Genomic DNA, 57,671 nt, shown 5'->3' on the forward strand with positions numbered 1-57,671 from the left:
CCCGACGCCGCCCTCGGCGACCTCCCCCTCGTCTACCCGTTCCTGGTGAACGACCCGGGCGAGGGCACGCAGGCCAAGCGGCGCGTCCACGCCACGCTGATCGACCACCTGGTGCCGCCGATGGCCCGCGCCGACAGCTATGGCGACATCGCCCGGCTGGAGCAACTCCTCGACGAGCACGCCCAGATCGCCGCGATGGACCCGGCGAAGCTGCCCGCGATCCGCGCGCAGATCTGGACGCTGATCCAGGCCGCGAAGCTCGACCACGACCTCGGCCTGGAGGACCGGCCGGAGGACGAGGGCTTCGACGACTTCATCATGCATCTCGACGGCTGGCTCTGCGAGATCAAGGACGTCCAGATCCGCGACGGCCTGCACGTGCTGGGCAACCCGCCCGCCGGGAACGACCGGGTCAACCTGGTCCTCGCGGTGCTGCGGGCCCGGCAGATCTGGGGCGGCACGGCCTCGCTCCCGGGGCTGCGCGAGGCGCTCGGGCTCGACGAGTCCGCCGCCACCCGCACCGCCGCCGACACGATCGAGGAGCAGGCCCGCGCGCTCGTCCAGGCGATGGACGACGCCGACTGGGACCCGGCCGCCGTCGCCGGTGTCGCCGCCGGGCTGCCGGACGCGGTCGCCGACATCCTCACCTTCGCCGCCACCGAGGTCGTCCCGCGCATGGCGGCCACGACCGACGAACTCACCCACGCCGTACACGCTTTGAACGGCGGCTTCGTCCCCGCCGGCCCGTCCGGCTCACCGCTGCGCGGCCTGGTCAACGTCCTCCCCACCGGCCGTAACTTCTACTCCGTCGACCCGAAGGCGGTCCCCTCCAAGCTCGCCTGGGAGACCGGCCAGGCGCTGGCCGACTCGCTCCTCACCCGCTACCGCACCGACAACGGCGACTGGCCCACCTCCGTCGGCCTCTCCCTCTGGGGCACCAGCGCGATGCGCACGGCGGGCGACGACATCGCGGAGGCGTTCGCGCTGCTCGGCATCCGCCCCGTCTGGGACGACGCCTCGCGCCGGGTGACCGGCCTGGAGCCCATCCCGTACGAGGAGCTGGGCCGTCCCCGTATCGACGTGACGCTGCGCATCTCGGGCTTCTTCCGCGACGCGTTCCCGCACACGGTCGGGCTGCTCGACGACGCCGTACGGCTGGCCGCCTCGCTGGACGAGCCGGCCGAGCAGAACTACGTACGGGCGCACACCCAGGCCGACCTGGCCGAGCACGGCGACGAACGCCGGGCCACCACCCGGATCTTCGGCTCCCGCCCCGGCACCTACGGCGCGGGTCTCCTCCAGCTCATCGACTCCCGCGACTGGCGCACCGACGCCGACCTCGCCGAGGTCTACACGGTCTGGGGCGGCTACGCCTACGGCCGCGAGCTCGACGGCCGCCCGGCGCGCGAGGAGATGGAGAGCGCCTACAAGCGCATCGAGGTCGCCGCGAAGAACACCGACACCCGCGAGCACGACATCGCGGACTCCGACGACTACTTCCAGTACCACGGCGGCATGGTGGCCACCGTGCGCGCCCTCAAGGGAAAGGCCCCGGAGGCGTACATCGGGGACTCCACCCGTCCCGAGACCGTCCGCACGCGGACGCTGGTCGAGGAGACGTCCCGCGTCTTCCGGGCCCGGGTCGTCAACCCCAAGTGGATCGAGGCGATGCGCCGCCACGGCTACAAGGGCGCGTTCGAGCTGGCGGCCACCGTCGACTACCTCTTCGGGTACGACGCCACGACCGGCGTCGTCGCCGACTGGATGTACGACAAGCTCACCGAGACGTACGTCCTGGACCCGGAGAACCGGCAGTTCCTCCAGGAGGCCAACCCCTGGGCCCTGCACGGCATCGCGGAACGCCTCCTGGAGGCCGAGTCGCGCGGCATGTGGGCCAAGCCCGACCCGGCAGTGCTGGACGCGCTGCGCCAGGTGTACCTGGAGACGGAAGGGAACCTGGAGGGCGAGGACTGACCTCGTCGTATTTCTTCCGCCTGCCCCTGCCCCGTAGCGCCCCCGACCGGCACAATCACGGTCATGGGGACAACGGGGCAGGGGCAGGCCGGGCAGGACGCCGCTGAAGTCAACGGGCAGGCTGTGCGCGGGCGTTCGGTGGTGGGCGGGATCCTCGCCGGGCTGCGCCTGACGGTCACCTCGGGAGTGACCGGGGCGGCGGTCGCGGCCGTCGTGGTCGGCGTGATCCTGGAGCGGGTCCCGGTCTTCCTCTCCGGCGGCGGGGTCCTGATCCTTCTCATCCTGGTCGGCTTCGTCGCCGGGCGACGGTCCCCGGGGCCCGGCGATCCGCCGGTCACCCGGACCGCCCTCGCCCGGATCGAGGACCTGCGGGCGACGAGCGGCGAATCGGCCGACGTACCGGTGGACTTCCGGCTGACCGTGGCGCCGGACGACCGGCCGGCGTACCGCGTGAACATCAACGAGCACATCAACCTGGTCGACATCCCTGTCTACCGGCCGCGCGGCATCGCCGTCGTGGAGTACCGCCCGGACGAGCCCTGGGAGGTGCGGATCGTCACCCGCCCGACCCCGGAGTGGAGCCGCCGGGCCGAGGAGGCGGAGATCGACTCCGCGCCCGGGTCCACGCTGGTGGAGAAGCCGGGGATGAGCGAGGGCTCCTGGTGCATGCTGGTGCTCTTCACGTTCCTGGCGGGCGCGGCGCTGGTGGTGCTCCTCTTCCGCGGCGAACTGTTCACGTCCGGGGACGACGAGGCGTCCTCGTCGAAGCGGCCCTCGGCCACCTCGTCCGCCTCCTCCTCCCGGACGTTCACCACGTCCACCACGGTCTCCGGGCCCTCCTCCTCGCTGCTGGTCCTCGGCCGGATGCGGCAGACGGCCGCGGAACTGGAGGCCAGGGTGGGCACCGCGGACGTCACCGCGATCGTCATCGAGGAACGCCGCATGGAGATCCGCGGCGACTCCGCCCGCCCGCCCGGGGAGACGGTGCACATCCAGATGCTCCCGTACGAACTGTTCCCCGCGCTGGTCCACGAGGCCCGCACGACCCTGGGCGTACGCGACCCGAAGAGCTGGCGCATCGACGTGACGCCGGACGCGGGCACGGGAGCGGGCCCCCGGGTCCGGGTCACGGTGACCGGCAAGGAGGGCACCGCCCGCCTGGACGCGGACGCGACGGCCCGGATCCTGGACCGGCGGCCGGTGGGGGAGACGGCGGAAGGCCGCTGACGCGGGGGCGGGATCGCCCGGGTCCGGGCCCGCCACCCGGTGGTACGCGCCGGGAAAACGGCTGGCTCGCTCCGCCGTCACCCCGCAGAGTGACCGTATGACGCCGCACGATCCCGTGTTCCTGCCCGGACTCGACCTGTCCCGGATCCTCTACGAGGAGGCCGTGCGGCCCGTGCTCGACGCGGAGTACCCCGGACTGCGGTACGCCGCCGCCCGGATCGGCTCCGGCTCCGAGGTGCTCGGCTTCGACACCGCACGGTCGGCGGACCACGAATGGGGCCCGCGTCTGGATCTGTTCCTGGAGCCGGCCGACGCCGCCGCGCACGGGGAGCGGCTGCACCGCCTGCTCGCCGAGCGGCTGCCCAAGCAGGTGCGCGGCTGGCCGACGCACTTCCGGCACGCCGACCCGGCCGACCCGGTCGGGCACATGGAGCCGACGGACGGCCCGGTCCACCACCGCGTCCTCGTCGCCGACGTCGGCGGGTGGCTGCACGATCGGCTCGGCCTCCGCCCCGGCCCCGGCGGGGAGCCTCCGGTGCCGACGGTCCGCGACTGGCTGGCCATGCCGCAGCAGACGCTGGCGGAGACCACGGGCGGCGCGGTGTTCCACGACGGCGTCGGCACGCTGACCCGGGCGCGCCAGGAGCTGCACTGGTACCCGGACGAGGTGTGGCGCTATCTGCTGGCCTGCCAGTGGCAGCGGATCTCCCAGGAGGAGGCGTTCATCGGCCGCTGCGCCGAGGTGGGGGACGAGCTGGGGTCCGCCGTGGTCGCGGGGCGGCTCGTGCGCGACCTGATGCGCCTGTGCCTGCTCCTCGCGCGGGAGTACGCCCCGTACGGCAAGTGGCTGGGGAGCGCCTTCGCCCGGCTGCCCGGGGCCGACGAACTGCTGCCCGTCCTGCGGGGGGCCGTCACGGCCGTGGACCACCCGGCGCGCGAACGGCACCTCTGCGACGCGTACGAGGCCGTGGCCGCGCTGCAGAACCGCTCGGGCCTCACGGAGGCCGTGGACCCCGGGCGGCGGCCGTACCACAGCCGCCCGTTCCAGGTGCTGCACGCCGAGCGCTTCGCCCAGGCCCTGGCCCGGAGCATCACCGACCCGGAACTGCGGGCCCTGCCGCTGACCGGGAGCGTGGACCAGTGGGCGGACAGCACGGACTTCCTCGGGCGGCAGGGAGCCGTGCGGGCCGCGGTCGACGCGCTCGGCTGACGGCCTCGCGGCACGGACGTCCGCCGTCGGTCACCTGGCGACGAGGACGACGAGACCGATGACCACTGCGACGACGAGTACGCCGATCATCGGCGCGAACCAGGGCCCGTACAGGAAGTCGGAGAAGCCGGACGTCAGGCTCGGCTTCTCCTGCTCCGGGCCCGTCGGTGCGGGCGACGGATGCGCGGAGGGCTTCGGCGCCGGTGCGGTCCGGGGCGGTGGGGCGGTGGCGGCCGGGGTGTACGAGGCAGGGAGAGGCACCGGCGGCTTAGCGGGAGCGGAAGTAGGAGCAGGGGCAGGAGCGAGGGCAGGGGCAGGGACGGCTACGGGTGGCACGTGTGCCGGTGCCTGCGCCGGTGCGGGCCCGGGCGCGGTCACGGCCACCGGGTGGGCGAGGAGGTCCGCCACGACCTGCTGCCACAGCTGCGGGGGCAGGTCGGGAGCCCGGCCGCCCTGGGGCGCGACCAGGATGCTCCGCAGCCACTCCATGCCGGTCCCGCGACCGTCCTTGAGGACGATGTTGAACAGCGGCCGGAGATCGGGGGCCCGGTGGGGGTCCCGTACGAGCGGGGCGACGGCCCAGGAGAAGAGCTCCGCCGCACGCTTCCGCATCTCCGGGGCGGACGGGCTGTCCGCCTCGGGCCGGCCGGGTCTGAAGTACAGGTTGTGCCGCAGCACTTCGGTGCACAGCGCGTGCGCGGTCGCTTCGTCCCGGGACCGCCGCCGCTCGGGGCGGGCCAGTTCGTCCAGGACGAGATCGCGGGAGGCCCACGGCAGCCCGTCGGCGCACAGGAGGGTCAGCAGCGGATCGTCCCGGAGGTCCCGGAGGCGGGCGGCCAGCCGTGCGGACTGGGCGGCGTCGACGCGCTGGTGGACCAGCAACTCCTCCTGCAGGCGGCGGCGTTCCTGGTCGTGGCGTGCCTGGCTGTCCTGGCGTGCGTACCGGTCCTCCTGGCGGGGCTCGGTCGCGTACCTGTCGTTCTCCCGGTCCTGGCGTGCGTACCGGTCCTCCTGGCGGGGCTCGGTCGCGTACCTGTCGTTCTCCCGGACTTCCCGTGCGTACCGGTCCCCCTGCCGGGATTCGGTCGCGTACCGGTCCTCCTCCCGGGCCGGTGCGGGGGCCGGGGCGTGCCGGGCGGTCAGCATGCGGCGCAGGGCCTCGCGCCGTTCCTGCCGGGGCAGGCGGGCCCCGGAGAGGAGTTCACCGGTCAGATGGGGCACGCCCGGAGCCGCGCCGGGGCGGTCGAGCACGTATTCGACCATCTCCTTCGCCGCGGCCGTCTCGATGTCCTTCTCGGCAGGGGGCCGCAGCCGGATGCGGGCCAGCGACCGGGCGCCCGCCGCCTGGGACGACCACTCGGGCACACAGGTCAGGCGCAACGGGTGGGTGTCCACCGTGTCGTACGTGGCGTAGCTCCACTCCGTGCCGAACCAGTCGCCGAACACTGACAGCAGCCCCAGGTACAGCAGAGGGGCGGCGTTCCAGCGCGGCCAGCCGGGCAGATCGTGCTTCTCGGCGAGGAGCGAGAGCCGCCGGGAGGGGTCGCGCAGCCACTCGGCGGTCACCACCGTCAGCGGCTCCTTCACCACGGGGAGTTCGTCGAACATCTTGCGCAGTCGCTTGGCCGCCGTCGCCCGCAGCCGGGCCCCGTCCAGCGTCGGCAGGCCCCCGGCGGCGGTCTCGGCGACGGCAAGGTCGCTCCAGGCGTTGCCGACCAGAGCCAGGCAGTGCAGCGGCGTCAGGGTGTCCGCGTCGCCGAACACCGCGTGGCAGGCCGTGCTGGGACGGCCGCCCCGGTCCAGGGTGGGCCACCGCTGGAGGAGCACGGTCCCGACGGCCCGGGAGGAGACCCGGACGCTGCTCGCGCGGGGAGCCGGACCGGGGCCCGGCACCCAGAGCAGCGGGCCCAGTTCGCGGCGGAGGGACTCCGCGCGCTCGGCGGAGCAGGAGTGCGCCACCGCCGCCATCCCCGTACTGGAGCGGCCCTGGTTCCCGTCCCAGCGGAAGACCACCTGGTCGAGCCGGCCGCCCGGGCCGCTCTCCTCGCGTCGATCGAGGGCGTCGTTCACCGCGTTTCCCTTCCCACGCCGAATGATGCGGCGCCCCCGGGCGCCTCGATGATCCCGTGCATCGCCAGCAGCGACACCAGGGGTTCCAGCACCCGGCGCGGCCCCGTGCCCGCCGGGTAGCGGCCCTGGCTCTCCTGGCCCCCGGTCGCGGACGCGATGTGCAGGGTGCAGCGGCGGAACGCGTCGAAGGGCCGCAGCCAGGCCTGCCCGGCGTGCTGCCGCAGCAGCGCGTAGACGTCGCCGCTCTCCTCCCGGAACTGGTCCGGGCCGATCGCGGAGGGCGGCCCCTCGCCCAGCCAGCGGTCGACCGGCGGCTGGAACCGGAGCAGGTCGGACTTGCCGAGCACCATCGCCGCCGGGGTCTCCAGGTAGGGGCCCTTGCGCGGCAGCCGGTCGAGGACGGTGCCGAACGCCGCGTCGCCGTCCCGGTCCACCTCGGTGCCCCAGCGCTCGCGTACCTCGTCGAGCTGGGGCAGCGGCAGCGCGAGCGCCGGGTCGACGACGAAGACCAGGGCGTCGATGCCGAGCAGGAAGCGCAGCGCCCCGTCCGTGCGGACGAGGTCCTCGCCGCCGAGGTCGAAGAAGGCGACCGGGCGCACCCGCCCGCGCGCGTCGGTGAGCAGCAGCGACTCGACGAACCGCGCGAAGCCGTCCAGGCCGACCCCGCTCGTGTGGTCGAGCACCTTGCCGCTGCGCAGCGGCTGCACCCGCTCCCGGACGAAGCGGGCGTGCTGCTCCGGGTTGACGGACTGCCAGCCCACCCCGTACCGCTCCAGGCCGCCGTCGGTGATCTCGGCGATCATCTGGGTCAGCAGATGGCTCTTCCCGGTGCTGGACTGGCCGATCATGGCGATCGTCAGCGGGCGGCCGTGGGTGAGGTAGGGCACCGGGATGTGGTGCTCGGGGAAGTCCGGGTCGGCCGTGCACTGCTGGACCGCGCCCCGCATGACGTCCTCGCGCCGCACCGGGTTGCCGATACGGGAGAGGTCCAGGGCCCGGTACTGCATGTGGTCGTCCGTCACGAACAGCTTGTTCAGGTCGAGTTGGATGCCTTCCAGGCAGTACGGGCAGAGCACCTCCCCGGGGGCCCGGTCCTCGGGCGTCCCGTCCGCCGCGTCGTCGGCGGGAGCGGGCGTCCGCCGCTTGGCCTCCAGCGCGCGCTCGAACGCCTCCTGGTGCGGGCGGGAGCCGTCCGCCGCGCTCGCGAGCCCCGGCCGCCGCGCCTCCTCGGGGGCCAGCAGCTCCAACAGCGCCCCGGGAGTGGGGCGTCCGGCCGCCGTCGGGGCGAACGCGCGGGGCAGCGTCCCGGCGAGCACCCGGTGCCGGTCGAGGTCGGCGGGGGCCCGGTCGGCGGGGCCGGGCCGGCCGGTCACGAGCTGGTAGAGCACCTGGGCGGCGCTCCACACCGCGTCCCGGGGGTCGACGTGGCCCTCGCCCCGGTGCTGTTCGGGCGAGGCGAACGGGGCCCGGCCCCACGGTGTCCGGGGCCGTCCGGCGCGGGTGACGCCCTCAAGTCCCCAGAACTGCACCGACGTACCGTCCCAGAACACGGTCGTGGGGGAGATCCCGCGCGCCACGAGACCCTGGCCGTCCAGCAGGCACAGCGCCAGCGTCAGGTCCCGGGCGAACACCCGCTGGTCGGACGCGGACATCACATGGGTGCGTCCGACGGGGGCGCCGCGCGGGGCGGCGTACAGCAGGAAGGGCTCGGCGGTGTCCAGCTCGTAGCCGATGACGGTGGGGAACAGATACGCGTACGGGGTGTTCTCCAGGGTCCGGTCGAGGCGCAGGGCGGTGCCCGCCTCGGTGTCCAGCAGGGTGCGGGCCGCCGGGTTGGCGGCGTCGGCCGCCGACAGGAACACCTGGACGCACTGCTGTCCCCGGTCGTCGAGCAGCCCGTTGCGGATGCGCTGGGGCAGCGCCGGGTCCCGCCGCGAGGCCGGGCCGAAGCGGGCCGGGGCGGTACGTCGCCGCCCGGTGGGGTCGGTGAAGACGAGATGGGGGCGCGGGGTCCCCGGTGGCTCGGGCCGGCCCAGCGGGGTGGTGGTCACCACCGGTCGTCCTCCCTGAACTCGGCGTGGACGGAGGGCTCGGCGCGGTCGGCGTCGGTCCGGGTGCTGCCGCCGGTGCTCTGCCGGGGCAGGACCGTGTCGACGACGCCCATCCGCAGCGGGGTGAGCCGGATCAGCCCCGCGTACCGCCCGGAGGAGGTCCACAGCGCCTCCTCGACCGGCGAACCGCTCTTGCGCCAGGCGGCCTCGATCTCGCCCTGGAGGGTGCCCGGGGCGAACCGGATCCACAGGGCGGCCCCCGGGTCGCGGCTGAGGAGTGCCCCCTGTTCCGGCGAGGACAACTGGACGACGGCCCCCCGGTCCGCCTCCCGGCCCACCAGCTCGGCGACCCGGAGCGAATCGGTGCCCAGCAGCCCGGCGGCCGTGGTGCGGGCCCGGTGGTCGGCCGGGTACGGCGGCGGGGCCAGCACCCCGTAGTGCCACAGGTGGTGGCGGGCGGCCGACAGCAGTTCGCGGACCCGCTGCTCGGTCCGGGCGAGCGCGAGCGCCCCGGCCTGACCGCGTTCGACGGCGCCCCAGTAGGGGGCCATGGCGGCCATCGCGGTGTTGCGGAGGTCCCCGGCGAGGGTGGCGACCAGGTCCGGCCCGCCCTCACCGATCTCCCGGTCGAGCCAGCGCGGCGCGTGGTCGCCCTCGCCGCTCTCCCACGGGGCGTCGTCGGGACCGGCGGGGTACGCGGCCGGGGAGGGCACGCCGTACGGAGCGGGGTCCCCGCCGTACCGGTCGTCGTCCCGGCCGGCGTCGTGATCGCCGTTCCGGTCCGGGGTGTTGTCCCAGGCGTAGGCGGCGGCCCAGTCGCCGTCGTCCGCGTCCCCGTCGGCGGCGCCGGACTCCGGGGTCTCCAGCGCGGAGGGCGCGGAGAGCCAGTCGTCGTCCTCGTACGGACCGGAACCGCCCGTCCCGGCCGGGGCGAGGGGCTCCGGTGCGGCCTGGGCGTCGGCGGCGGCCGCGGTCGCCCGCAGCATCCCGGCGACCGAACGCGCGGCGTCCGCGCAGTACAGCCGTTCCTCCGCCGCCCAGTGCTCGCGGACCAGTTCCGCCAGCAGGTCGTCGAGCCCGTCCAGCGCCGTGCGCAGCGCCGTCGTGCCGCGCCCGGCGGCCCAGGAGTCGGCGGCGTCCCGCCAGAGCCTGCGGACCGCCTCGGCGGTGAGGCCGAGCCCGACGATCAGCCCGGTCCCGCCGAGCCAGAGCGGCGGGTCGGCGGCGTACGCGACCGCCGCCCCGGCCACCGCTCCGGCGACGGCGGCGACCCGGGGGCCCGTCGTCCACCGGGCGGCGCGCCGGCCCGTGCGCAGCCGGTTCGCGCCCAGCAGCGCGACGACCACGAACAGCACCGGCACCACCAGCGCCGCCAGGACGGCGGGCCACTGCCACAGGCCGCCCAGCAGCCCCGCCGCGCCCGCCATCAGCAGCACCGCGCCCGGCGTGCGCGGGGGCGCGGCGTACTCGGTGGCGGAACCGCGGGTGACCGACTCCTCGGAGTGGTCGGCGAGCCGGTGCAGCAGCGCGGTGCCCGGCACCGGCTCGACCCGGCCGGCCAGCGCGGTGAAGTGCTGGGCCACCGAACGCAGCGCGAGCCCGTCGCCGAGGAGGGTGCCCGCCAGTTCGCGGAGCCCCTCGCCGACGCGTTCCCCCGCACGGTCGGCCGTCGGCACCCGCAGTCCGAGCGCGCCGAGCCGGGCGGTGGCCTCCGCGGTGGGCGCCGCCGCTCCGCCGCCGCCCTGGAGGGCCCGCTCCACCAGGGCGCGGAACCCGTCCAGGTCCTCGCGGGCCTGGTGCAGATCCGCCTCCAGGGCGTCGCGCCGGGCGGGGTGCAGCAGGCCGGGGAAGGAGCGCAGCGCGACGAGGTCCTCGTCCGCGCGGTCCAGGGATTCCGCGCACGTCCGGTGCGCGAGGTTCGCCTGGCCGTCCGGCCGCCGGTGCCCCTGGCCCCGGCTGTCGCGTCCCGTCACGAGGGCGCGCAGCGGTTCGGGCAGCCGGGAGTCCGGGACGATGTCGACCGGGTCGCCCGCCCCGGTGTCCTCGCCCGCGAACCGGGTCAGCGCGTCGCGCCAGGCCCGGTCCCTGACCTCCGTCGGCAGGTCCTGCTCCAGCAGCCGGATCCCGGGGGCGGCGATGGAGTCGGGGAGCTTCCGCAGGTTCTCCAGGACCCGGACGAAGACGTCCGGGACCGACAGGAGGTCCACCAGCACGGCCAGCGACGCGGGGTCGTCCGGCTCCCGCCGGTCCAGGGCGGTGCGGGCGGACCGCAGGTCACCGGCCCACACCAGGCCGGTCGTGGAGGCCCGCAGGGTCGTGGGCCGCACCAGCCGGCGGTCGGGGAGATACGCCTCCTCCCCGCCGGCGTAGGAACCGGGGGAGCTGCCCACCAGCAGTACCAGGATGCGGGTCTCGCCCACCGCCCGGTAGCCGGAGAGCAGTTCGTACTGGAGCTGGTGGTCGGTCAGCCCGGCCGGGGTGTCGGTGACCAGGAACAACGGGTAGTCCGGTTCCGGCAGTCCGGCCCGGCCCAGCTGCTCGGCCACCCGGTCGCGCACGGCCTGCGTGGTGGCCAGGGCCGCGGCCCCGGCGCGCAGGTCGAGACGGACCACGGCGGTGGCGTCCTCGGGAGAGGTCACTGCGGGCCCCCGTTCCGGAAGGAGCGCCCCGCGGCGTCCTCGTCCGTGTCCCAGCCGTCGCCGTCCCAGCCGCTCGCGGCCGGGCGGCGGACCGGCGGTTTGTCCTGCTCCCCGAACCCGTCCGGGCCGTCGACGTCCCTGCCGCCGTCGCCGCCGCCCCGAGCGCCGGCGGGCTCGTCCCCGCCGAACCGGTCGTCGCCGGGCGGCCGGGTGTCCGTGAACCGGTCGTCGCCGGCCCGGGAGTCCGTGTACGAGTCGGTGAACCGCTCGTCCCGGGGCCGCTCGTCCCGGGGGCGCTCCTCCGCGAACCGCTCCTCCGCGAACCGATCGTCCCGGCGTCCTTCGCCCCGGGCCGGCCGGTCGTCGCGCGAGGCGTCCGGACCGTACCGCTCCTCCCCGTACCGCTCCTCCCCGTACCGCTCCTCCCCGTACCGGGCGCCCGTGTGCCGGGTGTCCGTGTGCCGGGACTCGCCGTCGTACCGCTCCTCCGCGTCGTACGGGGCCGATCGGGGCGCCGAGCGCGGACCGGGCAGGGTGTCGTCGCCCGGCCGCTCGTCGGTGCTCGGGGCCGATGTGCCCCAGTCCTCGTCGTCCTCCACGACGCGCCGGCGCTCCGGCGCGGTCCGGGAGGGGGGCGGCTGCGGGACGCCGCCGCGTACGTGTTCCAGCAGGGTGCGCAGCGTGGGCTGGATCGCGCGCTGGTCGCCGAACTCCACGTCCAGGGCCGCGGGCAGGGTCTCCGCCCAGAACTCCCACAGCGGCCGGATCCAGCCGTCCACGCGCCGGCCGCCGCGCTCCCGGCGCTCCTCCAGCAGCTCCAGCTGGCGCGGGGCGATGCGCTCGACGAGCTCGACGAACATCGGGTGCGGTTCGGTGCCCGCCCGGCCGAGCCCGAGGGGCTGGGCGCCCATCAGCTTGCGGCAGTAGTCCTCCACGGTCCGCTCGTCGTCCAGCACCGTCCAGCGTTCGTAGGAGCGCAGCAGCTCCGACCAGCTGGAGATGCCGCCCGGGAAGTCCCCGAGCCGCAGCCGTACGCCGGGGACGCTCGCCCCCTTCTCCGGGAACAGCCGCAGCCGCACCCGCGAGGGCGAGGCGGTCTCGCCGTCCAGGATGTCGACCTGGCCGTTCCACATGCAGCACAGCAGACGGTGCAGGATCGTGCGCCGGTCCTCCTCGCTGCTGACCATCCAGTCGTCCTCGAAGCCGAGGCGCTGCCGCCAGCGCAGCACGTCGTGGGCCTGCTCGTCGTCCTTGGCCCTGGCCCACTGGCGCAACACCTTGCGGGCCTCGGGCACCTGGGTGAGGCTCATCTCGCTGCGGAAGAGGACCACGGTGATCGAGTCGCTCTCCACCCCCCGGTACTCGACGGAGTTCTTCGCGTCGGACGGCAGCCGCAGCGCCTTGGCGAGGTACTCCTGCACCTCCTCCGCCGCCTGGACCCGCGGGTGGGTGACCAGGACCCGCAGGGGGCCGGTGCCCTCCGGGGTGAAGCCGACCGGCAGCAGACCGGCGAGCTTGCGGCTGAACAGGTCGAGCGCTTCCTTGCTGACCTGCTCGGTGGCCTCCGCGTCACCGGCGGCGGCCGCCAGCAGGGTGCTCATCGAGGGCAGCAGGGGCCGCTCCTCCAACTGCGCCCCGCTCTCGGCGAAGAGCCGGGTGATCCGCCCCTCCAGCCGGGCCTTGACGGCCCCGACCGCCCCGTCGGGGTTGCGGTGGCTCCGCCCGTGCACCTCGCGCCAGGTGTCCCCGTCGATGAGCCGCAGCAGCAGCGACGCCTCGTCGTCGCTCTCGCGGAGGCCCTCGCCGCGGACGAGCCGGGCCACGACGTCCTCGTAGAAGTGGTTGAGGCTGCGCTGCGGCGGCAGGAGGTAGGAGATGCCGGTGCGCTCCGCGTACAGCTCCAGGCCCTTCTGCTCGGCGGACTTGCGCTCCTGGCCGGCGTGTTTGCGGAAGGCGTTCACCAGGCGCGCCAGGTCGGTGCCCGCCGTGTCCGCCTGCGACTGCCAGCGCTGCTGCTGCTCCCGCCACGCCTCGTGCCACACGGCCCGGGAGCGCCAGCGGTACCAGCTGTCCTGGGCCTGGAGGGCGGCCCGTACGTCGTCGTCACCCCACCGGGCCGGGGACATTCCGGCGATGCGGCCCTTGATCCTGGGGGTCTTCGGCGGCTGGTCGGTGACGCCCGGGGGCCGCTTCGGGGAGCGGGAGCGGGCGGTGAGCATGCCGAGGAACCCGAGCCGGGTGATCTCGTCCTCGCTGTCCGGTACGCCCCTGACGAGGCGTTCGGCGAGGAACGGGTCGACGCTCTGCAGGAGCTTCTCGATCGCCGGGCGGGGGCTGAACCGGCCCGCCATCGCGGCGGCCTGCCGGTCGGCGATGGACTGGAGCTCGGACAGCAGGCGCTGCATGTCCCCGATCCGGTTGTTGAGCGCCTCCTCGATCGCCCGGCCGCCGCGCGGCAGCGGCTGCGGGTCCTCGACGGGCAACTGCTTGCGTTCCCACAGCTCTTCGAGCTGGGAGTCGGCGAACAGCTGCCGGACCAGCGGCACGGTGTCGTCCTTCGCCGGGTTGCGCGGGCGTTCCACCAGTTCGGTGACCGCGACCCGCAGCAGCCGCCCGGCCACCAGGTCGGCCAGCTGGTCCATGGGCGCGGTCATCGAGGCGACCAGGCTGGTGGACACGCCCTGCCGGCCGATGCCGGTGGGGGACAGGGCGCTGCGCTGCACGCCCCGGTTGATGAAGCTAGCGGCGAAGGTCTGGAAGTCGTCGTCGCCGGCCATCGCCCGGCCCTGGGCCCGGCTGTCGCCCAGTTCGGTGCCGATCAGCGACATCACCAGCGACACGATGGAGCGGCGCAGGTCGTCCTGGCGGATGCCCGCGGTCGGGCTGAAGAGGAACGCGGTCGGCAGGATCCCGGTGCGCAGCCGGACCGGGGTGGTGCCCGGGTAGCGGATGCCGAGGCCGGTCTCCTGGTCGAGGTCGCCGATCTCCGCCCCGGCGGTCGGCGCGTTCTGCCCGTCGACCAGCCGGAACAGGTCGACGAGCGAGCGGGCGGCGTTCAGCTCCGCCTCGCGCCCGCCACCGGTGGAGGCGGGGAACGAGGACGGCATGACGACCAGCGGGTAGATCTTCACGCCGTTGAAACGGCGCATCTTGAACGCCTGGTTGATCAGGTGCAGATAGTCCAGGAAGATCCCGGCCCCGGTGCCGCCGGCGACCGAGAACGCGACGAAGACATCGCAGCCGGTGACCCGGCCGCCGCCCAGTTCGCTCAGCTCGCCCGCGGACTTGGCGATGGCGTCGATCGCCTGGAGAAGGGGTTCCAGGACCGGCTGGAGGGAGTGCCGCAGCGTGGCGAAGAGCGCGGCGCGCCCCACCGTGGGGAGTTGGCCCGCGCCGTTGTGCAGCGGGGTGACGCGCGGTTCGCCGTCGCGCGAGGGCAGCCAGCCCGCGACCTCGTCGCGCAGGCTGGCCCGCAGCATCTGCGTCACCTCCGGCGAACTGTCGAAGTTCGGCAGGAGGTTGTGGGTGGCCCGCGAGGTGCGGGCGTACGCCGCGCGCAGTGAGGAGTCCACATTGAACTGGGGCAGCCGCTGGAGGTCGGACTCGCTGAAGTCCGCGTACACGAACTGCAGGCAGTCGGGCAGTTGGTAGGGGGCGAGGCCGCCGATGTGCTGCAGAGCGGTGCCGTCGGGGCCGCACAGGTCGACGCGCAGCTTGCGTTCCAGTTCGGCGCCGACGAGGCCGCCGGTGCCGCCCAGGCCGACGAAGAGCATCGGCTGGAAGATCTTCATGGGGTTCCTCCCGCTTCCGGCCGGGGTGGGGCCGGTTCGTCCATGGGCGTCACCGCACGGCCGCGAGTCTCGCGGCCGTGCGGCCCGCCGGGGCCTGCGGCGCCGCCCGCCGGGTGGCGGGCGGCGCGCGCCTCACAGGTAGTCGTCGCTCCCGCCGGTCGTGCTCACCGGGTCGGGCCGCCCGGGGGCGGTGGTGCGTACGGAGTCCTCGCCGAGGGCGAGACTCAGCCGGTCGGTGAGTTCGACCCGGCCGGTCGCCGTGAGCCGCTCCCGGGTGCGGCCGCCGTGTCTGCGCAGCACCGCGCCGCCCTCGGGGCTGCGCTGCACGGCGTACCGGCCGTTGGTGCGCCGTTCGATGCGCGGGTTGCTGTGCGCCTCGGCGATGTCGAACGCGTACCACTGCTTCTGGCCGTGTCCGGCCGTGTGGACGCCGAGCACGTCGCCGTCCTCGGAGAGCAGGTGGAGCGTCAGCCCGTGCGGGTCGCGGCGGCCCCGCCGCTGCCGGAGCCAGGCCAGCGCCACCAGGACGCCGACGACGATCAGCGCGACGGCGCCGACCAGCACCCACCAGTACCGGTCCAGCAGGCTGGGTTCGGGGGTGACCTGGACGGACAGCGGGGTGCGCACCAGGGTGCGGTCGCCGTCGGTGGCGTCCTGGACGGTGACGGTGCCGCCGATGCCGAGCGGGCCGTCGTCGAGCCGCCCGGCGAAGGACTTCTCCGGTCCGATCCCGAGCCTGATCTCGTGGGTGGAGGACGCGCCGGGCTTCACCACGATCTCGGCGGGGCTCACGGTGAGGAGCCCGGCCCGGACGTCCGTGAGGGACAGCTTCAGGGTGTGCGGGGCGTTGGTGGTGTTGGTGACGGAGAGGTTGGCGGTGACCGTGTCGCCGGGGTGGCCGTCGCCGCGGACCGGGCCGAGGGCCGTGGTGACGGGCAGGGCCCCGGGGGCGACCTGGCCGCCCTCGCTGCGGGTGTCGGCGCTGAGCCCGGACGCGGTGAGGGTGCCGCTGACCTTCAGGGCGCCGTCGGCGCTCTTCGGGACGGTGACCGTGCCGCTGAAGGAGCCGTCGCTCCTCGTGGGGTCGGGCCCCTCGCCGTCGTCGGCGAGCCGCAGGGGCAGCGGGGAGAAGCCGTCGCCGGTGAGTTCGCTGCTGACCTTCAGCCCGGCGTAGTCGGCCGGGTCCTTGATCTCGTAGCCCTCACGGGTCTGGAGCCGCATGGTGACGGTCGCCTTCTGCCCGGCCTGGGGGGAGGGCGGGTCCATCGTGATGGAGCCGCGCAGTTCGCCCTGCCACAGGACGCTGACGCCGACGGGCAGCGAGCGGTGGCCCTCGGGGGCCTTCACGTCGACCTTCCACCGGCCGGGCACCGGGTCGACGATCTTCAGCGCCTCCACGGTGCCGCCGCCGCCCGCGAGTTCGAAGGCGGAGTCCTTGAACTTCCCGGTGGTGGGCACCTTGTTGCCGAGCGGGTCGGTGTAGGTGACGGTCACCTCGGGGGAGCCCTTGTCGACGACGATGCTGCCCACGGTCGCCAGCGGCGAGATGGTGATGGGCAGGGTGGCGGGCGGGCGCTTGCTCGGCCCTGCCTGGTAGCGCAGGCAGTGCGCGGCGGCGAAGATCTTCTCCAGCACCGGCCCGACGTCCTTGGCCCCGGAGACCTTACGGGCGGTGGGGCGGGCGGACGGCAGGTCGACGCAGCCCTTCTGGAAGCCGCCCGCGGCGATCTTGTCGAGCTGTTCCTTGTCCGGGGCGGGACCGAAGCCGAGCGGCCAGATCTGGACGTTCTTGGCGGCGGCGTTCTTCAGCTCCAGCTCCAGCTGCCGCTTCCCCTCGGCCTCGCGGTGCGCCGGGTCCCCGTACTGGGGGCTGCCGGTGACGTCCATCTCCCCGTCGGTGAGCAGGAACAGCACCCGGGGGACCGACGGATCGGTGCCCGAGCTCAGTTCGTGCACGCCCTGGCGTATCGCGCTCGGGAAGTCGGTCCCGGTGCCCTCGCTCTTCTTGCGGCTGCGCAGCTTCTCCACGCAGCCCCCGACCGACTCCCGTCCCGCCGCGTCCAGTCGGGTACGGGGGCACACGGGGTCCACCGCCCGCTGGTCGGCCGACTCGGCGGCGGCGAAGCCGAACACGCTGATGTGGGAGGTCGCCGAGACGTCGCCGAGCGCGATCCGGGCGGCGGCGGCCTTCTCCGCCTTGATGTCCGCGGGCGCGAGGCTCGCGGACTGGTCCACGGCCACCGCGTAGTTGACGGAGGCGAAGGCGGGCGCGGCGGCCGCGGCCGGCTCCGGATCGGCGGCGGCCGGTGCGGTCAGGGAGGCGAGCAGGGCCGCACCGGCCAGGACGGCCAGCGCCGCCCGCCCGGCCCGGCCGCTGCCGGCCGGGCCTCTTCTTCGGTCATTTCGCACGACCGTCCCCTTTAACTGTCGTTGCCGTGTCTGCGTGTCTGCGTGTCTGCGTGGTGTCGCGAAGCGCTTGTGCGATTACTCTGCGTAGTCGTCGGTGGTGTGCCCCTGGACGCGGCACACCCGTGCGGGTCGGTCAGCGCGCGGCCAGGCTCCAGGCGAGAGCCAGCGCGGCAGCCGGGGCGAGCGTGGCGACCGCCCACCGGATCGCCCGGTATTTGGCGGACAGGATGGCGCTGACGTCCACGGCCTGGACGAGCAGCCAGCCGACCGGGTCGCGGCCTGCCTCATTGATGCGGGCGGCCAGCACGTCGTAGTCGAACGGGGCCAGCAGGTCCCCGAAGTAGGTCACCCCTTCCCGGTCGCGGACCGTGCCCGTACGCGGCAGGAGCGCGCGGACCAGGGCGGCCACCGCGACCACCCACAGCACGCCCGCGGCGACCAGCGCCAGGTCGCCGGGGCCCCGCCAGTCGGGGGAGCCGTGCCGCCCGATGAGGAAGGCGGGCAGGGCGAGCGCCCCCGAGAGCAGTACCGCGGCCTTGGAGTCGGCCCGGCCGAGGTCCTCCCGGACGGTGACCAGGAGCCGTTCCGCGATGCGTTCCCCCGCCCTGTCCGGCCCGTGCTGACCCCCGTCCGGCACCGGCCCGGCCGGGGCGGGGGAAGTCCGTGTGGCTCCGTCGGCGCTCATCCGTCGTCCTCCGCCCAGCCCCAGCCGTCGTCGCGGTTGCGGTCGCGCGGCGTGGGCGGTTCGGGTTCGGCGTCCCGGACGGGCGGGCGGGACTGCCGTACGGGAGGCTCGTCCGCCACCCAGTCGGGGGTGAACGGCTCCTCGGGGGCGGGCGCCAGCTCCTGCGGGGCACGGCGCGGGGGCCGGGTGCCGACGGGGCCCTGGATGCTGAGGCGCTTCTTGTTCAGGTACGCGAGCGCCTGGGCCTCCATCTCGTTGGAGTGGATCTGGCCGTCGGCGACCATGGAGAACAGCCGGTCGACCCGCTCCTTCTCGTCCTGCCGGCCCTCCTGGCGGATCTTCTCCAGGAAGTTGTTGGCCGCCTCGGGATCCGCGGCCAGCATGTGGCTGAGCTGCTCCAGCTCACCGCCGCGCAGCATCCTGAGGTAGTTCTCCTGCCGCATCCGTGCCAGCACGGCGTCGCTCTCGTGGCTCCGGACCTTCTCCGTGTGGCCGATCGTCCGGTCGTCCACCCGCAGCCGTACGTACAGCCGCACCCGCAGCCCGAGGTCGGTGCCGAGGTCGTTCCACCGGCCGGAGACGCACGCGTGGGTGATGGCGGTGTTGGCCTGCTCCGCCTGGTGCACCGGGAACTGGGCGGAGATCTCCCGCAGCCGCTCCAGGGTCGGCGCGGTGAGCCGCTCGGCGATGTCGGTGACCACCTGCACCGCCACCAGATGCGGGTCCTCGACGGTCCAGTGGATGTCCACCTCCGCCTTGAAGAACGTCGCGCCGCCGGACGCGGGCAGCTCCATCCGCAGGGTGGTGACGAAGGTGCCGGTGGCGATCTCGCAGATGGTGTGCGGCCGCCAGGCCAGCGGCGGCCTGCCGTAGTGCTCGATGCCGGAGACACCGGCCACGCTGTAGCCCCGCCGGTAGAACAGCACCGACGTGGAGCGGGCGCCGCCCTGCCGGAACGGGCCCGTCGGCGTGTACTCCCGCAGGAACGGGCCCGCGGGCCGCGAGGGGGCCACCGCCCCGTTCTCCGCCACGCCGTTCTCCTCAGCCATGACTCTCCTCCTCATCGGACCGCCGCTGCCGCGCGGGCACGGCGAGCCTCCACAGGGCGCGCGCCCGTTCCTCGGTGAGCGGACGGTCCTGATCCCGCATCATTCGCTGCAGCAGCCACTTCAGCCGCCGCTGGTCGTGCTCCTCGGCGGTCAGGGCGGGCAGCAGCGCGGCCAGCCCCTCCCGCGTCCACGCGCGGCCGTCCTTGCGCGAGGCGGAGCGCAACAGGGTCTCCAGGGCGTCGAACGCCACGTCCCGGGACCGCGCGGTGTTGAGCGCCGTCCAGAACAGGTCGGCCAGCTTCCCGGTCAGTTCGGGACGGGTCGCGGCCAGCGCGAGCAGCAGCGGCCAGTCCCCCCGGTCGCCCAGCGGGGTGCCGGGCTCGTCGTCGAGGACCTCGTCCACATCGGTCAGCGCCAGCCGGACGATGCTCACCAGCGCGAGGTCCTGGTACTCCTCGCCGCGGTGCCCGGTCCAGTCGGCCAGCCGCCGCAGCACGGTGGCGCACTCCGGGAGCGTCAGCAGCCGGACCACGTTCAGCGAGGCCACGGCCAACTGCTCCCCGTCGTCGCGGACCCCGATCCGGGCCAGCGCGTCCAGGGTGTCGTCCATCGAGTCGGCGGACCGGCCGTAGCCCAGTGCCATGGCCGCCGTCCAGCGCAGGGCCGGCGTGCCGTGCCGGGACCAGTCCTCGACCACCTTGCGCACCGCCCGGCGGTGCGAGGCGTGCCCTGCGGCCTGGTCCAGCGCGGTGGCGGCGAAGACCCTGCGGCGGGGCGTGGGCGCTTCGGCGAGCGGCCGGACCAGTTCCGCGTACCCGTGCTCGAAGTCCCGTACGGACAGCTCCCCGGCGGCCACCGCGGCGCGCATCGACACCTGGGGCCGGGGGTCGTCGGCGAGCAGCCGCAGCCAGCGGACGACCGGGGCGCGGACGGGGAAGTGCCGGTCCCAGAGCTCGGCGAGCACGGCGGCGGGCAGCGCGGCCCCCCGGTAGAAGATCAGCCGCCCCGTCACCTCGGCGCCCGCCACGTCGACGGGCCCGTCGGCCGGCCGGGCGCGCGAGAGCGCCAGGTCGGATTCCGGGTCGTCGCAGAACAGGGGGCGGGCGGGGGTGCTGTCCGGATCGCTCTGTACGGACAGTTCCCAGGTCAGCAGGTGGGCGGCGGCGGACACCGCGCTGTGCGACGCGCCGCCGAGGACCGCGAGCGCGATCCGGAACGCCACCGGGTGGAACAGGGCGGCGGTTCCGGAGCGCACGGGCGCCCGCCCGTCGCCGGGCGGCGGGGCGGCCAGGGCCCGGTCCACCCCGGCGAACCACTCGTACGCCTGGACGGCCGCGAGACCTCGGCAGCCGGACAGCAGCTCCTCGCGGCCGACGGAGCCCAGGAGATGCCCGGCCAGCAGCGAGGCGAACAGCTCGGCCTCGGCGGGCCGCAGGTCGTCGAGCCCCACCGCCCCGGTGACCTCGGGGTCCTCGCGGAGCTCCGCCGCGCGCTCCAGCAGCCGGGAGAGCGACCCGGCCTCGTCCGGGCCGCCGCCCCGGGGCCGGTCCCCGCCCTGGTCGGCGCCCCGGGCCCGGCCTTCGTCCCGGCCGCCGTCCCGGTCCCGGTCGGCGTGCCCGTCCAGGCCGCCGCCCCCGTCCCCGTCCCGGGCGCTTCCCCCGCCCCCGACCCGTACCGGGTCGCCGTGTTCCTCCTCCAGCCGCTTCCGCAGCCGGACGGCGACCAGTTCACGGGTGGGGGCGGGCGGGCAGATCGCCCCGTACCGCCCGGCCAGCAGCGGGTTGGCCGCCGAGCCGACGCTCACCACGACCACCGCGTACGAGCCCCGCTCGGCCAGCGCCGAGGCCAGTTGGTCCAGGTCCATCCCGTCGGGCGGCAGGGTGCCCGGCCGGTCCAGGGCGGGCTCCAGCAGATACCCGGTGCCGCGCAGCCGGCCGCCCTCCCCGGCGACCACCTGCGCGGCCAGCTCGCGGACCCCTCGCTCCGGGTCGGCGCGGCGCACCCGCTCGGCGTTCTGCCCGCTCTCGCCGTCGCGGGTGACCTCCTCCAGGAGCGCCAGCGCGGTGCTGGCCCGGCCGGTGCCGGGGGCCCCGCCGAGCACCAGCAGCCGACGGGCTTCCAGCGCCCGGCGCAGCCGTACGTACCCCTCCGGCTCGATGTGGGTCCGGCGGATCCGCAGCAGCTCCTCCTCCGGGACCGGGCCGTCGCGCATCGAGAGGCCCGAACGCCGGGCGTCGAGTCCGATGTTGATGTCGCCGATGTGGAGCCGGCCGACGTCGGAGCGGTCGAAGCCGATGAGGTCCCGGCCGCTGGCGAGGAGCTTCTGTCCGGACCGCCGGGCACGCGTGGCGGCGGCGGCGTCGGTCGGCTCCTCCTCCCCCTGCTCCTCGGCGAGCGGGTCGCGGGTCCGGTCCTTGAAGCGGTCCGCGGCGCGTTCGCGCTCCTTCTCCCGCTCGGCGGCCTCGGCGTCGGCCGCGTCGGAGGCGTCGGAGGAGCCGGGCGCGTCCTTGGCGTTGTCGTCCCCCCGCGCCCCACCGCGCGGGGCCTCGGGGGCGCGGGCGTCCTTCGCCTTCGGGGCGGCGGGCTCGGCGGGGTGCTCGGCCACTGCTTCGTCGGCCATGCTCAGTCCTTCCGGTGGCTGTCGCCGGTGACGCGGCCGATGTGCACGGGCTGCTGGTAGACGTTGTTCCGGTGGACGGACAGGTCGCCCTGGGCCCGGTACCGGTCGGCCCCGTCCTCGTCGTCCCCGTCGCAGTCGTCGACCCGCCTGCCGGCCGCTGCGGCGGCCCGGGCGGCCAGTGCGGCGTCCATCGCGGCCAGGGCGGCCTCCGGACCGCCGACCGGTGCGGCAGGCGGACCGCCGACCGGTGCGGCAGGCGGACCGCCGGCCGGGGCGCCCGGCTCCTCCGCGGCGATCGGCCCGATGTCCGGCGCGGGCCGTCCCGGCAGGTGGAACCAGGCGGAGACCTCCCCCTCCTTCAGGCCGAGCCGCGCCGGAGAGAAGCGCGCGGGCTCGATGAACTTGCCCCCGGCGGAGACCACGTCGACGTAGAGGGAGTCGGAGACGGCGAGCACCAGATCGGCCCGTTCGCGGTCCAGCAACTGCCGGGCGACGGCCGAGTCGGCGAGCCGGCAGGTCAGGTCGACGGCACGCCCGCTGATGCCCCGGCTGTCGTGACGTACGGGACCGACGTGCATGGCCACCCGCAGCCCGAGCGGCACGAGGAGGGAGCGGTTCTCCTCACGCAGGTTCTCGTGGACCTCCACCATCCACAGACCGAGCAGCCGCGTCACCGCGATCCGCCCCGGGACCGACACCAGCACGCCGTCCCCGCGGTCCTCCATGTGGACGGCGTCCCGGCCCACCCCGGCCTGGGCGAACGCGGTCTCCAGGACGCGGTAGATCCGCTCCCGCATCCGCGGCTTCTCCGCGTCGCTGTACTGCCCGGAGCGTCTGGCGTCCACGCTGATGACCAGCTCGTACCGTGCCTCACCGGCATCCAACGCGTCGTGCTCCACCGCGTGCCCCCGCTCTCTCTGCGCTTGCCGTCCCGTACAGCTTCCGGCCCGGGACGAAGGCCGTCTGTAGCCGTTTACACACGGCGGGGAGAAGCTTTTCTAGTCCCGGTGTCCCTCCGCGAGGAGAGCGAGCAGCGCGGGGTCGAGGATCTCCACCATGCGCGTACCGGTGCGCACGATCTTCTGGGTGCGCAGCAGCCGCAGCGCCTTGGCGACCGCTTCACGGGTCGCCCCGACGGTGGCGGCCAGTTCGTCCTGGGCGAGATGGACGACGGCGCCGGTGGGTCCGGGGCCGGGCGCGGACGGCGCGTAGGGGCCGGTGGGAGCGGTCAGGGAGAGCTCGGTGAGCCGGCTCGCCAGGCGCTGGAGGACGGTCAGGGAGGCGAGGGCGGAGCGTTCCTGGTCGGCGCTGCGCAGCCGGAAGGTCAGCTGCCGGATCACCAGTCCGCTGACCCGGGGGTGGGTGGCGAGGAACCGGCGGAACGCGTCGCCGCCGATGACGGTCGCCTCGACGGTCCCGAGGGCCCGTACGGTGGCGCTGCGCGGGTGCTGGTCCAACGCGGCCATTTCTCCCAGGAGTTCGCCGGGCCCCCGTAACCCGAGTATGAGCCGGGTGGCGCCGCGGTCGGTGATGTGGGAGACGGTGACCCAGCCGCGCAGCACGATCACCACATGGCCGGTCCGGTCGCCCTCGGTCAGGATCGGGGTGTCGGCCGGGTACTCCTTGCGGTGTCCCAGGGCCATGACGCTCTCGTACTCCGGGGCGGTCAGAGCCTGCCCGAACGCCAGCTCATCGCCGAGCAGCCCCATGGCCACTCCCCCCGCGGCGGTTTGTATGGCCCGATCTCGTTGGCGTAGATGTTTCCAGAACCACCCCCTGAGGGGAGTGAATTGCGCCACACATGAACTACGCATGAGTAACCGATGCGTTGCCTGGTCGGTGGTGGTGTCCGCCGCAGGGCCTTCCTCCGTGCCCGCGGGGCGGAGGGCGGTTCTCCGTGGTGCTCCGGGTGTCGTGTGCGCGCCCGGCCATGTCCCTGACCGGCGCAGTCGTGACGGGGCGGCGGGCGTGGCGGCGGAGTCGCGGCGGGGCGGGGCCGGGGTTACGGGTGCACGGGCGAGTTGGCGAGAACTCGGGTTTGGGTCCCGGCATGCCGCCGGCCCCGGGAACACTTCCCGGGGCCGGCGGAACGTACGGGGCGAAGTGGTTCAACGCACCGCTGGGGACAACTAGTTGGCGTCCACCAGGTGGTGGGCGGGGACCTTCACGGTGCGGGCGCCCTTCTTCCCGCCGAGGACGACCTTGCGCAGCGCGCTGTTGTTCTTGTGGTTGGTCTCCTTGAGGCGGTTCTCCGGGTTGGCGAGGACCTGGATGTAGTACGTGCCGTTCGGCAGGTCCGTGATGTCGAAGGACTGGCCGGGCAGGTCCTGGGTGTAGGTGTCACCGGAGCCGACGTCGAGCACCTCGCGGACGGAGATCGAGTTCTCCTGGCCGCACGCGGTGGACAGGTCGGTGTTGTCCGGGTGCCAGTTGGCGTTCTTCACCGTGTAGTCGACGGCGTCGGTGTTGGCCAGGCAGAACGCCTCCTTGCCGCTGCGCACCGACTCCTTCTGGTCGGCCTTCAGCAGCCGGTAGCTGGCGAAGTCCGTGAAGTGCCAGTGCTCGTGGCCGGGGCGCGGGTCCCACTCCATGGTGCCGGTCGGGGTGTAGCCGACCTGCTTGCCGTCGGCGTCGTAGAAGTACTGGTAGGCGTCCATCAGCTCCTTGCCCGGGGAGCGGAAGCCGTCCACGACGAGCTTGGCCGGGCCCGCGTTCCACACGTTGGCGCTGAAGGCGAGGTAGTCCTTGCCGGGCACTTCCTCGTACCCGTCGCTGACGGTGATGCCGTACGCGGGCAGCGAGCGCAGGTCCGGCTTGGGCACGTCGGGCACGGTCGCCTTGCCGGTGGGCCGCTTGGCGTTGGGCTTGACCCCCGGCGCCTGGCGCGACCCGTCGGTCTGCCCGGAGCGGTCGCCGACCTTGGCGGCCGAGAAGGACTGCCGCTGGAGCGACTCCTTCTTCAGCGCCCAGGGCAGGGCGGGCGGAGCGGGCGGGTAGGGCCCGTGGCCGACGTTGAACGTGGGGGCGGCGCCGGTCGTCCGGGTGGCAGGGGCCTCGGCGCGGGCCGGGGCGCCGTGCGTGGCGTGGGCGCCGTGCCCGGACGCGGCGGAGGGCACGGCGGCCTTCCCGTGTCCTTCGTGACCCTCGTGCGCGGACGCGGCGCTGCGGCTGCCGGCGGGAACCGGGGGCGGCTCCTCCCAACTGCGCTCGCGCACGGTGACCTTGACGGTGCGGGTCTGGTTGGCGATGCCGAAGAGGTCGCGGTACTTCTTGGTCACGTTGATCTTGGCGGTGTACGTACCGGCGGCCAGCTGGACCGGCTTGGAGTAGTACCCGGCGTAGGTGTTGGACGCCCAGCCGTTCTCCACGCCCCACACCGAACCGAGGGTGAAGGGGTTCACCGGACAGCTCTGCGGATACTTCGAGTTGGCCGGCGCGTCGGGCCGGACCCGCCCGGAGGCGTTGTTGGGGCAGAACGCCTCGGTCTGGCTGAGCACCGTCTTGCCCGCCGCGTCGGTGAGCTTGATCTGCGCGAAGTCCGGCAGCCCGGAGAAGTCCTTCACCAGCCCGGCGGGAAGCGCCTTGGTCGTGGTCTTCTTCCCGTTCCGGAAGACCTGCGTGGCGACGACCGGGTCCTTGTAGGACTTCCGGTTCACCTTGAGCTCGAAGGCGCCGTTCTCGGAGGTGAGGTACGTCCCGAGGTCCAGGTAGACGCCGGGGTCCTCTTTCCACGAGTCGAGCGTCACCGAGGTGGAGGCGGCGATCAGGCTGAGCTTCGGCGTCGGCTCCGCCGTCTTGGCGTCGGGCGCGGCGGCGACGACGCCCGCGGTCACGGCGACGGCCGCGGCGACGGCGATCGAGGGGCGGGTCAGGCGGTTCGTGCGGCCCTGTGGGGTTCTGGTCATCATTCCTCGTACTTCCGGCTTCCAGGTGCGTGACGGAACGTGGACGAGCAGCACGGCCCCAACTCACCTGTGGCGACGCTGTGTCCGGACTGTGAGAGGCGGCGCGGGGCCCCGCGGGTTGTCTGTACTCACCCGGGCGGCCCACAGTTGTCCGAAAAGTACCGCCCAGGTCTCCGCGACGGAGTCGGGCGGGAAGCCTCGGCACGGCTACTGCGCAGCGGCTCTGCCGGACGGCGCCCCTGCTCGCTTTTCGGCCAGGGGTACCGGGAGCGGACCGGCTCGTTTCGTACGGCGCTGGGTCACGGCGCTCTCGATGCGGGTGATGCCGTGCAGTGCGGCCAACTCGTCCGTCACATAGGCGTGCAGGCCGCTCACGCTGCGGCACTCCACCATGACGAAGACGGAGCTGGGCCCGGTGGTGAGGGCGGCGAACGCGACCTGCTGGTGCCCGGCCAGCGCCTCGGCGACCGCCCCGAGCCCGGCAGGAGGCACATCGAGCCACAGGAGCGCTTCGATCGGGTACCCGAACAGGGCGGGGTCGATCTCCACCTCGAAGGCGAGAACCCCGGAGTCCCGCAGCTGCCCGATGCGCCGCCGCACGGTGGATTCCGAGCACCCCGTGGCCGAGGCCAGCCGCCCCAGGTCCGCCCGCCCGTCCTGCGACAGGGCGCGCAGCAGAGCGCTGTCGGCCGGGCTCAGCACCGGTACGGCTTCCGCCGGGTCCGCCGGGGCCGGCCGCGGCGGCAGCAACAGGCGTTGCTCCGCCTCGCCGAGGGCGTCCATCCTCCCCGCCCACCCTCCGACACCGGCGACAGGCCGCAGCACACACGCCGCGCCGACCTCACGGACCCCTGCGGTCCGGGCCAGCTGCTCGAAGAACGGGCGCCGGCCGTCGTCGCCCGGCGGCGGCGTACGGATCATGCAGGTGAGTTCGGTGCCGCCCACCAGCGGCGCGATCCACGACGTGTCCTCCCGCCGCGCGAGGAGAACGGCGAGCGTCTCCACCGCCTCGGGTGCACAGCGGACCCTGACGACCCAGTCCAGCATCCCGGTCCGCCGGCCGTCGACCAGCCCGACGACCCGCAGGGCCAGGCGCGACCGGAGCCGGTGGTAGCGGCGCGCCACGGTGCGCTCCGGTACGCCGACGGCGGCGGCGATACGGCTGAAGGGCAGACGTCCGTCGAGCTGGAGGGCGTGGATCAGCCGACGGTCCAAGGCGTCGAGCGTGACGGATTCCATCAACCGGGCCCCTCCCCGTGTCCGATTCCGGCGAACTCCGCCCCGAACGCGTCCCGTTCGTGCCGCCCCGGACCGACACTGCCGGTGACCACGGGCCCTTGTTCCTGCCCAGGAAGCGCGGGAGCGCAGAGAAGGAGATCCACCACGATGCTGACCGTACTCCCGATCCGGTACGTCGCCGACGTGGCCGCGTCACGACGCTTCTACACGGGCCTCGGCCTGGCCCTCCGCCCCGATCTGAGCGTGGACGTCTGGGTCCACCTGTCCGCCGGGGCGGGCGCGGTGGGCATCCACGACGCCGCGGTCTCCCAGGGCCGCCCGCCCGGCACCACCGAACTGGGCTTCACCACCGACGAGCCCCTGGAAGCGGTGGCGGACCGCCTGAATGACGCGGGCTACGCGTACGACCTGGTCGACGAGAACTTCGGCCGCAGCATCCGTGTCACGGACCCGGACGGCGTGATCGTCCAGATCCAGGAGATCGATCAGGACACGGTCCGACGGTCGGTGGAAGGAAGGAGCGAGCCCCGCCCCTGACGCGACCGCACCCGCCCGCCCGCACGCGGACGAGGCGGTGCCGGCCCATCCCACCAGACAACGCGTCCGCACCCGCCCACCCGCACGCGGACGAAGCGGTGCGGCCCCACCCCACCCGACAGCGCGTCCGTCCCCACCACCCGCTCCCGGAAGGGATGCCCGCCCCATGGAACCTCTCATCGCTCTCGTCGGCACCACCTGCCTCGCGCTGATCATCGGAGCGTGCGGGGTCCACCGCCTCCGACGGCTGTCCACCGCGCTGCGCGGCGGACTGGCGGTCATGTTCCTGCTGACCGGGGGAGCCCACTTCATCGGCATGCGCGACGAACTCGTCGCGATGGTGCCGCCGGCCCTGCCGGCCCCCGGCCTGCTGGTCACGGTGACCGGCATCGCCGAGATCGTGGCGGCCCTGGCCCTGCTGCCGCGCAGGACGGCCGCCCCGGCCGCCGGGCTCCTCACCTTCCTGCTGATCGCGATGTTCCCGGCCAACGTGTACGCGGCGGACACCGCCGAGACCTGGTGGGACGAGCTGATCCCGCGCACCCTGACGCAACTCGTCTTCCTCGCGGCGACGACCACGGTGCTGGTGGACCGGGGCCGTGCGGAGCTGTCGAGGAGGCGGCAGGGCCTCAGGCCGCCGCCCGACGCTCCGCGTTCTCCTGCCACTCCCGGCCGATCGAACGCAGCAGAGCCGGGTAGACCCCCAGGTACCGGAAGGGTTTGATGCCGAGCATGTACAGGGAGCCGAGACGGCCGTTGGGCTTCACCAGGACAGCCAGCCGGCCGTGATAGCCGCCGGCCCTGTCCGGGAACCGGCCGATGTGAGCACGGCGGGCCGGACGGCCCTGCCCGGACGACCCAGGACAGGGCTGACCGGGACCGGTAGGCAGACCAGGACAGGGACCGGGACCCAGACCCAGACCCGAGAGCCGGGGCGGACAACCGTGAGGAGGGTCGGGCGAACCGCGTCATTCGGCGAAGCGCGGGACCACCAGACCGGACTCGTAGGCGATGACCACCGCATGGGTCCGGTTCTGCGCGCCGAGCTTGGTCAGCACGTTCCCGACGTGGGTCTTGATCGTCTCCAGGCTCACCGTGAGGGACTCCGCGATCTCCGGGTTGGAGAGCCCGGTGGCCATCAGGCGCAGTACCTCCTCCTCCCGGCCGGTCAGGGCGGCCTGCGGAAGGGCCGCCGCGGAGCCCAGCGGGCGGGCGGCGACCATGCGGCCCAGTGCGGCCGGGAAGAGAACCGCCTCGCCCGCCGCCACCACCCGGACCGCCTCGGCGATCCGGCGGACCGGGAACCGTTTGAGGACGAAGCCGCTGGCTCCCGCGCCGAGGGCGGCGGTGACGTAGCCGTCGTTCTCGAAGGTGGTGATCACCACGACCTTCGGCGGATCGGCCGCTTCGGCCAGCAGGTGGCGTGTGGCGTCGATCCCGTTGCGACGTGGCATCCGCACGTCCATCAGGACCACGTCCGGCCGCAGGCTCAGCGCACGGTCGACCGCCTCGATGCCGTCGGCGGCCTCGCCGAGCACCGAGATCCCCGGCTGTGCGGCGAGCAGCATGCTCAGACCGCTGCGGGTCACCTCGTCGTCGTCCGCGATCAGGAGGGTGACGGCGGGGCCGGCTTCCGCGGGGAGGGCCATGTCTCCGTCCGCCTCGGATCCGCTCACGCCGACGCCCGTACCGGCAGCCGGACGGCCAGCCGCCAGTGCCCCGTACCGTCCGGGCCGGACCCGAACTCACCGTGCAGCAGCCGGACGCGCTCGGCCAGTCCGGGCAGACCGTGGCCGGACGTCGAGAAGGATCCCGGGTTCGGCCCCGTCCGCGCTCCGGTCCGATTGACCACCGTGAGGTCCAGTCCGTCCGGTCCGGCCGCCACCCGGACCTGGATCGGGCCGCCCGCCCCGTGGCGCAGCGCGTTCGTCAGACCCTCCTGGAGGATCCGGTACGCCGCCCGGGAGAGCGTCCCCTGCACCCGCGCCAGATCACCCGACAGCTCCGGTTCCACCACCGCCCCCGTGTGCCGCAGGCGTTCCAGCAGCTCGGGGAGGTCGGCCAGGGTCCGGGTCGGCGCCGTTCCCGACTCCTCCTCGCGCAGCACTCCGAGCGCGTAGTCCAGGTCCTCCAACGCGGCCCTCGTCGAGTCCTCGATGCTGCGCATGGCGGCCCGCGCCGCAGCCGGGTCGCTGGAGAGCACCTCGCCGGCCACCGCCGCCTGGATGGTGGCCGCCGTCAGCGTGTGCCCGATCGAGTCGTGCAACTCGTGGGCGATCCGGTTGCGTTCGGCCAGCAGCAGCTCCCGCTCGGCAGCCAGCGCGAGCCGTTCGGCCGCCGAAGGCCCCAGCAACCGCGGCGCCGACCACCGCAGGGTCTTCGTGACCAGGACGCAGATGGCCGCCGCCAGCAGGACGCACGCGGCAGCCGCCACCCAGCTCCACCCGCCCGACACCCGGACCGACGTGCCGAACAGGCTCGCCCGCACCTCGCCGCCGAGCCAGTTCGAGGGCAGGGAGAGGCCCATGATGAACAGCACCCCGCTCGCCAGCGCCCCCGTCCACCCGACGGCCGCGTGCAGCACCAGCCAGAGAGGGGTCCGCCAGCGGTCGAGGCCGAGCGGACCGGAGGCCGGGCGAACGGCCGCCGGGTTCGGCAGTGACACCCGCAGTAGCCGGCGGGCGGACGCGATCAGCGCCCGCCGTACGGGACGCGCCAGTCCGACCACGCCGACCAGCGCCGCCCAGACCAGCAGCACCACGACGACCTGCACGCTCTCGGAGGCGGATCGCCACGACAGCGCCGGCAACAGAGCGAAGGGCAGCAGCGGAAGGCTCGCCAACGCGCCGCAATAGGCGAACAGCACACCTGAGTACGTGGAGCCGCGCAGCAGCAGCCGAATTCCCCTGTTCATGATCGTCAGTATCGTCGGGCGGCCCCCCTGCGGCCTCCCCCGATCGGGGGAGCGACTTCTCCCGCTTTCCCGCGATGCGGCCGAAGGGCCCCGGAAGCAACGATCGTGCCTCGACGAAACGACTTCCCAGGAGTTGGAACATGCGTGCTCGGACAGGGCAGAACCTTCGTTCCTCGACCCGGCGGGACGGTCGGCGGCGACGAGCCGTGTCGGCCGCCGCCGCGATGGCCGTCGGCGTCATGACGCTCGGCGTCCTCGCCCCGCCCGCCGCCTCCGATTCCGCCGCCCCGGCCGCTGCCGCCGCCGGCCCGGACGCCGTGCAGCGGGCCCTGAACACGCTGGTGCGCGACGACGGGATGCCCGCCGCGCTGGCGAGCGTCAAGGACCGGAACGGCCGCGCCCGCACCTACACGGCGGGGGTCGGCGACCTGACCACCGGTTCGAAGGTGCCCAGGGACGGCCAGGTGCGGATCGGCAGCAACACCAAGGCGTTCACGGCGGTGGTGGTACTGCAGCTCGTCGGCGAGGGAAAGATCGACCTCGACGCCTTCGTGGACACCTACCTGCCCGGTCTCGTCCGCGGGGAGGGCATCGACGGGAACCGCATCACCGTCCGCCACCTCCTCCAGCACACCAGCGGACTCCCCGATTACGGCGTCCACCTCGACGACGACGAGATCAGGAACCGGTACTTCGAACCCCGCGAGCTGCTCGACCTCGCCCTCGATCACCCTGCCGACGCGGAACCGGGGAAGACCTGGGGGTACAGCAACACCAACTACATCCTGGCCGGCCTGATCGTCCAGAAGGTCACCGGCCGCCCGCTCGCCGAGGAGATGGACCGGCGCATCATCCAGCGCATCGGGCTGCGCCACACCTACTTCCCCGCCCCCGGCGAGATGACCGTCCGGGAGCCGCACCCCCGGGGCTACCACCGCAGCCCGGAGGACGGACCGCTGCGCGACTTCACGGAGATGGACCCCTCCGCGGGCTGGGCCGCGGGCCAGCTGATCTCCACCAACTCCGACCTCAACCGGTTCTTCACCGCGCTCCTCGCCGGCCGCCTCCTCCCGGCCGCCCAGCTCGCCGAGATGCGCACGACCGTCCCCGTCGGGACCTCCGGCCTCCGCTACGGGCTGGGACTCACCAGCAGGACCCTGTCGTGCGGCGGCGTCTACTGGGGCCACGGCGGTGACATCGCGGGGTACGAGACCCGGGGCGGCGTCACCGACGACGGCCGCGCCGCCAACGTCGCGGTCACCAGCATCCCGACGGACGAAGCGGCCGTACGGCACGTCAGCGAAGCCGTGGACACGGCCCTGTGCGGCTGAAACCACGCGACCGGCACCCCGAACAACAACCCGACGCCTCCTCAGGAGTTGACTCATGCGTGGACAGAAGCGGCCGGTATTCCGCTCGCCGGGCCGACGGCACGGCACGCGGCGACAGATCCTGCCCGCCGCGGTCGCGATGACCGTCGGGCTCATGACACCGCTGGCCCTGGCCCCGCCCGCCGCCTCGGCCACTGGGCCGGACACCGTCCAGCAGAGCCTGAACGCGCTGGTGCGCGACGGCGGGGCGCCCGCCGCGCTGGCGAGCGTCAAGGGCCCCGGCGGCCGCGACCGGACCTACACCGCAGGGACCGGTGACCTGGCCACAGGTGCTCCGGTACCCGTCGACGGCCAGGTGCGGATCGGCAGCAACACCAAGACCTTCGTCGCGGTCGTCGTCCTCCAGCTCGTCGCGGAGCGCAGGGTGAGCCTGGACGCCTTCGTCGACACCTACCTCCCCGGCCTCGTCCGGGGGAAGGGCATCGACGGGCGCCGCATCACCGTCCGCCACCTCCTCCAGCAGACCAGCGGACTCCCCGAGTACACCAGCCACCTCGGCGACGACGTCCGGTACTACGCCCCCCGTGAACTGCTCGCCACAGCACTCCGGCACCCGGCCGACTTCGCCCCCGGGAAGCGCTGGAAGTACAGCAACACCAACTACGTGCTCGCCGGCCTGATCGTCCAGAAGATCACCGGCCGCCCGCTCGCCGACGAGATCGACCGGCGCATCATCCAGCGCATCGGACTGCGCCACACCTACTTCCCCGCCCCCGGCGACGCGACCATCCGAGAGCCCCACCCGCACGGCTACTACCAGGAGTCGGCGCAGACGCCGCTGCGCGACATCACGGAGATGGACCCTTCCTGGGGCTGGGCGGCAGGCCAGATGATCTCCACCAACTCCGACCTCAACCGCTTCTTCACCGCACTCCTGACCGGCCGCCTCCTGCCCGCACCCCAGCTCGCCCGGATGCGCTCCACCGTCCCGGCCGAAGCAACTTTCGGCCCGGGCGCCCGCTACGGTCTGGGACTCGTCAGCAGACCGCTGCCGTGCGGCGGCCTGTCCTGGGGCCACGGCGGCAGCTTCCCCGGGTACGAGACCCGAGGCGGCGTCACCGAAGCCGGCCGCGCCGCCAACCTCGCGGTCACCGTGCAGCTCACCGACGAGGCAGCCCGAAGAAGCCTCGAACACGCGGTGGACACCGCCTTGTGCCGCTGAACCCCGCCGAGGCCGTTCCGAGAACGCAGAAGGCCCCGACCGGTTTCCCGGTCGGGGCCTTCGACGTATTGCCCGGTGAGAGCAATGGCGGAGGATACGAGATTCGAACTCGTGAGGGGTTGCCCCCAACACGCTTTCCAAGCGTGCGCCCTAGGCCACTAGGCGAATCCTCCGCCGCAAACAATACAAGACGTTGGAGGGTGCTCGCGAACACGTTCGCCGAAGATCGTCCGGAGAGGGTCCCCGGGGCGGTTTCGCTGTCGTCCGGCGGGGTGGGCGGGTGGACCGGAGGGGGTGGGGATCCGCTAAGGTGGGCGTCAGCCCCTCACGTGGCGCTATCTGACTGAACTCCCCCAGGGCCGGAAGGCAGCAAGGGTAGGTCGGCTCTGGCGGGTGCGTGGGGGGCCCTTTGCGTTCCGGGGGGCGTGGCCGCTTGGGGCGGCTCCGGGTGCTGGGCGGAGGTCGGGGGGCGTGGGGCTCGGGCGGCGTGGGGCCGGTTGTCAGTCGGCCCCGATAACCTCGTAGGTGTGTCGTCCCTTGCGCTGTACCGCCGCTACCGCCCCGAGTCGTTCGCCGAGGTCATCGGTCAGGAGCATGTCACTGACCCGCTCCAGCAGGCCCTGCGGAACAACCGGGTCAATCACGCGTACCTGTTCAGCGGGCCGCGCGGCTGTGGAAAGACGACCAGCGCGCGCATCCTCGCCCGCTGTCTGAACTGCGAGCAGGGGCCCACGCCGACCCCGTGCGGGGAGTGCCAGTCCTGCCAGGACCTCGCGCGCAACGGGCCGGGTTCCATCGATGTGATCGAGATCGACGCCGCCTCGCACGGTGGTGTGGACGACGCCCGTGATCTGCGGGAGAAGGCGTTCTTCGGGCCCGCCTCCAGTCGTTACAAGATCTACATCATCGACGAGGCGCACATGGTCACCCCGGCGGGCTTCAACGCCCTGCTGAAGGTGGTCGAGGAGCCGCCGGAGCACCTCAAGTTCATCTTCGCGACGACCGAGCCCGAGAAGGTCATCGGGACGATCCGGTCGCGTACGCACCACTATCCGTTCCGGCTGGTGCCCCCGGGGACCCTGCGCAGCTATCTCGCCGATGTCTGCGGGCGGGAGAACAGCCACGTCGAGGACGGCGTCCTCCCGCTCGTCGTGCGCGCCGGGGCCGGGTCCGTGCGTGACTCGATGTCCGTCATGGACCAGCTGCTGGCCGGTGCGGGCGACGACGGTGTGACGTATGCCATGGCCACCTCGCTCCTCGGGTACACCGACGGCTCCCTGCTCGACTCGATCGTCGACGCCTTCGCCGCCGGCGACGGGGCCGCCGCCTTCGAGGTCGTGGACCGGGTCATCGAGGGCGGCAACGATCCTCGTCGTTTCGTGGCGGATCTCCTGGAGCGGCTGCGCGACCTGGTGATCCTCGCCGCCGTGCCCGACGCCGGCGAGAAGGGCCTCATCGACGCCCCCGCCGACGTGGTCGAGCGGATGCAGGCCCAGGCCTCCGTCTTCGGCGCGGCCGAGCTGAGCCGCGCCGCCGACCTGGTCAACGACGGGCTCACGGAGATGCGCGGGGCCACCTCGCCGCGGCTCCAGGTGGAGCTGATCTGCGCCCGGGTCCTGCTGCCCGCCGCCTACGACGACGAGCGGTCGCTGCAGGCCCGCCTCGACCGGCTGGAGCGCGGGGCCTCGGCCGCCGCGTTCGCCGCCCCGCCCGCCGCCGCGGCACCGATGGGGTACGCACCGGGCCCCGACGCCCACGCCCCCCAGGCGCACGCCCCCCAGCCCTACGCCCCCCAGGCCGCAGGTCCGGACGCGGCCCGCGCCGCCGTACGGGGCGAGGCGCCCCCCGCCGCACCCGCGACGCCCCCCGTCCACGCACCGCCCGCCGCCGAGCCCGCCCCGCAGGCTCCCCCGGCCGCCCCGCAGGCCGCCGAGCCGGCCCAGCGGCCCGGGTCCTGGCCCGCCGCGGCCGGCGGGGACCAGGGCCGTCGCCCCGGCGGCTGGCCCACCGCGTCCGCCCCCGGCAGCGGCCCGGCCCCCGCCGCCACCCCGCCGCCCGCCGCCGCCCCGGTCGCCCCGGCGGCCCCCGTCGCGCCGGCCGCGCCCGAGGGCGGTCAGAGCATGGCCCAGGGCGCTGCCCAGGTGCGGAACATGTGGCCCGACATCCTGGAGGCGGTCAAGAGCCGCCGCCGCTTCACCTGGATCCTGCTCAGCCAGAACGCCCAGGTCGCCGGGTTCGACGGGACCACGCTCCGGATCGGCTTCCTCAACGCGGGAGCCCGGGACAACTTCGCGAGCAGCGGCAGCGAGGAGATCCTCAAGCAGGCCCTCGTCGAACGGTTCAACGCCCAGTGGCGCATCGAAGCGGTCATCGACACCTCCGGTGGCGGCGGGACGCCCCCGGGCCCCGGCACGGGCGCCGGACGTCCCGCCCCGCAGTACCAGCCCGCCCCGGCAGCCCCCGCCGCGCCGGTCGCGTACGAACCCCGGCCCCAGCACTCCGCCCCGCAGCAGTCCGCGCCCTCGCCGCAGGGGCAGCACACGCCGCCGCCGCAGCAGCAGCCGCCTTCCTCCGCGCCGCCGCAGGGCCGGGAGGCCGCGCCCGCCCCCGAGTCCTCCCACCGTTCGTACGGGGCGGAGCCGCCGCGCAACGTCGCCCCCGAGGACGACACCCCGGAGGCCGACGATCCGGATCTCGTCGACTCCGCCCTCTCCGGCCACGAGCTGATCGTCCGCGAGCTGGGCGCCACGGTCGTCGAGGAGTTCACCAACGAGCAGTGACGAGCGGTGACGCGGTGACGGCGGGAAGCCGGAGGCCGCCTGTCCACGGACCGGCGGGCGTCGGGGCTCCCCGCGCCCGGCGGCTAGGCTGCACCCCGTGAAGGTCCTCGTCATCGGCGGCGGCGCCCGCGAACACGCCCTGTGCCGCTCTCTGTCCCTCGACCCCGATGTCACCGCTCTGTACTGCGCCCCCGGCAACGCCGGCATCGCAGAGGTGGCCGAACTGCACCCGGTCGACGCGCTCGACGGTGACGCCGTCGCGCGCCTCGCGACCGAGCTGGGCGCCGGGCTGGTGGTCGTCGGCCCGGAGGCGCCGCTCGTCGCCGGGGTCGCCGACGCCGTGCGCGCGGCCGGCATCCCCTGCTTCGGCCCCTCCGGCGAAGCCGCGCAGCTGGAAGGCTCCAAGGCGTTCGCCAAGGACGTCATGGCCGGCGCCGGCGTTCCCACCGCCCGCAGCTACGTCTGCACCACCCCCGCGGAGATCGACGAGGCCCTCGACGCCTTCGGCGCCCCGTACGTCGTCAAGGACGACGGCCTCGCGGCCGGCAAGGGCGTCGTCGTCACCGAGGACCTGGCCGCGGCCCGCGCCCACGCGCTGTCCTGCGACCGCGTGGTCATCGAGGAGTTCCTCGACGGCCCCGAGGTCAGCCTCTTCGCGATCACCGACGGCACCACCGTGCTGCCGCTCCAGCCCGCCCAGGACTTCAAGCGCGCCCTCGACGGCGACGAGGGCCCGAACACCGGCGGCATGGGCGCCTACTCCCCGCTCCCGTGGGCGGACCCCAAGCTGGTCGACGAGGTCCTGCGGACCGTGCTCCAGCCGACCGTCGACGAGCTGCGCCGCCGGGGCACGCCCTTCTCCGGGCTGCTCTACGCGGGCCTCGCGATCACCTCGCGCGGCGTGCGGGTCATCGAGTTCAACGCCCGCTTCGGCGACCCGGAGACCCAGGTCGTGCTGGCCCGGCTGAAGACCCCGCTGGCCGGTGTCCTGCTCGCCTCCGCCAACGGCACGCTCGATGCCCTCCCGCCGCTGAACTGGCGCGACGACGCCGCGGTCACCGTGGTCATCGCCTCGCACAACTACCCGGACACCCCGCGCACCGGAGACCCCATCGACGGGCTCGCGGACGTCGCGGCCCAGGATGGACCCGACGCGTACGTCCTGCACGCCGGGACCCGTGCCGAGGGCGGCGCGGTGCTCAGCGCGGGCGGCCGGGTGCTCTCGGTGACCGCGACCGGCAAGGACCTCACGGCGGCCCGGGAGCGTGCCTACACCGCGCTCGGCCGGATCCGCCTGGACGGTTCCCAGCACCGTACGGACATCGCCCTGAAGGCCTCCCGGGACTGACCCCCCGGCCACCGCGTCCCCGCGCACCGCAGCCCCTCCGCCCGCCCCCGTACGCCACCGGCGTACGCGGAAGGCGCGAGGGGCTGCCCCTTGTCCGGACGGCCCGGCCGGGCCGCTTGCCCCATGGGCGCGAACACGTCAGCAGCTTTGCCCAAAGCCATTCCATCGGGTGACGACTGGGCCATCCGGATGACGGCTGCCGGAGCCCCAACTAGGGTGCGGCGCAAGCGTTCGGGCACTTGGCCCACCGGCATTGCGATGTCGGTGACGGGTGCCACAGTGGGGGAGTGAGCAACACCGTCGCGGGGCAGAGGGGGTGACGTCCGGCCGTGTCCGGTATCGATGTGGGTGAGGAGCTGGGTGCGCGGGCCGCACAGGCCCGAGCGCTCTCCCTGCTGCGGATCCGCAGCAGAGCACTGGCCGTGGCGATCCTGCCCGCGGCCGTCGCCGTCGTGCTGTTCGCGGCGGGCGCGCAGGGCCACCTGGCCGGTCCGGCCTGGGACACCGTGCGCTGGACCGTCCTCGGCGTCGCGGTCGTCGTGCTGCTGGTGACCGTCCTGGTCGCCGTCTCGGTGGCCCGCGCGCGGCCCGCCATGAGTCCGACCGTCCCCGTGCCGGAGGAAGGGGCCCCCGACCTCTACCGCCTGGTCCGGGACCTGGCCGACCGGCTCGACGTGCCCGCGCCCTCGGCCATAGCGCTGACCCCGGACTGCGACAGCTGGCTGGAGGACCGGACGCACCGCGCGCTCCGGAGGGGCGCGGCCCCGGCCGAGGGCGGGGAAGCCCCCGTCCTGGTCATCGGCTCGCCGTTCCTGTGGTGGATGCGGGTCGCCGAGCTCCGCGCGGTCCTCGCCCCCGTGGTGGCGGGCACCGGCCCGTCCGCGCACCCCGACATAGCCGCCGCCCGCCGCTTCGTCCGCGGTCTGGACGCCTCGATCGCCGATGCCGCCGCCCCCGGCCGGGGCGCGGTGCGCGGGGCGCCGCTCGCCTTCGCCGGCTGGGTCTCCCGGCTGCTGCTGCGGGCCTGCCGGGACCATGCCGCCGAGATGGAGCGCTGTGTGGCGGCCGCCGCGTCCATGCGCGCCCAGACGGTCGACCACGGGCTGCGGATCGCCGCCCAGGAACAGGTCGGCCTCGCCTACGCCGGCTGGGACCGGCTGCTGACCCGGGTGGCGCTGCCCGCCTGGCGGATGGGCCGCTGGCCCTCCCGGCTGGACGCCGGGGTCGTCTCCGCGCTCACCGAGCTCTCCCGCCGGGACCGGCTGGCCGACGGCTTCGCCCTGCGCCTCGGCGAGCGGCCCGCGTGCGACCTGCTGGAGGAGCCCGGGGTGGCCGACGAGGCGGCGTCCCTGCTCGCCGCCCGGCTCTTCCACGGCGGCCCGGCCGAGAGCGGTCCGGGCTGGGCGCCGGTGGACTGGCAGCAGTATCCCGACGAGGTCGTCGACCGGAAGTGGCGTACGGAAGCGGCCCGGCTGCACCGGGTCCTGGACACCCTGGGCGTTCCCCGGGCCTCCGCCGCCGACCCGGCCGTCCCCACCCTGGCCCGGGTCATGGAACATCTGTCGGGTTCCGGCGGACCCGGCGGTCCGGGCGAGGAGCTCGCGGCGGGCATCGGCGCCGCGGTCGCCCGTGAGGAGGCCGCGACCCCGGGGCACGGCGGTCCGGAGCACGGCGGCCCCGGTCACGGAGGTCCGGGGTCCGGCGCGGCCGAGGACCCCCTCGACCTCTGGGGGCCGGGACCGCTGCCCCTCTTCCCGCTCCAGCCGCCGCGTACGGGCACCGAGCTGCTCGCCGACCACGTCGCGGCCATGGTCTGCTGCGCGGCCGTGGACACGGCGGGCGCGGCCCCCGGCCTGGACTGGCTGGACGGCCCCGCCCTGCTCGTCGGCGGCGAGCGCAGGGCGGACCTCGCGACCCCGGTCCTCAGCCTCGTCGAGGACGGCGATCCGGACCCGCTGCTGTCCTGGCTGGCCGAGGTCGGAGTGCGCTCCGACAAGCCCGTCCGGCTGGTCTGACCACCGGGCCGGCCGGTCCCCCGACGACCCCCGTTCGCTGTGACGACCGGCTTCGACAGGTCCCACCGGCCGGGCCCGGCTGCTCCCCGGTCCCGTCAATTCGCGACGAAGGGTGACGAACCGCGTGCGTTATGTGATGTGCTGGGGATCGGCGCTGACATTCGGCGCACCAGAGTTGTCCGGGGGATCCCCCAGAGTTGTCCAGGGGATCCGAGGGAGGGGCGCGGCATGGGGGCGGAGCAGATTCGCCGGTGGGAGTCGGGCGCCCTCGCGCACGCGGTGAGCGATCCCTTCGGGCAGGGCCCACTGCCCTGGCTGCGCGGCAGCGAGAACTACTTCGACGACACCGGCCAGGTGGTCCCCTGGTACGCCGACCTCGCCCGTTCCACCGGCGGCGGCACCCGTACCGCCGACGACGTGCACCGCCAGATCAAAGGCTTCGTCTCGCCCGGCGCGGCGGCCCCCGGCGAGGCCATCGACTTCCACATCACCGTGGACCCGCCCCAGCAGTTCTCCGTCGACGTCTACCGGATCGGTCATTACGGCGGCGACGGCGCGGCCAAGATCACCACCAGCCCGCGGCTCTCCGGCATCGTCCAGCCCCCGCCGCTCGCCGCCGACCGGACCGTCTCCTGCCACCACTGGTGGATGTCCTGGCGCCTCCAGATCCCGAGCTACTGGTCCGTCGGCGCGTACGTGGCCGTCCTGACCACCGCCGACGGCTACCGCTCGCACATCCCTTTCACCGTGCGCCACGACCACCCCGCCGACCTGCTGCTCCTGCTGCCCGACATCACCTGGCAGGCGTACAACCTCTACCCGGAGGACGGCCGCACGGGCGCCAGCCTCTACCACGCGTGGGACGAGCGGGGGCGGCTGCTCGGCGAGGAGGACGCCGCCGTCACGATCTCCTTCGACCGCCCGTACGCCGGGGCCGGCCTCCCGCTGCACGTGGGGCACGCGTACGACTTCATCCGCTGGGCCGAGCGGTACGGCTACGACCTCGCCTACGCCGACGCCCGCGACCTGCACGCGGGCCGCGTCGACCCCAGCCGCTACCGGGGCCTGGTCTTCCCCGGCCACGACGAGTACTGGACGCTGCCGATGCGCCGGGCCGCCGAGCGCGCCCGGGACTCCGGCACCTCGCTCGTCTTCCTCTCCGCCAACACCATGTACTGGCAGGTGGGCCTCGCCCCGTCGGCCTCCGGCGAGGCGGACCGGCTGCTGACCTGCCGCAAGCGCCGGGGGCCCGGGAAGTCCGCCCTGTGGCGCGAGGTGGACCGGCCGGAGCAGCAGCTCCTGGGCATCCAGTACGCGGGCCGGGTGCCCGATCCCCGCCCGCTGGTCGTGCGCAACGCCGAGCACTGGCTCTGGGACTCCACGGGAGCGGTCGAGGGCGACGAGATCCCGGGCCTGGTCGCCGGTGAGGCCGACCGGTACTTCCCGCGCACCAGCCTGCCCGAGCACGACAACCGGATCCTGCTGGCGCACTCCCCGTACGAGGACTCCGAGGGCGCCACCCGGCACCAGGAGACCTCGCTCTACCAGGCCCCCTCGGGGGCGCTCGTCTTCGCCTCCGGCACCTTCGCCTGGTCCCCGGCCCTGGACCGCCCCGGGCACACCGACCCCCGGATCCAGCGGGCCACGGCCAACCTTCTCGACCGGATCTGCAAGCGGGACTGACCCGGGCCCGAGGAGCGAGACCGACCCTGTTGCTCGAAACCCGCGACCGGCCGCCGGGCCCCGGGGCGAGAACCGGGCCGCTGATACGGGACAATCGGAACCGCTCCTGGATCAATCTACGCGGAGGAACCGTGTCCGGTTTTGTAGAAAAGCCCGAGCCCGTACAGGTTCCGGGCCTCACCCACCTGCACACCGGCAAGGTGCGTGACCTGTACCGGAACGAGGCGGGCGACCTCGTCATGGTCGCCAGCGACCGTATCTCCGCGTACGACTGGGTCCTGCCCACCGAGATCCCCGACAAGGGCCGCGTCCTCACCCGGCTCTCGCTCTGGTGGTTCGACCAGCTCGCCGACCTGGTCCCCAACCACGTCATCTCCACCGAGCTGCCCCCGGGCGCCCCGGCCGACTGGGCGGGCCGCACCCTCATCTGCACGTCGCTGCGGATGGTCGAGGTCGAGTGCGTGGCCCGCGGCTATCTGACCGGCTCCGGGCTCGTCGAGTACGACGCCACCCGTACGGTCTGCGGCATCGGTCTCCCCGAGGGCCTGGTCAACGGATCCGAGCTGCCCGGCCCGATCTTCACCCCGGCCACCAAGGCGGCCGTGGGCGACCACGACGAGAACGTCAGCTACGAGGAGGTCGCCCGCGAGGTCGGCGTGGAGACGGCAGCCGACTTGCGGCGCACGACGCTCGACGTCTACCGCCGGGCCCGGGACATCGCGCACGAGCGCGGGATCATCCTGGCCGACACCAAGTTCGAGTTCGGCTTCGAGACCACCGAGGACGGGACCGAGCGGCTGATCATCGCCGACGAGGTGCTGACCCCGGACTCCTCGCGCTTCTGGCCCGCCGCCACCTGGCAGCCCGGCCGGGCGCAGCCCAGCTTCGACAAGCAGTTCGTCCGCGACTGGCTGACCTCGCCGGCCTCCGGCTGGGACCGCGCGAGCGAGCAGCCGCCCCCGGCGCTGCCGCAGGAGATCGTGGCGGCGACCCGCGCCAAGTACATCGAGGCGTACGAGGTGCTGACCGGCACCAACTGGGTGTAGCAGCAACGGATACGAAGGAAGCCCCGGTCCGAGAGGACCGGGGCTTCCTTCATCCGGAGCGGACGACCAGGTTCGAACTGGCGACCTCAACCTTGGCAAGGTTGCGCTCTACCAACTGAGCTACGTCCGCAGTGCGCCGAAGCGCGATGCCTACTATACCCAACCCCGCTCGCGTGCGAGACGCACTGCCGTGTGCCGGTTCTCCGCACCGATCTTGGTGGCGGCCGACGACAGGTAGTTGCGTACGGTCCCCTGGGAAAGGGAGGCCCGCTCCGCGATCTCCGCGACCGGCGCCCCGTCCGCCGCCAGTTCGAGCACCTCGGCCTCCCTGGCCGTCAGGGGGGAGTCCCCGGCGGAGATGGCGTCGGCCGCCAACTCGGGATCCACGTAACGGTTTCCGGCGTGGACGGTACGGATGATCTCCGCCAGCCGCCGGGCGCTGACCGTCTTCGGCACGAACCCCCGTACGCCGGCGGCCAGGGCCCGCTTGAGGTGCCCGGGGCGGCCGTGACTGGTCACGATCATGGTGCGGCAGTGGGGCAGCTCGGCCCGCAGCGATGTGGCGACCTTCACACCGTCCGCGCCCGGCATCTGAAGGTCCAGGACGGCGACGTCGGGCCGGTGCGCCAGGGCCATCGCCAGGGCCTCGGGGCCGCTCGCCGCCTCCGCGACCACGACGAGGTCCTCCTCCAGGGCGAGCAGCGCGGCCAGCGCGCCCCGGATCAGGTGCTCGTCGTCGGCCAGCAGGACCCGCAGGGGCTGCGCGGTGGTCATCGTTCCTCCGGGAGGACGGAAGGGGTGGCGGAAGGTTCGGGGGACGGTGCGAGGCGGCCGTTCGTATCCGGGCGGGCCGTGAGCGGCACCGTCGCCGTCACCCGGAAGAGATCGTCCCCGACGGCTCCGGCGCTGAGCGATCCGCCGAGCGCGCCGAGCCGCACCCGCAGCCCGGCCAGGCCCGAACCGCCGCCGTCGTCGCCGTCCGCGCCGCCGAGCGGGCGGGTGGCGCCGGCCCCGTCGTTCTCGACCTCCAGGACCACCGCGTCCCGCGTCCGCGCGAGCCGGATCCAGCAGTGGCGCGGGTCGCCGTGGCGCAGGACGTTCGTCGCGGTCTCGCGCACCACCCAGCCGAGTGCGGCCTGGACGGCGGCAGGTGCCCCGATGCCGGCCGGGCCGTCCGCGCCCTCGACGGTGCAGGTGATTCCGGCGGCCTGCAACACGCCCTGCGCGCCCATGAGTTCGGTGGGCAGGTCGGCCTCCCGGTAGCCGCGTACGACATCGCGGACCTCCTGCTGGGAGGCGCGGGCGATCCGCTGCACCTCGACCATCTGGTCCATGGCCGCGGGGTTCCCGCGCTGGGCCAGCTCCACGGCCAGCTCGCTCTTCAGGGCGATCACCGACAGGTTCCTGCCGAGCACGTCGTGCATGTCCCGGCCGAACCGCAGCCGCTCCTCCGCCACCGCGAGCCGGGCCTGCATGTCCCGCGCCTCCTCCGCCTGCCACATCACGGACAGGCTCCAGACGCTGGGCCGGGCCGAGACGAGCACCAGCAGGGTGACGACGACCAGCGAGACGAACGCTCCGAACAGCAGCCCGCCCGGCACGCCCACGGCCGCCAGGAGCGCCACGACGGCCACCGAGAAGGCGGCGGCGTGGAGCAGGAACCTCCGGACCGGGACGATCAAGACGTACGGGATGGCGAACGCCACGGGCAGGTCCAGCACCAGCAGCACGAGCCCCTCCTCCTTCACGCCTCCCACCGCCGCGAGTGCCACCAGGAGGCCGGTCATCAGCACCTGGAGCGCGACGGGCAGGCGCAACCGCCCCGGAGGGAACGGCTCCGTCCCCCGGTAGTCGTCGAAGGCGGGGGTCAGATTCCGGTTGCTCAGCACGGACTGGGCGATGTTGGCGGCGAGGAACGCCCCTCCCAGGGCCATCGCCACCGGTCCCTCGTCCAGGGTCTCGCCGAGCGGCAGCAGCCCCCAGGACACCGCGAAGAACCAGGTGATCGAGCAGAGCGTCAACCGGGTGTAGAGGTCGATGCGCTCCAGCTTGCTGCGCTCGTGCCAGCCGCGCCGCCAGCCCCGTACCCGACCGATCACACCCCTCAGTCCCTTCATGTCAGCCGCGCGGGTCCCAGCGGAACCACCGTCGCACAGCAAACACGCCGAAAGCTGTCCAGGCCAGCGCGGTCACCCCGGCCGTGAACAGGTCGCCGCTCTCCACACCGCCGAGCCAGCCGTGCCGGATCAGGGTCATCACGCCCGTCATCGGCAGCAGTTCCAGCACGGAGGCCAGCTTGTCCGGGAACACCGCGAGCGGGATGAACAGTCCGGAGCCGAACATCGAGACGAAGAACAGCGGCAGGGTGGTGAGCTGCGAGGTCTGCACCGTCCGGGTGATCGCGGTGGTCGCCGCCGCCAGGGCGGACATCAGGACGAACCCCAGCAGCAGTCCGGCCAGCAGGAGGTCGGGGCGGTGCGGGGCGCTCAGGTCGAAGGCGATCGCGCCGGCCACCACCAGCAGCACGCACTGGGCGAGCGCCAGCGCGACGGACGGCAGCGCGGTGCCGATGAGGATCTCGCGGTCGGAGATCTCGCCGGTGCGCAGCCGCTTCAGGACGAGTTCCTCGCGCCGGGCGACGTACGCGGAGACGAGGTTCATGTAGACGACCTGGACGAGCACCATGCCGATGCCGCCGGTCAGGGTGGCGCCCGCGACGGTGAGCCCGGTGCCGCCGAGGTCGATCTGTTCGAGCGAGGACCGCATCGCGAAGATCATCGTGATGGGCAGCAGCAGGGCCACGACGATCGCGGTCCGGTTGCGCAGCAGGAGGATCAGCTCGGCGCGGCCGAGGGCGGTCAGCCGCCGGGCCACGGCCGCCGTGCCCGTGGGGGAGCCGGCGGGCGTCCGGTCGCGGAGGGGGGTCGTGGTGGTCGTCATGCCGTCACCTTCTTCGTGGAGCCGGAGCGGGTGGAGCGGTCCGGGACCTGGCGCGGGTCCTGGTCCCGGGGCGCGTGCCGGGTCTTCGCGATGTCGAGGAACGCCTCTTCCAGGGAGGCGGAGCGGGCGTCGAGGCCGTGCAGCCGTACGCCGGACTCCCGGGCCCACTCCAGGAGTTCGTGCAGCGTCTCCTGGAGGGAGGGGGTGCGGATCTCGACCCGGGACCCTTCCGCCGCGGCCCGCAGGGAGAGCGGGAGGTGCGCCGCCGGCACGGCCTCGGGCAGCACGAACCTGATCCGGGCGGGCTGCTGCGCCGTCACTTCGGCGATGGTCCCGGTCGTCACGATCCTCCCCTGATGCATGATCGCCAGGCGGTCCGCGAGCGCCTCGGCCTCCTCCAGGTAGTGCGTGGTCAGCAGCACGGTCGTGCCGTTGTCCCGCAGCGCCCGGACGAGCTCCCAGGTCTCCTGCCGGCCCTCGGCGTCCAGCCCGGTCGTCGGCTCGTCGAGGAAGAGCACCTCGGGCCGGGACGTCAGGGCGAGCGCCAGGTCGAGGCGGCGCTTCTCACCGCCGGACAGCTGCTTGACCCGCACGTTTCCCCGGCCGGTCAGGCCCACCATCTCCAGGGCCTCGCCGGCCGGGCGTGCGCCGGTGGTGCAGGCCGACCACATGCGTACGGTCTCCATGACCGTGAGGTCGGAGGGGAAGCCGCCTTCCTGGAGCATCACCCCGGTACGGGGGCGGACGGCGGCGCGTTCGCGGTACGGGTCGTGGCCGAGGACGCGCACCGTGCCGCCGGTCGGCGGCGCCAGGCCTTCGAGGAGTTCCACGGTGGAGGTCTTGCCCGCGCCGTTCGTCCCGAGCAGGGCGAACAGTTCGCCGCGGGCCACGGAGAAGGAGATCCCGGACACGGCCTCGAATCCGCCGGCGTAACGGCGCCGGACCTCGTTCGCCTCGATCACGGGACCGTCCGCGCGGTCGCTGAGAATGTCGTCGCTGGTCATGCTTCAAGGTTTCCGCCGGAACCGGCCCGCGAGCAGTGCGCGCTGTCATCACTGCTCATGACAAACCTCATGAGGGCGGCAGGGGACGAGCGAGGCGGGAGCACGACAAAGGCCCCGACCGGGAAGGTCGGGGCCTTTGATGCTGAGCGGACGACCAGGTTCGAACTGGCGACCTCAACCTTGGCAAGGTTGCGCTCTACCAACTGAGCTACGTCCGCAGTGCAGCCACTCGGCTTTCACCGGTGGAGCGAGCACTACTCTACCTGATCCAACGAAGTGGTCCGAAGAGTCGTGCAGAGCGGGTGACAGGAATTGCACACTGCGCCTTCCCCCTGGAAGGGGGATGTTCTACTACTGAACTACACCCGCACGCTGCGTGGGATTCGGCTTTGCGGCCTCGCCCCTCGGCGTGCTCCAGACTCTAGCCGACCTGCAGGGGTGTCGCGCAAGTCGGCTCCCCGCGGGCCCCGCGGGACGGGTCCCCGGACCCGGCCGACGGGGCGTCCGGGGCCGCCTGACGGAGCGTCCGGTTTCCCGGGTCGCACGGCCCGCCGACGCCCGGCGGGCCGCCCGGTCCGTCCGGCCGGACCGCCGCGGCTCACCCCGCCGCGTCGAACGCCTCGTAGACCTTCTTCGGGATGCGGCCCCGGGCCGGCACCTCCATCCGGTGCGAGCGGGCCCAGGCGCGGACGGCCGCCGGGTCCGGGGCGAGGGAGGTGTGGTGGTACGTCGTGGGCGTCCTGCCGTGCTTGCTGGCATTTGTCTGCTTTCGACCGGCGGCCACGTAAGGAGCCAGGGTCTTCCGCAGTTTCTTCGCGTTGGCGGGATTGAGGTCGATCTCGTACGTCTTCCCGTCCAGGGCGAAGGTCACCGTTTCCGCCGCCGCTCCCCCGTCGATGTCGTCGGAGAGTGTCACCACTACGCGCTGAGCCACGGATATCGGTCCTTTCCTACGGCACCGGCGCGTGTCGCGTGCGCGGATGCCTGCCTTCCGGCTGCCAGGCGGGCGGATGTGGATCGACGAGATGTCGACTTTCCGTTGTCGCCGGGGCAATGTTGCTTTCCCCGGTAATCATTTGTACAGCGGTGGGTGCCGCATTGTGAAGCCCAGCCAATTACATCCGCGTGTCCGTGTGCAATCCGTGTGCAATCCGGACGCGATTTTTCCAGACCTTTTCCCGCACGGTGTCGCGGCCGATATCTCGGCGTGATCTGCGCAGGGCGCCCGCCGTGTCCGTCCCGCCCGATATCTACCCGCGTAGAAATTTTGGCCAGGTACGCTGAGTGGACCCGCGGGGGTCTGGGGAACCCCCCGGAGAGACAGCCGCACCACACCACCACACCGGGAGTGCCAGTGGCACGCGTCGTAGTCGACGTCATGCTCAAGCCCGAGATCCTCGACCCGCAGGGACAGGCGGTGCAGCGTGCACTGCCCCGTCTCGGCTTCGAGGGAATCGCGGACGTTCGTCAGGGAAAGCGTTTCGAGCTGGAGGTCGAGGGGCCGGTCGACGACGCCGCCCTCGCCCGTATTAACGAGCTGGCCGAGACGTTCCTCGCCAACACCGTCATCGAGGACTTCGTCGTGAAGGTGGAGGAGGAGAAGTGACCACCCGTATCGGCGTCGTCACTTTTCCCGGCACCCTCGACGATCAGGACGCCCTGCGCGCCGTCCGGATCGCGGGCGCCGAGCCCGTATCCCTGTGGCACCGGGACAAGGACCTGCACCAGGTCGACGCGGTCGTCCTGGCGGGCGGTTTCTCCTACGGGGACTACCTCCGTGCCGGCGCGATTTCCCGCTTCTCGCCGGTCATGGAAACCCTCATCGAGCAGGCGAAGGCCGGTATGCCGGTCCTCGGCATCTGCAACGGCTTCCAGATCCTGACCGAGGCGCACCTGCTGCCCGGCGCGATGCTGCGCAACAACCACCTCCACTTCATCTGCCGCGACCAGACGCTGCGGGTGGAGAACGCGGAGACCGCCTGGACCTCGGACTACAGCGCCGGCCAGGAGATCAGGGTCCCGCTCAAGAACATGGACGGCCGGTACACCGCCGACGAGCACACGCTCGACGAGCTGGAGGCCGAGGGCCGTGTCGCCTTCCGCTACCTGGACGGCAACCCCAACGGCTCGCTCCGCGACATCGCGGGCATCACCAACGCCGCGGGCAACATCGTCGGCCTGATGCCGCACCCGGAGCACGCCGTGGAGCCGCTCATCGGCACCGGCCGCACCGACGGCCTCGGTTTCTTCACCTCGATCATCAAGAAGCTGGTCAACGCATGAGCCTGGATACGGTCAAGCACGCGGCCGAGACCCCGGACGCCGAGCAGCCCTGGAAGGAGCTCGGCCTCAAGGAGGACGAGTACGCCCGGATCCGCGAGATCCTGGGCCGCCGTCCCACCGGCGCCGAGCTCGCCATGTACTCGGTGATGTGGTCGGAGCACTGCTCGTACAAGAGCAGCAAGGTCCACCTCAAGCAGTTCGGCGAGAAGGTCCCCGCCAACGACGCGATGCTCGTCGGCATCGGTGAGAACGCCGGCGTCGTCGACGTCGGCCAGGGGTACGCGGTCACCTTCAAGGTCGAGTCGCACAACCACCCCTCGTACATCGAGCCCTACCAGGGCGCGGCCACCGGCATCGGCGGCATCGTCCGCGACATCCTCGCCATGGGCGCCCGCCCGATCGCGGTCGTCGACCCGCTGCGCTTCGGCGCGGCCGACCACCCCGACACCAAGCGCGTCCTGCCGGGCGTCGTCGCGGGCATCGGCGGCTACGGCAACTGCCTGGGCCTGCCCAACATCGGCGGCGAGGTCGTCTTCGACGCCTGCTACCAGGGCAACCCGCTGGTCAACGCCGGCTGCATCGGCGTGATGAAGCACGAGGACATCCACCTCGCGCAGGCGTCGGGCCCCGGCAACAAGGTCATCCTGTACGGCGCCCGCACCGGCGGCGACGGCATCGGCGGCGTCTCCGTGCTGGCCTCGGAGACCTTCGAGTCCACCGGGCCCGCCAAGCGCCCCGCCGTCCAGGTCGGCGACCCGTTCCAGGAGAAGCTCCTCATCGAGTGCACCCTGGAGATCTTCAAGGAGAAGCTCGTCGCGGGCATCCAGGACCTCGGCGGCGCCGGGCTCTCCTGCGCCACGAGCGAGCTGGCCTCCGCCGGTTCCGGCGGTATGCGCGTCGAGCTGGACACCGTGCCGCTGCGCGACTCCTCCCTCTCGCCCGAGGAAATCCTCATGAGCGAGTCGCAGGAGCGCATGTGCGCGATCGTCGAGCCGCAGCACGTGGACCGCTTCCTGGAGATCTGCGAGAAGTGGGACGTCATCGCCACCGTCATCGGTGAGGTGACCGACGGTTCCCAGCTGGAGATCTTCTGGCACGGCGAGCAGATCGTGGACGTGCCGCCGCGCTCGGTCGCCCACGACGGCCCGGTCTACCACCGCCCGTTCGCCCGCCCGTCCTGGCAGGACGCGCTCCAGGCGGACGACGCGGGCAAGCTCGCCCGCCCGGCGAACGCCGCCGAGCTGCGCGAGCAGGTCCTGAAGCTGGTCGCCTCCCCGAACCAGGCCTCCAAGGCGTGGATCACCGACCAGTACGACCGCTTCGTGCAGGGCAACACCGTGCTGGCGATGCCCGAGGACGCGGGCATGGTCCGCATCGACGCCGAGTCGAACCTGGGCGTGGCCATGGCGACCGACGGCAACGGCCGGTACGCCAAGCTCGACCCGTACACCGGCGCGCAGCTCGCGCTGGCGGAGTCGTACCGCAACGTCGCCGCCTCCGGCGCGAAGCCGCTCGCCATCTCGGACTGCCTGAACTTCGGTTCCCCCGAGGACCCGGACGTCATGTGGCAGTTCGCCGAGGCCACCCGCGGTCTCGCGGACGGCTGCCTGGAGCTGGGCACCCCGGTCACCGGCGGCAACGTCTCGCTGTACAACCAGACCGGTGAGACGGCGATCCACCCGACGCCGGTCGTGGCCGTGCTCGGCGTGATCGACGACGTCAACCGGCGTACGCCGGTTGCCTTCGCGGAAGAGGGCCAGCTCCTCTACCTGCTGGGCGACACGACCGAGGAGTTCGGCGGCTCGGCCTGGTCCGAGGTCGTCCACCAGCACCTGGGCGGCCTGCCGCCGAAGGTGGACCTCGGCCGCGAGAAGCTGCTCGCCGAGATCCTCATCTCGGCCTCCCGCGACGGCATGATCGACGCCGCGCACGACCTGAGCGACGGCGGTCTGATCCAGGCCGTCACCGAGTCCTGCCTGCGCGGCGGGAAGGGCGCCCGGCTGGTCGTGCCGGACGGCCTGGACGCGTTCACGTTCCTCTTCTCCGAGTCGGCGGGACGCGCGGTCGTCTCGATCCCGCGCAGCGAGGAGCTCCGCTTCAACGACATGTGCGGGGCGCGTGGTCTGCCCGTCACCCGCATCGGTGTCGTGGACGGCGAGGAGATCGAGATCCAGGGCGAGTTCAGCATCCCGCTGAGCGAGCTCCGTACGGCGCACGAGGCGACGATCCCCGCGCTGCTCGCCTGAGCCGCGCGCCGACCGGCGTTCTCGAAGCCCCCGCCCGGATCATCCGGGCGGGGGCTTCGGCCTTTCCCGTCCCCCTGACGGACATCGCTTGTCAGAGATTACGTAATTACGTAAGGTTGGTGTCATGGAGCTGGAGCAGCGGGTCGCCGAGCTGGAGAGGCGGCTCACGGCCCTGGAGCGGCAGGACCCCGGGTCCCCCCGCCTGGGCGACGGCGACTTCTGGGCGTTGGACGGGTTGAAACACCAGCTTGCCGAGGTCGGGGAGGCCGCCGCCGACGGGGGAGTCCTCTACACGGGCTCGGTACGGCTGCCCACCGGCGAGAGTTACGAATGGCAGTACGGCGCCCTCACCGAGGCCCTGGTCGACGGGGACTGGGCGGACGCCGCCGAGTCGTTCGCCGCGCTCGGCCACCCGGTCCGGCTGCGCCTGCTCCGCGAGATCCTCGGCGGCCTGAGGACGGCCGCCGAACTGGCCGCGCTCGACGAGGTCGGCACCACCGGCCAGATCTACCACCACCTGCGTCAGCTGACCGGCGCGGGCTGGCTGCACGCGGCCGGCCGGGGCCGGTACGAGATTCCGCCGGTCCGGGTGGTGCCGCTGCTGGTGGTGCTCACGGCGGCGCGGCCCTGAAGCCGAAGCCAACGGGAAAACAGGGGGAAACATGACTGTCCGCACAGCCGTCGCGAGGGCCCTGCGCCTGTCCTGGGCGGTCCTGATCGCGCTGATGATCAGCGAGTTCGTCACGGATCTGCCCGGACCCGGGTGGGCGACCACGCTGCTGCCCGCCTCGGTCGTTCTCGTCCTCATGGTGGCGGCGATGACCCTGCAGGTCCGGGCCGCCGCCCCCCGGGGCGAGCCGCGGCCCCCGGTCGAGGTCGACCCGCCGGTGACCGGGCGCTGGACGGCCCTGAACAGCCCGGCGGACAAGGTGCCGAGCCACGGGACGCACGTGTACGGGCAGACGTACGCGATCGACATCGTGGCCGAGCCGGAGACGGAGGAGGGCGGGGCCACGGCCCGTCCGCCGTTCCGCATCCTCTGGCCGGTCGTGCGCCGCAACCGCGACTTCCCGGCCTTCGGCGCCCCGCTGCTCGCGGTGGCCGACGCCACGGTCGTCCGGGCGAGCGACGGCCAGCGTGACCACCTGAGCCGCAACTCCCTGCCCGCCCTCGCCTACCTGATGCTCATCGAGGCCAATGTCCGCTCGATCCTCGGCGCGCACCGGATCATCGGCAACCACGTGATCCTCGACCTCGGCGAGGGCACGTTCGCCGTCTACGCCCATGTGCAGCGCGGCTCGCTCCGGGTGAAGGCCGGGGACACGGTCCGCGCCGGGCAGCGGCTCGGGAGGGTGGGCAACTCCGGCAACACCACCGAACCGCACCTCCACTTCCACCTGATGGACGGCCCCGACCCGGACTCCGCCCGGGGTGTCCCGTTCACCTGGCGGGGCGTCGGAGTCCCGGCGAACGGCGAGACGTTCACGGTCGGTGAGCAGGTCGGTGAGCAGGTCGGGGAACATGTCGAGGGGCAGGCCGCGGAGGCCTGACCCGGGCGGCGATGTCGGTGGGGCCGGTTACTCTCGGCCCCATGCCCCCGGCCAAGAAGCGCCCGCGCGCCCACGACCACCTCAGGACCCGGACGGCGGTCCTCGCCCAGTTCGCCCATGTCCGTGACGCCGTCGCTGTGTTGACGCCCGACCAGCTCGCCCGGCCGACCCGGCTCGGCGACTGGACGGTGCGCGAGCTCGTCGCGCACATCGCGATGGGGCTGAGCAGTGTCTCCCGGTCCGTGGACCTTCCGGAACCGCCCGGGCCCAAACCCCAGGTCGCCCTGCTGGAGTGGCCGGCGGCCCCCGCCGCGCACGCCGCCCGGATCGCCGAGGACGTCGAGGACCTGGCGGCCGCCCGCCCCGACCTCACCACGCTGTTCGAGGAGGCGGAAGCGGGGTTCGCCGACGCCGTTCCGGCCTCCGGCACGGGGGAGCGCCTGCTGGCCACCCGGATCGGCTCGATGCGGCTGACCGATTACCTGGTCACCCGGACCGTCGAGCTGATCGTCCACACGGACGACCTGAACGAGGCGCTCGGGCTGGAGATCCCCTACGACCGGCAGGCCCTGGCCGCCTGCACCCGGCTGCTGGCGGACGCCCTCGCGGACCGGGCGCCCGGCGGCTCGGTCGAGGTGCGGGTCCCGCCGTTCGCGGTGGTCCAGTGCATCGGCGGACCCAAGCACACCCGGGGCACCCCGCCCCATGTCGTCGAGACCGGCCCGCTGACCTGGATCCGGCTCGCCACCGGGCGTACGGAGTGGGCGCGGGCCCTGGAGGACGCCGAGGTCAGCGCCAGCGGGGAGCGGGCGGACCTGGCCGGGCTGCTGCCCCTGATGGGCTGAGGCGGCCACCGGGAAGCGGAGCGGGCGGAACCGGATCGGCCCCCCGTTCCGTCACATCGCCATGCGCACACAACGGATGACCCTCAGCGTCAGTGTCCTGGCCCTCCTCACCCTCGCCGCCTGCGGTACGGAGTCGGGTTCCGGCTCCGGCAAGGGATCCGGCGAAGGCAGCGACAGCGTGCAGAGCGACGTCCCCGTCACCGGGGTCGCGTGGCGCGTCGACTCCGTGACCGTCGGCGGGAAGAAGACCGAGGCCCCGGAGGGGGCCCGGCTGGAGATCGACCCGAAGGGCCGGGCCACGGCCGACTTCGGCTGCAACCACATCAGCGTGGACGCCCGGGTGAAGGGCGATCGGATCACCCTGGGCAAGCCGGTGACCACGCAGATGGCGTGCGACGTGAAGATCGAGAAGTTCGAGAAGGCCGCCATCGACGCGATGGGCGGCGAGCACACCGCGAAGCTCTCCGGCGACCGGCTGACCCTCACCACCGAAGGCGGCGACTCGATGGCGCTCAGCGAGGAGAAGCCCGCCGATCTGGTCGGCACCCGGTGGGCCGTGACCACGCTGCTCAGCGGTGAGACCGCCACGACCGTACCGGCGGACCTGCCCAAGGAGAAGGCACCCCATCTGACCCTCTCCGAGGACGGCACCGTGGAGGGCAACTCCGGCTGCAACTCCTTCCGCGGCCAGGCGACGGTCAAGGGCTCCACGATCACGTTCGGACCGGTGGCCGGCACCCGCAAGATGTGCCCGGAGGCCGAGATGGCGACGGAGCGCGCCGTGCTCGCCGCCCTGGACGGCAAGGTCACTTACACGATCAAGGGCAAGGCCCTCACGCTCACCGCCGCCGACGGCAAGGGCATCGGCGCGACGGTCACACCCGCCGGGGGCGGGAGCGGCGCCCAGCACGGCTGAATCCGTGGGACAGCCGTGCCGGGCAGACGGACGGCGGTGCCCGGCCCCGGCCCCGGCCCCGGCCAGGAGCCGGCCGGCCGGGGCCCGAACGCCCGGACCACCGAGGTGGGTCAGGAACCCGTCGGATAGGGCAGCAGACCGGAGTCCGTCCTCTCCCACGACGCCCGCAACGCGGCCAGCCGCTCCGGGTCGGCCTTCGCGCGGTCGGCCTGCTCGCGCCGGTCGTCGGCCAGGTTGAACAGCTGGTCGGCCCCGCTCCTTCCCCGGTAGTACTTCCAGTCGCCGCGCCGCAGCGCCCGCTCGCCGCGCACCCGCCAGAACAGGTCGCGTTCCTTCGGCGTCTCGCCCCGCAGCAGATATCCCGCGAGGCTGATGCCGTCCAGCGGGTGGGCGGGGTCCGGTCGTGCCCCGCCCAGCTCCAGCAGGGTGGCCGTCCAGTCGGGGGAGAACACCGGGAGGTCGCTGACCTGGTGGCCTTCGACGCGCGCGGGCCAGCGCAGCACCGAGGGAACGCGGATGCCGCCCTCCTGGAGCGAGCTCTTGTTGCCGGCGAGCGGCCAGTTGTAGGAGAACCGCTCGCCGCCGTTGTCGCTGGCGAAGAAGACCAGGGTGTCCTTCTCCTGCCCCGACCGCTTCAGCGCCTTCAGCACCTCGCCGACCGAGCGGTCCAGGTCCTCGACCATCTCCGTGTACTTCTCGACCGAGCCGCCGTCGCCGTGCCGGAGGGCGGACCGGTCGCCGGCCTTGATCCGGCGGACGACCTCGGCGCTCGCCTCCGTGTCGCCGTCGGCGATCCAGGGCCAGTGCGGGGTGGTGAAGTTCAGGTTGAGCAGCCACGGCCTGCCGTCGTGCTCACGCTGTACGTACTCGCTCGCGCGCTCCGTGAGGATCCGGGTGTAGTACCGCAGGTCCTTGTACTCGGCGTCGCCCTCGTACAGGTCGTACTCGCCCGCCAGGCCGAGCTTGGAGTAGTACTCCAGGGCTCCGCCGAAGTTGCCGAAGAACTCGTCGTAGCCCGACCTGGTCGGGCTGTAGTCCGGCAGGTATCCGCAGTGCCACTTGCCGATCAGCGCGGTCGAGTAGCCGACGCCGCGCAGCAGGGAGGCCAGCGTCGGATGGGTGGGCTCCAGCCCCACCGACCTGTCGGCGATGGGCTCGGCGAGTCCGCCCTTCGTACGCCCCGGATAGCGCCCCGTGTAGAGGCTGAACCGGGTGGGGGAGCAGGTCGCCGACCCCGAGTACGCGTCGGTGAAGCGGACGCCCTGCCGCGCCAGCCGGTCCAGGTGGGGTGTGCGGATGTGCGGAGACCCGTACGAGGAGAGATCCGCCCAGCCGAGGTCGTCGCCGAGGATGAAGAGGATGTTGGGACGGCGCGCGTGCTTGCCGGGGGCGGCACGGAACGGGCGCTCCCGTGTCACGTCGTCGGCGGTCGTTCCGGCGGCGGATGCCGGAACGGCCGCCGGTATGCCGGCCGCGGTGACGGCGGTCGCGCCCACGGCGGTGGTGAAGGCGCGCCGGGTCAGCGGCGTACCGGATCGTTTTTCCGAACGTGTCTGCGCATCGCGAGAGGTCATGGGGGCTCCTGGGAGGGCCTCGGGCACCGATCGGAGGACGGGGCGCGAGGCAATGGGCGCGACTTCCCGGCGGGCCGGGGCCCGCAGTCGGGCGCACCGGCCCGCAGGGGGCGGAAGAGAGAGGAAGGCGAACGCGTGCACGCATGCCAAAGCCCGGGACGGAAGCCCGGGGCGGAAGCCCGGCGGGGGTTCGGGAGGTGCGGCAGTCTCAGACGCGGCGACAGATGGCGCTCGCTACACGTCCCAGATCGACGTGCCGGCGCTCCACGAGCGTGATCGAAAGATCACCGAGGGGCTGCATGGGGAAGGAGCCTGCCAACGGGGCATGGGCCTGTCAACGGTGGTCTCGAACTGCGGACCGCGGCGGTCCGTCGTCGGCCGGGGAGCGGCTCGTCCCTCCCCGGCCGCAGCTCCGGGGGTGTGAGGCTCACCACGAAACGAGCGTTCGGCCAGCGGTCCGGGCGGCGATCGGGCAGGTTCACCGAGCGCCACGGCCGCCCGTCGCCCCCGACCGTCCCCTACCTGTCGGTAACCGGTCTCCCGGCCCGGAAGTGAGCGCCGCGTTCGCCTCGCGGGCCCTCCCCGCATGCGCGGCAGTCACACAGGGTCACCGGTCGAAGTCCCGCGAATCGCCCTCCCCGGGCGGCGGGCGGGCCCGTTCCCCATGCCCCGCCGTGGGTTTGCCCACCGGTCCCCAATTCGGACCAGTGGTCGATCTCGCCTACACTCGGTGCTGTGCCCCGTGGTGATGGACGACTCAACCACGACCTGCTCCCCGGAGAGAAAGGCCCCCAGGACGCTTGTGGCGTCTTCGGTGTCTGGGCTCCGGGTGAAGAGGTCGCCAAGCTCACCTATTTCGGACTGTATGCCCTGCAGCACCGCGGACAGGAATCCGCGGGCATCGCAGTGAGCAACGGGTCCCAGATCCTGGTCTTCAAGGACATGGGACTGGTCTCGCAGGTCTTCGACGAAACGTCTCTGGGTTCTCTCCAGGGCCATATCGCGGTCGGTCATGCCCGCTACTCCACCACCGGCGCCTCGGTGTGGGAGAACGCGCAGCCGACGTTCCGTGCCACCGCGCACGGCTCGATCGCCCTCGGTCACAACGGGAACCTGGTCAACACCGCCCAGCTCGCGGAGATGGTCGCCGACCTCCCGCGCAAGGACGGCCGCGCCACCCAGGTCGCCGCGACCAACGACACCGACCTGGTGACCGCGCTGCTCGCCGGGCAGCGCGACGAGAACGACAAGCCGCTCACCATCGAGGAAGCCGCCGCCAAGGTGCTCCCCGACGTCAAGGGCGCGTTCTCCCTCGTCTTCATGGACGAGCACACGCTCTACGCAGCCCGCGACCCGCAGGGCATCCGCCCGCTGGTGCTCGGCCGGCTGGAGCGCGGCTGGGTGGTCGCCTCCGAGTCCGCCGCGCTCGACATCTGCGGCGCCAGCTATGTACGCGAGATCGAGCCGGGTGAGCTCGTCGCCATCGACGAGAACGGTCTGCGCACCTCGCGCTTCGCGGAAGCGAAGCCCAAGGGCTGTGTCTTCGAGTACGTCTACCTGGCCCGTCCCGACACCGACATCGCCGGGCGCAACGTCTACCTCTCCCGGGTGGAGATGGGCCGCCGACTGGCCGCCGAGGCCCCCGTCGAGGCGGATCTCGTCATAGCGACCCCGGAATCCGGCACTCCCGCCGCGATCGGGTACGCGGAAGCCAGCGGCATCCCGTTCGGCGCCGGACTGGTGAAGAACGCCTACGTCGGCCGGACCTTCATCCAGCCCTCGCAGACCATCCGCCAGCTCGGTATCCGGCTCAAGCTGAATCCGCTGAAGGAAGTCATCAAGGGCAAGCGCCTGGTGGTCGTCGACGACTCGATCGTCCGGGGCAACACCCAGCGCGCCCTGGTCCGGATGCTCCGCGAGGCGGGCGCCGCCGAGATCCACATCCGGATCTCCTCGCCGCCGGTGAAGTGGCCCTGCTTCTTCGGGATCGACTTCGCGACCCGCGCCGAACTGATCGCCAACGGCATGACCGTCGACGAGATCTGCACCTCGATGGGCGCCGACTCCCTCTCGTACATCTCGATCGACGCGATGATCGAGGCGACGACGATCGACAAGCCGAATCTCTGCCGCGCCTGCTTCGACGGCGAATACCCGATGGAGCTCCCGGACCCGGAGCTGCTCGGCAAGCAGCTGCTGGAGACCGAGCTGGCGGCGGGCCCGGCGGCGACCGCCGCGGCCGACGCGCTGCGCCGTCCGTGACCCGGACGCGCCGCCGCATCCCCCACCAGCCCCGTATCTCCACACGAAAGATCCCAGGCCATGTCTGAGACAACAGGTGCTTCCTACGCGGCGGCCGGCGTCGACATCGAAGCCGGTGACCGTGCCGTCGAGCTGATGAAGGAGTGGGTGAAGAAGACGCAGCGCCCCGAGGTCGCGGGCCTCGGCGGCCTCGGCGGATTCGCCGGCCTCTTCGACGCCTCGGCGCTCAAGCGCTACGAGCGTCCGCTCCTGGCCTCCGCCACGGACGGCGTCGGCACCAAGGTGGACCTGGCGCGTCAGATGGGC

At 73.3% G+C, this 57,671-nt stretch carries 42 protein-coding genes, 4 tRNA genes and 1 other RNA gene (2 of these 47 running past the window's edge); 22 read left to right on the forward strand and 25 right to left on the reverse strand.

Annotated elements, in window-relative coordinates:
• The 3 genes from cobN to IE272_RS11280 form a co-directional block, all read left to right on the forward strand.
• On the forward strand, positions 1–1,974 hold the 3' portion of the coding sequence (gene cobN / locus IE272_RS11270) for a cobaltochelatase subunit CobN (RefSeq protein ID WP_073747165.1). 1,632 nt of this gene lie to the left of the window's left edge; 1,974 of the gene's 3,606 nt are visible here — the last part of the coding sequence; its start codon lies beyond the left edge, outside the window; its stop codon occupies positions 1,972–1,974.
• 63 nt (positions 1,975–2,037) lie between these two features.
• Entirely contained in the window at positions 2,038–3,201 is a 1,164-nt protein-coding gene (locus IE272_RS11275; RefSeq protein ID WP_190006757.1) for a hypothetical protein, read from the forward strand.
• Positions 3,202–3,298: 97 nt separating this feature from the next.
• Entirely contained in the window at positions 3,299–4,411 is a 1,113-nt protein-coding gene (locus tag IE272_RS11280; RefSeq protein ID WP_190006758.1) for a DUF4037 domain-containing protein, read from the forward strand.
• Between the two features lie 30 nt (positions 4,412–4,441).
• On the opposite strand, the gene IE272_RS39090 is transcribed toward IE272_RS11280, so the two are convergent.
• The 12 genes from IE272_RS39090 to IE272_RS11340 all read right to left on the reverse strand — a co-directional run bounded on the left by IE272_RS39090 (position 4,442) and on the right by IE272_RS11340 (position 26,869).
• Entirely contained in the window at positions 4,442–6,481 is a 2,040-nt protein-coding gene (locus tag IE272_RS39090) for a coiled-coil domain-containing protein (protein ID WP_268254161.1), read from the reverse strand.
• Positions 6,478–8,532, reverse strand: coding sequence for a protein kinase family protein (locus IE272_RS11290; protein ID WP_229897270.1), 2,055 nt, complete (start codon positions 8,530–8,532; stop codon positions 6,478–6,480). The genes IE272_RS39090 and IE272_RS11290 overlap by 4 nt, the downstream gene beginning before the upstream one ends.
• A complete protein-coding gene (locus IE272_RS11295; protein WP_190006760.1) occupies positions 8,529–11,171 on the reverse strand; it encodes a hypothetical protein in 2,643 nt (880 codons plus the stop codon). The genes IE272_RS11290 and IE272_RS11295 overlap by 4 nt, the downstream gene beginning before the upstream one ends.
• Positions 11,168–14,962: a tubulin-like doman-containing protein gene (locus tag IE272_RS11300; protein WP_190006761.1), complete on the reverse strand. Its 3,795-nt coding sequence runs from the start codon at positions 14,960–14,962 to the stop codon at positions 11,168–11,170. Before IE272_RS11300 ends, IE272_RS11295 begins: the two co-directional genes overlap by 4 nt.
• Positions 14,963–15,094: 132 nt before the next feature.
• Positions 15,095–17,371, reverse strand: a complete 2,277-nt coding sequence (locus IE272_RS11305; protein ID WP_190006762.1) for a VWA domain-containing protein — start codon at positions 17,369–17,371, stop codon at positions 15,095–15,097.
• 133 nt (positions 17,372–17,504) lie between these two features.
• On the reverse strand, positions 17,505–18,056 hold the full coding sequence (locus IE272_RS11310; RefSeq protein WP_050360001.1) for a Pycsar system effector family protein: 552 nt from the start codon (positions 18,054–18,056) through the stop codon (positions 17,505–17,507).
• Positions 18,053–19,105, reverse strand: a complete 1,053-nt coding sequence (locus tag IE272_RS11315) for a hypothetical protein (protein WP_057664163.1) — start codon at positions 19,103–19,105, stop codon at positions 18,053–18,055. Before IE272_RS11315 ends, IE272_RS11310 begins: the two co-directional genes overlap by 4 nt.
• On the reverse strand, positions 19,098–21,725 hold the full coding sequence (locus IE272_RS11320) for a hypothetical protein (protein ID WP_190006763.1): 2,628 nt from the start codon (positions 21,723–21,725) through the stop codon (positions 19,098–19,100). Before IE272_RS11320 ends, IE272_RS11315 begins: the two co-directional genes overlap by 8 nt.
• A 2-nt stretch (positions 21,726–21,727) precedes the next feature.
• A complete protein-coding gene (locus IE272_RS11325; protein WP_190006764.1) occupies positions 21,728–22,624 on the reverse strand; it encodes a hypothetical protein in 897 nt (298 codons plus the stop codon).
• A 99-nt stretch (positions 22,625–22,723) separates the two neighbouring features.
• Positions 22,724–23,434, reverse strand: coding sequence for a Crp/Fnr family transcriptional regulator (locus IE272_RS11330; protein WP_050360005.1), 711 nt, complete (start codon positions 23,432–23,434; stop codon positions 22,724–22,726).
• 420 nt (positions 23,435–23,854) lie between these two features.
• Entirely contained in the window at positions 23,855–25,633 is a 1,779-nt protein-coding gene (locus IE272_RS11335) for a lysyl oxidase family protein (protein ID WP_190006765.1), read from the reverse strand.
• A gap of 204 nt (positions 25,634–25,837) precedes the next feature.
• The gene (locus IE272_RS11340) at positions 25,838–26,869 is read right to left on the reverse strand and encodes an Lrp/AsnC family transcriptional regulator (RefSeq protein WP_057664155.1); all 1,032 of its coding nucleotides are present in this window, start codon (positions 26,867–26,869) and stop codon (positions 25,838–25,840) included.
• A 147-nt stretch (positions 26,870–27,016) separates the two neighbouring features.
• On the opposite strand from IE272_RS11340, the gene IE272_RS11345 reads away from it, so the two are divergent.
• Together IE272_RS11345 and IE272_RS11350 are read left to right on the forward strand one after the other, a co-directional pair.
• Complete coding sequence (locus IE272_RS11345; RefSeq protein WP_190006766.1) at positions 27,017–27,406, forward strand: VOC family protein; 390 nt, start codon at positions 27,017–27,019, stop codon at positions 27,404–27,406.
• 166 nt (positions 27,407–27,572) lie between these two features.
• Positions 27,573–28,130 (forward strand): DoxX family protein, encoded by a 558-nt coding sequence (locus IE272_RS11350; RefSeq protein WP_063804514.1) that lies wholly within the window; start codon positions 27,573–27,575, stop codon positions 28,128–28,130.
• A 244-nt stretch (positions 28,131–28,374) separates the two neighbouring features.
• On the opposite strand, the gene IE272_RS11360 is transcribed toward IE272_RS11350, so the two are convergent.
• Complete coding sequence (locus IE272_RS11360) at positions 28,375–29,055, reverse strand: response regulator transcription factor (protein ID WP_190006803.1); 681 nt, start codon at positions 29,053–29,055, stop codon at positions 28,375–28,377.
• Positions 29,056–29,078: 23 nt separating this feature from the next.
• Positions 29,079–30,320: a sensor histidine kinase gene (locus tag IE272_RS11365; protein WP_190006767.1), complete on the reverse strand. Its 1,242-nt coding sequence runs from the start codon at positions 30,318–30,320 to the stop codon at positions 29,079–29,081.
• Positions 30,321–30,460: 140 nt separating this feature from the next.
• On the opposite strand from IE272_RS11365, the gene IE272_RS11370 reads away from it, so the two are divergent.
• Both IE272_RS11370 and IE272_RS11375 read left to right on the forward strand, forming a co-directional pair.
• Complete coding sequence (locus tag IE272_RS11370) at positions 30,461–31,651, forward strand: serine hydrolase domain-containing protein (RefSeq protein WP_229897271.1); 1,191 nt, start codon at positions 30,461–30,463, stop codon at positions 31,649–31,651.
• A gap of 55 nt (positions 31,652–31,706) precedes the next feature.
• Positions 31,707–32,873, forward strand: a complete 1,167-nt coding sequence (locus IE272_RS11375; protein WP_190006768.1) for a serine hydrolase domain-containing protein — start codon at positions 31,707–31,709, stop codon at positions 32,871–32,873.
• 85 nt (positions 32,874–32,958) lie between these two features.
• On the opposite strand, the gene IE272_RS11380 is transcribed toward IE272_RS11375, so the two are convergent.
• Positions 32,959–33,046 (reverse strand) — tRNA-Ser (locus IE272_RS11380).
• Positions 33,047–33,189: 143 nt separating this feature from the next.
• On the opposite strand from IE272_RS11380, the gene ffs reads away from it, so the two are divergent.
• The 6 genes from ffs to IE272_RS11410 all read left to right on the forward strand — a co-directional run bounded on the left by ffs (position 33,190) and on the right by IE272_RS11410 (position 41,745).
• Positions 33,190–33,286, forward strand: an RNA gene (ffs, locus tag IE272_RS11385) — signal recognition particle sRNA small type.
• 114 nt (positions 33,287–33,400) lie between these two features.
• Positions 33,401–35,653, forward strand: coding sequence for a DNA polymerase III subunit gamma and tau (locus tag IE272_RS11390; protein ID WP_190006769.1), 2,253 nt, complete (start codon positions 33,401–33,403; stop codon positions 35,651–35,653).
• A gap of 97 nt (positions 35,654–35,750) precedes the next feature.
• Positions 35,751–37,001 carry a phosphoribosylamine--glycine ligase gene (purD, locus tag IE272_RS11395; protein ID WP_098892466.1) on the forward strand — a complete coding sequence of 417 codons (1,251 nt, stop codon included), beginning with the start codon at positions 35,751–35,753 and terminating at the stop codon, positions 36,999–37,001.
• Positions 37,002–37,330: 329 nt separating this feature from the next.
• Entirely contained in the window at positions 37,331–39,016 is a 1,686-nt protein-coding gene (locus IE272_RS11400) for a M48 family metalloprotease (RefSeq protein WP_050358709.1), read from the forward strand.
• Between the two features lie 228 nt (positions 39,017–39,244).
• Positions 39,245–40,699 carry a N,N-dimethylformamidase beta subunit family domain-containing protein gene (locus IE272_RS11405; protein ID WP_047177484.1) on the forward strand — a complete coding sequence of 485 codons (1,455 nt, stop codon included), beginning with the start codon at positions 39,245–39,247 and terminating at the stop codon, positions 40,697–40,699.
• A gap of 131 nt (positions 40,700–40,830) precedes the next feature.
• Positions 40,831–41,745 (forward strand): phosphoribosylaminoimidazolesuccinocarboxamide synthase, encoded by a 915-nt coding sequence (locus tag IE272_RS11410; protein WP_056702381.1) that lies wholly within the window; start codon positions 40,831–40,833, stop codon positions 41,743–41,745.
• A gap of 57 nt (positions 41,746–41,802) precedes the next feature.
• Here the strand turns inward: IE272_RS11410 and IE272_RS11415 are convergent.
• The 8 genes from IE272_RS11415 to IE272_RS11450 form a co-directional block, all read right to left on the reverse strand.
• A tRNA-Gly gene (locus tag IE272_RS11415) sits at positions 41,803–41,875 on the reverse strand.
• Between the two features lie 23 nt (positions 41,876–41,898).
• Positions 41,899–42,519, reverse strand: a complete 621-nt coding sequence (locus IE272_RS11420; RefSeq protein WP_007447446.1) for a response regulator transcription factor — start codon at positions 42,517–42,519, stop codon at positions 41,899–41,901.
• Positions 42,516–43,862, reverse strand: coding sequence for a sensor histidine kinase (locus tag IE272_RS11425; protein ID WP_190006770.1), 1,347 nt, complete (start codon positions 43,860–43,862; stop codon positions 42,516–42,518). The genes IE272_RS11420 and IE272_RS11425 overlap by 4 nt, the downstream gene beginning before the upstream one ends.
• A 1-nt stretch (position 43,863) precedes the next feature.
• Complete coding sequence (locus IE272_RS11430) at positions 43,864–44,685, reverse strand: ABC transporter permease (protein WP_050358706.1); 822 nt, start codon at positions 44,683–44,685, stop codon at positions 43,864–43,866.
• Entirely contained in the window at positions 44,682–45,689 is a 1,008-nt protein-coding gene (locus IE272_RS11435; protein ID WP_056702395.1) for an ABC transporter ATP-binding protein, read from the reverse strand. Before IE272_RS11435 ends, IE272_RS11430 begins: the two co-directional genes overlap by 4 nt.
• A 145-nt stretch (positions 45,690–45,834) precedes the next feature.
• A tRNA-Gly gene (locus IE272_RS11440) sits at positions 45,835–45,907 on the reverse strand.
• A 79-nt stretch (positions 45,908–45,986) separates the two neighbouring features.
• Positions 45,987–46,058, reverse strand: a tRNA-Gly gene (locus IE272_RS11445).
• A gap of 229 nt (positions 46,059–46,287) precedes the next feature.
• The gene (locus IE272_RS11450; RefSeq protein WP_007447454.1) at positions 46,288–46,623 is read right to left on the reverse strand and encodes a histone-like nucleoid-structuring protein Lsr2; all 336 of its coding nucleotides are present in this window, start codon (positions 46,621–46,623) and stop codon (positions 46,288–46,290) included.
• Between the two features lie 420 nt (positions 46,624–47,043).
• Between IE272_RS11450 and purS the strand changes: the two genes are divergently transcribed.
• From purS to IE272_RS11485, 7 genes are all read left to right on the forward strand, one after another.
• Positions 47,044–47,295 (forward strand): phosphoribosylformylglycinamidine synthase subunit PurS, encoded by a 252-nt coding sequence (gene purS, locus IE272_RS11455; protein ID WP_003968034.1) that lies wholly within the window; start codon positions 47,044–47,046, stop codon positions 47,293–47,295.
• Positions 47,292–47,972 carry a phosphoribosylformylglycinamidine synthase subunit PurQ gene (gene purQ, locus IE272_RS11460; protein ID WP_007447456.1) on the forward strand — a complete coding sequence of 227 codons (681 nt, stop codon included), beginning with the start codon at positions 47,292–47,294 and terminating at the stop codon, positions 47,970–47,972. Before purS ends, purQ begins: the two co-directional genes overlap by 4 nt.
• A complete protein-coding gene (gene purL, locus IE272_RS11465) occupies positions 47,969–50,218 on the forward strand; it encodes a phosphoribosylformylglycinamidine synthase subunit PurL (RefSeq protein ID WP_050358704.1) in 2,250 nt (749 codons plus the stop codon). Before purQ ends, purL begins: the two co-directional genes overlap by 4 nt.
• Positions 50,219–50,342: 124 nt before the next feature.
• Complete coding sequence (locus tag IE272_RS11470) at positions 50,343–50,849, forward strand: ArsR/SmtB family transcription factor (RefSeq protein ID WP_057664088.1); 507 nt, start codon at positions 50,343–50,345, stop codon at positions 50,847–50,849.
• Positions 50,850–50,880: 31 nt separating this feature from the next.
• Positions 50,881–51,768, forward strand: a complete 888-nt coding sequence (locus tag IE272_RS11475) for a M23 family metallopeptidase (protein ID WP_190006771.1) — start codon at positions 50,881–50,883, stop codon at positions 51,766–51,768.
• Positions 51,769–51,809: 41 nt separating this feature from the next.
• Positions 51,810–52,613, forward strand: coding sequence for a maleylpyruvate isomerase family mycothiol-dependent enzyme (locus IE272_RS11480; RefSeq protein WP_050358701.1), 804 nt, complete (start codon positions 51,810–51,812; stop codon positions 52,611–52,613).
• Positions 52,614–52,674: 61 nt separating this feature from the next.
• A complete protein-coding gene (locus tag IE272_RS11485) occupies positions 52,675–53,529 on the forward strand; it encodes an META domain-containing protein (RefSeq protein ID WP_050358700.1) in 855 nt (284 codons plus the stop codon).
• A gap of 110 nt (positions 53,530–53,639) precedes the next feature.
• Here the strand turns inward: IE272_RS11485 and IE272_RS11490 are convergent, their stop codons facing one another.
• Entirely contained in the window at positions 53,640–55,103 is a 1,464-nt protein-coding gene (locus IE272_RS11490; RefSeq protein ID WP_050358699.1) for a sulfatase family protein, read from the reverse strand.
• A 208-nt stretch (positions 55,104–55,311) separates the two neighbouring features.
• Positions 55,312–55,404 carry a putative leader peptide gene (locus IE272_RS39285; RefSeq protein ID WP_373304166.1) on the reverse strand — a complete coding sequence of 31 codons (93 nt, stop codon included), beginning with the start codon at positions 55,402–55,404 and terminating at the stop codon, positions 55,312–55,314.
• A gap of 434 nt (positions 55,405–55,838) precedes the next feature.
• On the opposite strand from IE272_RS39285, the gene purF reads away from it, so the two are divergent.
• Positions 55,839–57,365: an amidophosphoribosyltransferase gene (gene purF / locus IE272_RS11495; protein ID WP_032790366.1), complete on the forward strand. Its 1,527-nt coding sequence runs from the start codon at positions 55,839–55,841 to the stop codon at positions 57,363–57,365.
• A gap of 60 nt (positions 57,366–57,425) precedes the next feature.
• Positions 57,426–57,671, forward strand: partial view of a phosphoribosylformylglycinamidine cyclo-ligase gene (gene purM, locus IE272_RS11500; protein ID WP_056702406.1) — the 5' portion only. Its footprint extends 828 nt past the window's final position; only the first 246 of its 1,074 coding nucleotides appear in the window; its start codon is at positions 57,426–57,428; its stop codon lies off the right edge, out of view.

Origin of the sequence: Streptomyces anulatus (genome assembly GCF_014650675.1) — a bacterium.
GTDB classification, from domain to species: domain Bacteria; phylum Actinomycetota; class Actinomycetes; order Streptomycetales; family Streptomycetaceae; genus Streptomyces; species Streptomyces anulatus.

Coding starts and splice junctions, on each gene's coding strand:
- IE272_RS11275 (WP_190006757.1), top strand. CDS start 2,038: ATGGGGACAACGGGGCAGGGGCAGGCCGGGCAGGACGCCGCTGAAGTC.
- IE272_RS11280 (WP_190006758.1), top strand. CDS start 3,299: ATGACGCCGCACGATCCCGTGTTCCTGCCCGGACTCGACCTGTCCCGG.
- IE272_RS11300 (WP_190006761.1), bottom strand. CDS start 14,962: ATGAAGATCTTCCAGCCGATGCTCTTCGTCGGCCTGGGCGGCACCGGC.
- IE272_RS11310 (WP_050360001.1), bottom strand. CDS start 18,056: ATGAGCGCCGACGGAGCCACACGGACTTCCCCCGCCCCGGCCGGGCCG.
- IE272_RS11315 (WP_057664163.1), bottom strand. CDS start 19,105: ATGGCTGAGGAGAACGGCGTGGCGGAGAACGGGGCGGTGGCCCCCTCG.
- IE272_RS11320 (WP_190006763.1), bottom strand. CDS start 21,725: ATGGCCGACGAAGCAGTGGCCGAGCACCCCGCCGAGCCCGCCGCCCCG.
- IE272_RS11330 (WP_050360005.1), bottom strand. CDS start 23,434: ATGGGGCTGCTCGGCGATGAGCTGGCGTTCGGGCAGGCTCTGACCGCC.
- IE272_RS11335 (WP_190006765.1), bottom strand. CDS start 25,633: ATGATGACCAGAACCCCACAGGGCCGCACGAACCGCCTGACCCGCCCC.
- IE272_RS11340 (WP_057664155.1), bottom strand. CDS start 26,869: ATGGAATCCGTCACGCTCGACGCCTTGGACCGTCGGCTGATCCACGCC.
- IE272_RS11345 (WP_190006766.1), top strand. CDS start 27,017: ATGCTGACCGTACTCCCGATCCGGTACGTCGCCGACGTGGCCGCGTCA.
- IE272_RS11350 (WP_063804514.1), top strand. CDS start 27,573: ATGGAACCTCTCATCGCTCTCGTCGGCACCACCTGCCTCGCGCTGATC.
- IE272_RS11360 (WP_190006803.1), bottom strand. CDS start 29,055: ATGGCCCTCCCCGCGGAAGCCGGCCCCGCCGTCACCCTCCTGATCGCG.
- IE272_RS11365 (WP_190006767.1), bottom strand. CDS start 30,320: ATGAACAGGGGAATTCGGCTGCTGCTGCGCGGCTCCACGTACTCAGGT.
- IE272_RS11370 (WP_229897271.1), top strand. CDS start 30,461: ATGCGTGCTCGGACAGGGCAGAACCTTCGTTCCTCGACCCGGCGGGAC.
- IE272_RS11375 (WP_190006768.1), top strand. CDS start 31,707: ATGCGTGGACAGAAGCGGCCGGTATTCCGCTCGCCGGGCCGACGGCAC.
- IE272_RS11405 (WP_047177484.1), top strand. CDS start 39,245: ATGGGGGCGGAGCAGATTCGCCGGTGGGAGTCGGGCGCCCTCGCGCAC.
- IE272_RS11420 (WP_007447446.1), bottom strand. CDS start 42,519: ATGACCACCGCGCAGCCCCTGCGGGTCCTGCTGGCCGACGACGAGCAC.
- IE272_RS11425 (WP_190006770.1), bottom strand. CDS start 43,862: ATGAAGGGACTGAGGGGTGTGATCGGTCGGGTACGGGGCTGGCGGCGC.
- IE272_RS11430 (WP_050358706.1), bottom strand. CDS start 44,685: ATGACGACCACCACGACCCCCCTCCGCGACCGGACGCCCGCCGGCTCC.
- IE272_RS11435 (WP_056702395.1), bottom strand. CDS start 45,689: ATGACCAGCGACGACATTCTCAGCGACCGCGCGGACGGTCCCGTGATC.
- purL (WP_050358704.1), top strand. CDS start 47,969: ATGAGCCTGGATACGGTCAAGCACGCGGCCGAGACCCCGGACGCCGAG.
- IE272_RS11470 (WP_057664088.1), top strand. CDS start 50,343: ATGGAGCTGGAGCAGCGGGTCGCCGAGCTGGAGAGGCGGCTCACGGCC.
- IE272_RS11475 (WP_190006771.1), top strand. CDS start 50,881: ATGACTGTCCGCACAGCCGTCGCGAGGGCCCTGCGCCTGTCCTGGGCG.
- IE272_RS11480 (WP_050358701.1), top strand. CDS start 51,810: ATGCCCCCGGCCAAGAAGCGCCCGCGCGCCCACGACCACCTCAGGACC.
- IE272_RS11485 (WP_050358700.1), top strand. CDS start 52,675: ATGCGCACACAACGGATGACCCTCAGCGTCAGTGTCCTGGCCCTCCTC.
- IE272_RS11490 (WP_050358699.1), bottom strand. CDS start 55,103: ATGACCTCTCGCGATGCGCAGACACGTTCGGAAAAACGATCCGGTACG.
- IE272_RS39285 (WP_373304166.1), bottom strand. CDS start 55,404: ATGCAGCCCCTCGGTGATCTTTCGATCACGCTCGTGGAGCGCCGGCAC.